Source organism: Paraburkholderia phymatum, from assembly GCF_040965635.1.
In the GTDB taxonomy this organism is placed as follows: domain Bacteria; phylum Pseudomonadota; class Gammaproteobacteria; order Burkholderiales; family Burkholderiaceae; genus Paraburkholderia; species Paraburkholderia phymatum_B.
Map to the genome: position 1 here is coordinate 1 of NZ_JBFRCH010000030.1, position 57,671 is coordinate 57,671.

Below are 57,671 nucleotides of genomic sequence, written 5' to 3' on the forward strand. Positions count from 1 at the left end.
TCGGCGAGATGAGCGGACGCAGCACGGGCAGCAGGTTGTTCGCCGATTCGTTCTTCAGCTGGAACACCTGCGTGACAACCTGATCGCCGCGCGCCGCGGGCGCATTGCCGACGTAGGTCGGCACGCCTTGCAGTTTCGCGTCCGCTTCGGGCACGACCTTCAGCACGCCTTGATCCTGCACCAGCGAAAAGCCCTGCATCCGCAACGCGGACTGCAAGGTCTTCAGCGCCTGATCTTCCGGAACAGGATTCTCGGAGACGAGATCCAACTGCCCCTTCACGCGCGGGTCGACGATGATCGTCTTACCCGTCGCCGCGCCAATCGCCTTGGCCACCTGATCAATGTCGGCGTTGACGAAGTTGAGCGTCATCTGTGCGTGTGCAGTGTGCGCGGTGATCACTCCAGTCAGCAGCAACGCCGTTGCAATGCGAAGTAAAGCCATACGATTTATTCTCTTGATGTATAGAGTGAATGCCCATTCGGCGGCAGTCGATTCCAAGCGCGCAGCGCTTACAGGCGCATTGTCACGTTGCCGCGGTGGTTGCCTAAAAATGCGTCGATTAAGAAGCCGGAACGCTGCGCGTTGGATTTTTCAGTCTCGGGCGAGTTTTCGCGACATCGAAGAATTAATGTTCGAACGCCAGGTTTCGACATACGCGCCTAGCCGTGCTCGATCGCGTTGGTCGGGTGCTGCCTCGACCACGTGCCCCGCCTCGAAGAAGTGCGGCTCGGGGCCGAGGATCTTTTCAGTGACGGCAAGCACGCGCCGACCGAGCGGGCCGACGTAGTCATCAGCGACGTCGAGAGCCCCCGCGGGCCATCGAATAGCGTGCCGATCCGCTTCATCATCACGATCTAAGTGGCCCAGCCGAGCGCCGAGCCGATCGGAAATGCCAGCGCGGGATGTTCAGGCGGCACTGTCAGGTTGCTGGAGGGGTGTCGGTAGACTGAAGCAATGAAGAGGACCGAATCGCCCTATCATGGCCACGGCTACCGTTGCACAACTAGCCGTGCTCGATAGCTGAATTAGCAAGTCCTTGTCGAGACCCTGAAAAGTGTCGGAACTGCAGGCGTGCCAAGATATTGCCATCTTATAGTATGGCGCGAGCTTGGCATCGACGCCTGAATCACACGACGCGAGCGTGGCATCGGTGCGTGAGCTACCGTCCGAGCCACTGTACCCATAGAACCCGACTGCACTTAGAGCAATCCAGAAAGTTCCAATGTGTCCTGCTATCTTCAGCATCTTCGCTATCCGATCAATCATTAGCCATCCAAATCTAACATCGTCTTTCAAGCAGCTTAAAAGCTGCCATCGTATTTTAATCTTGCATCTGGCCAACTAAATTGATTAGCGTCAATTGTTAGAGTCGTAATAGTAAATTAATTTCTAGTCCTTTATGATCGGTATAAATATATTTTACCCCTACTTAAACAACACGCGCTTCATATCACGCATGATCTAAGGTCAGCACCTGTCCATCACACACGAGGCGAGGCTGTGTCGCGATAGTGGAACCAGGCCACGCATGCCCCGTTACAATGAGGATGACTTACTTACGGCACCAGATCTTACGCGATCGGTCGATCGCTATGCGGGTCAGGCCGCCCGGGAACAACGGGCACCGATATTCTTATCTTACTGTCGGAGTGATGGATCACGCCCCCTCGGGTCGTCGCTGCAGCAGCGTCATGTCCAGAGCGCGCAACGTGAGTTCCGTGTACAGATCGTTCGACACCGCCCAGCCGACGATGCGGCGGCTGAACACGTCGATCACCACCGCCAGATAGAGAAATCCTTTATCGGTCGGGATGTAGGTGGCATCCGCGACCACAGCACGTTCGCGGCACCGGAACTGAAGTGCCGATGTACCAGATCGGGCACATGAGCCTGGCATAATGCTGGCAAAGGAAACCGGACGATGACAAAAAGAACCCCGGCCCACTCACTCAGCGGCGTTCAAGGCGAAGGTGGCATTGGCCGCTGTCCGAGGCGGCCATACCGCCTGTCTGCGCGGCCATTCGGTGCTCTTCGCCACGGCGGTGGATACCATCAACTCGTTGAATGCTGCGTACGTGCATAGCCTTTCCAGCAGCCCAGCGCCTGCAGCGCCTTGCGATCGAGCAATTCCCCCCAAACTTTCTTGAATTCGGGTATCAGGGTACGCAATTCGCAAAAATCGCTCTACCCTTTTCTACGAAGAACCTTAAAAAAATCACTGGGATAGCACAAACAAAATTTTATATTAGAAGGGGAGTTGATTGGTGGCATGATGATGCCCAAACCGGTCGGAGTGCTGGAACCGCTTGAAGCTGGCACGCACAAGGTTCTTCACCACCACGCAAGAATCCGGTTTCCTGTCATCTGTATATGTTCCCAAAGCTGCAAACAAACGGGGTGAACGCGGTCAAGGCACCATAGCAACAGCGGCTTGCAGCCAGCGCTGCTCAGCGAAGGCTAGCCCTGCCGAGCGTTGTGCGGACGAATACGTATAGGAAGGTCTGCAAAGTCCTGGCGTTGAAGCAGCGCGAATTAGTTGAGAAGATGAGTGATGTCGCAGCTGGGTCTTGGTCTGGATCTGTCAATCAAGCGCGCGCGCAAGAGGGAATTTCTCGGTGAGATGCGGCGTGTTGTGCCTTGGTCGAAGCTGATTGCGCTGATCGATCCGCACTATCCGACGAGCAAAACCGGACGACCGCCTTGCCCGATCACGACGATGCGACGCCGACTCCGGACTGGTTCATACAGTCATTGGAACGGCGGCCAATGTGCTCGACATCACCGTTGCCCAGGCGTTGCTGCACGGCAAGGAGACGGATGTCTACGCTGACGCCGGGTATCAGAGAATCGAAAAGCATTGTGAGGCAGACGCAGCTCGTTGGCATGTTGCGATGGGATCGGGCAAGCGCAGACTACTGGACCTGAGTGATCCTATGGACGCGATACACGATGGAGCGGCTCAAGGCCGGCATCCGTGCGAAGGTTGAGCACCCGTTTCGCGTCATTAAGCGGCAGTTCGGCTATGCGAAGACCCGCCATCGTGGTTCGATGAAAAATACTGCCCAGATCACCACGTTGTTCGCTTTGAGCAATCTGTGGATGGCGTGCAGAGCTTTGCGAAACGCTTAAGATCGGGCCGGTGCGGCGATATGTTTCACCGGCACAGCCCCTGACAGGTACCCGCACCGGGGCGATCTCCGCACCGTCACCATTCAGACTGCGATGAGTGTGGAAGATCACCGCTACGAAAACGACTTCTGCAGATAGTATGGACGCCTCCCCCGGAAACGGGCCGTCGTGACGATGGCGAAGCGAAATTGATAAGGCTCGAGCATCCATGTGTGCGAAAGTGGAAATACTCGTCACCGTACTCTGAGGAGAATCGACATGAAGCTCACGATCATTGGGATGGACATCGCCAAGCAGGTGTTCCAATTTCATGCGCTCGATCCCCGAAGCGGCCAGATCGAACGGTTCAAACTCAAGCGTGCCCACGTGCTCGAGTTTTTTGCCAGGCGCGCACCTTCGATTGTTGTCATGGAAGCGTGTGGCAGTGCCCATGACTGGGCCAGACGACTGCAAGCCCTTGGTCATGAGGCGAAGCTGATATCTGCCCGATCAGTGCGGCCCTTTGTGTTGCGAAACAAGACTGACGCGGCCGATGCGCGAGCAATCTGCACTGCCGCGCAGCAGCCGGAGGCGCGTTTCGTCGCCATCAAGAGCGAAGAGCAGCAAACAGTTCTGGCAATACATCGGGTGCGTGCGCAGTTGATGAAGTTCCGCATTATGCAAACCAACGCGTTGCGCGGCCTGCTGTACGAGTTCGGAGAAGTACTGCCTGAGAGCCATCGGGCGTTCAGCAAGGCATTCCCTGCCGCGCTTGCACGCGCCGCTGAACGGCTGCCGGCCATACTCATCGACAGCCTGAGGGAGCAATGGGCTCGTGCACAAGACACCGATCGGCAAATCGCCGTTCTTGAGAGACGTCTTGCGATCCTGTTTCGTGATAACCCGAACTGTCAGAAGGTTGGTGATATTACTGGCGTTGGACTTCTGATCGCTACGGCAACAGTTGCCGCTGTTGGCGACCCACGCACGTTCAAGTCCGGTCGCGAGTTTGCCGCGTGGCTGGGTCTCGTGCCACGGCAGACCGGAACCGGCGGACGGGTCCGGCAGATGGGCCTGAGCAAGCGCGGCGACACCTATTTGCACACGCTACTGATGCACGGTGCCCGTTCGGTGTTCATCCAGGGCAAACGTTCGGCCTGGATTGACGGCTTGCTCAAGCGTAGATTTTTTAACGTGGCGGTTGCCGCCGTCGCCAACAAGCTGGCGAGGACCATCTGGGCGGTGCTGACCAGGCCGCAGGGTTATCAGGTTCCGCCGTGCGCTACCGCATAGATTTCACGACCCAACGATTCGCGACACTTCTATTTTCCCTCAAGGAGCGCAAGCACGTGCTGCCTGATGGCTAACAGGTTGGACCGGGGCGAGGAAAACCCGATAAGGAAGATGAACCATATTGCGTTCGATTTGCAGATGAGGACCTCGCCAGCGAATTCCATTAGGGCCAGCAGGTCATACCGGCCTGCGCAAAGGGGCCGGACATAAGCGTGCTGCCTTTACCTGCCAGCCAATATCGCAACATTGTTTGCAATTCGGAAGGCGTCCACATAAGACCTTCCTTAACGCTCGCTGCTGACGGCGCACATCGAAAATTATTGCTGCCAAACCGCCAGATCGCCGTAGACGGCGTATCGAGCAGAAGCCGAGTCGTGAAGTCCCTCGGACAAGAGCGCTCTAGCGCTAGACAATAGGAGGTGAAATGAAACTCGACATCGAGACGTTCCGGCAATTGCGCCATCTTGCTCCGGTCATCGACGACGTACTGAACGCAGGAGAGGTCGAGCACGCGGACCAAGCTCTGAACCTCGCGGCATTATCACAACTTTGTTTGGAGTTATTCGACGCCTATCGCAGCATACACCGCGAGGAGGCGCAAGCTGGCCCCGACTAACCAGACTCGACCTTGAGCCGCGGGTCGCGTCCTTGCGCAAGCAACGCGAGGAAGTTGTCAGCGAAGTTGAACGCTTGGTGCACGCACACCCTCTTTGGCCGGTCCTGACCAGCGAGCCGGGAGTCGGCGTCAGGACCGCCGCCAGACTCCTCACTGAAGTCGCTCACAAACCGTTAGCCTCAGCCGCACATCTGGCTCCCTACGCCGGCCTCGCCCCGGTCAAGGCCGAGCCAGCGGCCTTGTTTGGCCTGTGGTGGCCGACGTACTACCAGGGCCCTAAGCGGCCTTCGAGCGTGAAGGCCTCGCCGGCCTGTTACCCCGCCCACGTGGTCCGACGTCAGCACACAAGGTCACAGACGAAGTTATGCGATTCATGGAGCAACACCGGCACGCTGGCAGCCCACTGCAAGCGCATGTTCTGGCTGCGCTAGTGCAGACCGTTTCGGTGTCAGCGTCCACCCACGCAGTATCGAACGCGCGATGGCGCTTAAAAAGAACGATGAGTCATGCGGTCGCGTCCATGCTGGTGAGGCAATGTTGCCTTGCGATGCGCTTGAGCTCTGCGAAGGCTTGCGTGCCGTAGCGCCTTGTGAGCGACGGATCACGGATGGTATGGGCGCGATCATCTTCCATGGCATGTGGCGAGGGCTTGTTGTGTTGGCGACGACACGCACCGCGCCAACGGTGAAGCTGCAGCCGGCGCCGAACGCGCTGCCTGCGGCGGCGCACGATCGCCAGCGCTCATGGCATCTTCGATCAGTCATGTTGATGCCCTCATCTATTTCTTGCGGGGCGATAGCGAGATGGTCCCGCACGCCTGATTCGAGTTCCTGCAGCGCAGCGATGCTCTCTGCGGTGTCCGGAAACAGGAACCGCTTGTCATGCGGGGTCGCGCTCTACCTTGATGACGCCGCTGTGGAAGCATTGCGCGACATCGGCAAATGGTCAACCCATCCAAAGATGTGGCGCGCACGCATTGATCTGGCATCGTGCAGTAGACGAAGCCGCTGCCGGATAACCCGTACCTTACTTGCTGACACATGGCTGCATTGTGCCAATCTGTGTCCCTCCTGTGTCAGTATCGCGGCGATCGTCGCATCGTCGAGGCCTTGCTGCGCGAGTTCAAGCAGACGGGTCTGAGTTTCGGCGCCCGGGAGAGCGTCGATATGGCTTGCACCCCGGGGTTCAACTTCCAGTTGGGTGATTTCGCCACCTCGCCATACAACACGGATTGTGATCCGGTCACGCGTGACGCGATGCAGGATCACCTTGTCAATAAGGGAACGCAGCAAAGCCTTCTCGCGTCGCGATTGACTTCCGTTCGCTGCCCGATTTCCGGTAGCCGAGCACAGAGCGCAAGAAAGTCATTTTGATCTTCATCATTCAGCGCCTCCGGCTTGCATGCCTCAGGATAGTCCACACTTACCTTAACGCTGAGACTTTTGCAGAGATTCCCGGTGCTTCTAATCACGCTATACCTCGCATTGACTTGCTACGAATATCAATTTTATTTGTTTGATATGGCCGCGCCCGGTTTGATATGGTACGTATTCGGGCTATTCAAGTTGAGCATTAGTGTTGCCGACGAGTAATACAGCCATCTACAAACGGAACAAGGATCATCCATCTCTTCTGTCAACGATCACCACCTATTTACGACGATCTTCCATTCCAAAGCATACTCAATGCAACAGGAGTTAATCCATGCAGGACTGCATCGCATCTTCACAAATCTCATCACCAACTATTGACCTGTTGTATGACTACGCCCCCTTCCTCGATCGTTGCGAGTCTGAAGGGAGCATCGGCTCGTTGTCGCCACGCACCTCCTCCCCGCGCGTTGCCATCGTTGGCGCAGGGATCAGCGGTCTAGTGGCCGCCACGGAACTGATGCGGGCAGGCGTGGACGATGTTACGCTATTTGAAGCCCGTGATCGAATTGGAGGAAGAATATGGTCGCAGTCATTCGATCCGCGGTATCCGCATCTTATTGCTGAAATGGGCGCAATGCGTTTTCCTCCGAGTGCGACCGGCCTATTCCATTACCTGAACAAACATCGCATTTCCACGGCAGAGACTTTCCCGGATCCAGGAATAGTCGATACCGATTTACATTATCGCGGTACTCGTCATACGTGGCTCGCAGGCGAGCCCCCGCCGCCATTATTTGCAGTCGTTTACGAAGGCTGGAGAGCATTTTTGCATGAAGGATGCGTGCTCAACGACAGATCTCTTGTTGCGCCGCTAGAAATCACGAGCATGTTGAAGTCGCATCGGCTCCAGGAGGCGCGTGCAGCATGGCAGGCGTGGTTAGATGTGTTTCGTGACAGTTCTTTCTACGCCGCCATCGTTGCGATCTTCACCGGTTCTCACCCTCCAGGAGGTGTCCGTTGGGAGAGGCCCTACGACTTTGAACTGTTTGGTTCTTTGGGCATCGGATCCGGGGGGTTCCTGCCTGTTTATCAAGCGGGATTCACTGAAATACTGCGCTTGGTCATCAACGGCTACCTGGACGATCAGCGCCTCATTTCCTGCGGAATCTCGACGTTAGCCGAGCGACTTGCCGCACAAAAGATCGGTGAAAGCACCGTCGGTGAACGGGTTCGCTTCAGTAGCGTCGGCCGCATTCACAAAGAAGATGGAAAGATAAAGCTGATAACCGATCAAGACGAGTCGTTGGCTTTTGACCGCGTGATCGTCACCAGCAACACGAGGGCAATGCAAATGGTCCACTGCCTGACCGACGACGAAACTTTTCTAAATCGCGACGTGTCACGCGCCGTCAGGGAATCACATCTTACCGGATCATCGAAGTTGTTCATGCTCACGCGCGACAAGTTCTGGATCAAAAATGATCTGCCGGTCACCATTCAGTCCGACGGTTTTGCTCGAGGGGTGTATTGTCTTGATTACGAACCCAACAAGCCGGACGGTCAAGGGGTGGTTCTGCTCAGCTACACGTGGGAAGATGACGCCCACAAGCTACTGACCGTCCCTGACAAAAGGCAGCGGTGCGAGTATTTTATCGACGACCTTGCCACATTTCATCCAGAACTTGCGCGCCATCTAGTTCCTGCCGATGGTGACTATGAGCGTAATGTCCTGCATCATGACTGGCTGACTGACCCGCACTCGTCGGGTGCCTTTAAGCTCAACTATCCAGGCGAGGATGTTTATTCGCAGCGCCTCTTCTTCCAGTTCAGGACCGCGAATGATCCGGCAACTGATAGCGGCCTCTATCTAGCCGGATGTGGCTGTTCTTTCACTGGTGGGTGGATTGAGGGAGCCGTGCAGACAGCCGTGAACAGCGCCTGTGCCGTAATACGCAGCACGGGAGGAAGGCTTGTGTCGGGCAATCCTCTTGATGAAGTCTGCAGCGCGTATAGCTATTGATCTCGCGCCTGATGACTCTCTTAGGAGAATCACGTGCATGAAGCGTCAACCGCTAGATGACGCGATCACAACCCTACGCCGTTCTGCAGTCGATAGAACCGTAACCCGGTCCTCCACCGGCGTGCAAGGCCCAAGACCGCAACTCACAGCCTAACTTGCCCTATGAATAAAGAGGAATCGCCATGCAGTACTAGTAAAGGTATTGCCCGCATTTCGTTTTATGGAATAAAGCTCTCTTCTGCGCGTGGAAGTTTTATGAAACTTTTATTTATCGCTCTCGCAGTTCTCGCAATCACTGCCTATCTTACTGGACATTTTCCAATTGCGACAAACTCATACTCCCTAAATGGCACCGACATAAACGGAGATCAACTACATGAATAAGCATAACGGATATTCTTAAACGCGTCTTCCGTGAGCATGTACGCCACACTGACTTAAGTATCGATCTCCCTCCAACGTCTTGCGGCGCTTGCCGCGCGCACCTTAAGCAGGGCCGACGGCGTATGATCTGCCGCCTTAGCGACAACAACATCCACAGGCAACAGCGACGGCACCTCCGGTGCTCGCTTCGGCGTTGCGCCCTCAGGAAGCGTGGCAAACCGTACTCTCCTGCCAGATAAAGCCGTCTCCATTTGAACAACAGGTTCGCATTGACGTCGTTGCAGCGCGCGATCAACGCCACCGACGCGCCCGGTTCGAACGACTGTTCAACGAGTTGCCGTCTGAACTCGGTCGGAAAGTTCATGCTCAACTAGGTCGTCCTGACCGTCACTTTAATGTCGGTGTTCCATGCTACTGACCTCGCCGCGGCACTGCTTCATTCTGACAGAGCCTTCGATAAACTTTCTTTTTAAAGTACTCTTTCGTCGGGCTGCACAGCAACGCAAGAAACAACTTCCTGCTCAGGGAACGGAATGGAACTGCTGATCCAGAGCGCCGGTTCGGTAATAACGCGTAGCGCGACACCTTCAGTAGACGCCGCGATAACATGTCGACTGTCATTTCTTGCGGGTCTTGCCTGTGGTTCGTGAGGGTTTGATTTCGTGTTCACGCTTCATTACCTTCCGCTTCGATTGCCCCGCGACAGCAAATGCAATAGTTGCGCCAACGCCACGAGACACAGGATAGGTATCTTCCGACACATTGTTGATCGGGCTGGTTGATGGCCGTCCACCCTCCAAAACGCGCTTGTGGGATCTTCTGCCAAGTATCTTTTGTGGGATTGCTGATGTTGCATATCCGACAATGTTGGATGTGCAACACCTCGGATTGCCGCGACGATGGCGGATTAAGGCGGCGAATTTGACTGGTGTTGCAACGACCGGTTAGATCCGCCCAATTCGTATCAATTCGATACGCGAGCCGTTTGGCCGAAGCAGGCACTAAAGCGCTCGATGAGCACAGTGCGGCGATTCCACAATAACGCGCTGGACGAAACGATTAATGATCTTTAAGGACGAAGTCATTCATCGCCGTTAGATCTGCAAACTGCCGAACTTTCCACTCTTGAAGGTGTGCCGCAGTAATGCGGCTGCGGTGATTCACCCCCGCATTTGTGAAGTCACACAATGCCGAAAGCTAAGAAGGCACTGCAGGGCGTCGCTACGGTACTCGAACGCTTGCACTACCCGGTGGATGTGCCCGTGCGCTCCGCCGCAATCTCAAGATTTCTCGCCGCAGCCGCAAAAGAAGGCTTTGTCAACTTGAGACAGACAATTCGATCTATGTAGAGAAGGTACGGATTCGCTATTAATGTGCCTGTGAGCCGTTTTTCACGTCCGTCCAGTCCTTTCGTGCGAGCAGACGCACCTTCAGTTCGGTGCGATGGCGTCCGGCATTCCCGCCGAGTGTCGCGGCAAAGCAAAGTGCTGTCGGATAGGAGCGAAGGTCGAGAAAACTGCTGTGTGCGTCGCGCTCGCGAAAGCCCTGCATCTGGCGTTCGCGCCTGCGCGTGGGCTGATGGTAAGCGGCCGGGCAACTCATCTTGAAGTCCGGTAAAGCACTTGGGAGTATCGTGTCTACCTAAACGTTACCGGCGCCCCATCTTTTGCGGCGCTCACCATGGTATGGTGACCTGCGGAGATTGCGGGCGCGTCGACCTTTGATCATCACGTGTTCCTTGCGGGCCGGGCGAACGGTACTGCCCCGGAACTTCACCGAGCCGCAGGCCAGAGCGAGGCCCGAGCTGGAATCCAGCCGTGCTCCAGGTAGAGCCCGTAGCGCGATGGCGAGACGCCGCGCCAACGCGACGATGCCCACCCGTCGCATGCGTTTGCCGTTGCCGGCAAAGCGCCGGTTATACGGCTGTACCACTGGGTCAGAAGGCTGTCGGGCTGCAGGCGCAGCCAGGGCCACGCCAGTTCGATGAGCATCGTACGCGCTCGCGGGGTTGCCGGCCTCGCTGATGCCCTGTTCGATATCCCTGTCCCCGCTGTGGTACGGCGTGGGTGTGAGTCAGAGCCCCCCGGCGACCTCGCGTCGGTTGGCGAAACGTCGCCAGCCACACCCTTCCTTGAACAGCACCCAAGCGCCGTTGGGACCGATCGACGAATGCACTGGTTCGATTACGGCGATCCCGAAATGGCCTGAATACTCCGGTCGGTGAAAGACCCTATCGAGCACACCCTTCTTCTTCAATCTTTGAGCATAACAGACCGCCTTACTGCGACAAAAACCACCACCGCCCCCGATCGTTATTTGCTGTTTCACTATGTGCTTCCGATGTTTCATGGGCCGGCTTGTGCCAACACTCATATACCGATGGCGCGCCTGAACTCACGCGCGGCCGCTTTCGCGCGCGCGCTGGCATACGGTGCGTCGGGGAGGGCGGCACACCAGGCCGCGATAGCTTCGTCGGCGAGCGGTTCCCACTTGCTCACCCAGGCCGTCAGCACGGTGCGGTTGCTTTCCTGCTCGAGCGCCATGCGAACGAGCTCGGCGGCCCAATGCCGATGCCGCTGGGCGTCGATCAGCTGCGCATCGGTGATGAGGCCGAGCAGCGTATCGCCGTTGCGCCGCGCCGCCACGCCGAGGCTTCGCAAGACCGTCTCTTCCACGGCCGGACGCGCGACGAGGTTCAGCGCTACGAAGCTCTCCGCCCAGTCCCATGCGGTGAGTGCGTGCTCGACTAGTTTGCGCCAGCCCTGCCATGCCGGATCGTTTTCCCAGTAGTGCCGCTCGTCGGTGCCGAAGCCGAGGTCGCCGAACGTCTGCGACAGCTCCCTGGTGCGATACGCCGTGTGCGTGAGCCAGCGCAGCGAGTCCGCTGTCTGGTAAGCGGCGCAGTTCGAGATCGTGGAGGCGGGCGCCATCTGGGTCAGATAAGCCGAGCTCATTTGCAGCGCATGGAACAGGAAGCGCGCGGGCGTGTAGTGGCGCGCGAGCGTACCCGCCCAGGTCCGTGCGAGCATGGTGTCGTGCCCGCGTGCGGAGAACTGGTCCAGCAGCCCGAAGACATACGTTTCCTGCCCGTCCTGGAGCAGGTTGTAGGTGCGGTAGACGAGTTCATCCGGATCGCGGAACGCATTCCAGTCGGGATGAGTCAGCGGCGATGCATTTCGGTTTCGCTTGAACCATTGCGCCATTTCGAAGTTCGGGTCCAGCTCGAACGGCGCATCGGGATTGTCGGTCGTGTAGTGCAGATTGGTCGAGACGATCTCGTACTCGCTTGGCTTACGCCGCCGGGCCGCCAGATGGCTCCAGGTTTTCAGTGGCTTGAGGACTACGGGTTGCGTCATGCTCGTCTCCAGCTAAAGCGTCTTTTCGTAGTAAAAGCGCACATAGTCGTCGGTCGTCTCGATGCGGCCCGCAAACGCGCTGAGATTGACTTCGAGCTCGGACATCCTGAACGGCCGGCCCAGTGTTTCCTCGAGCGTCGCGCGGCGGAGGATCAGTTCGCCGTCCGCGTCGATGCGCACATAGGCGAGCTTGTCGTCCACGCGAATTGCCTTGCCGGGGTTGTCCACATGCGCGGCTTCGATGACGCCGGCTGTAATGCTGCTCGCGCGAAGCACGGGACCCACGCGGTTGTTGCGGTACGCTTCGGCGGTGTTGTCGATGGTCACGTTGTGTTCCCCTGCGGACTCAGGAATGGGCAAAGAATGGTTCGACGCCTTCGACCGCAATCAGAACATCGTCGCCTTCGAGTCTCACGGCGTATTCGGCGAGACGGCAGTCACCCGGATTGATGCCTTTGCCGGTGCTTGCGTCAAAGGTCCACTGATGCGCGCGGCACATCAGCACGCGGCCGTCGAATTTTCCTTCGACGAGTGGAATGTCCTGGTGCGGGCAAATGCCCTGAAAGGCGCGCGGCTCGCCGCCTTCGGGGCGTACCAGCACGATCACGTGGGCATCCACTTCCACTTCGGTCATCTCGCCTTCCCACAGGTCGTCGAGGGTGCAAACTTTCTGGAACAACATGCTGGCCTCAGTCGTCGCAAAAGATGAATTCGAGCGTTTCCATCGGCTTGATGTCTGTCTCGGCGAGTTTCGCGTCGCGCGGATAGAACTGCTCGCCGTCTTGGCGGCGCACGCGGATCACCTTGTCCGGTCGAGGCGCTACTCGCCGGCCCACCGAATGGTGAGCCGCTGCGGCGGCGACCTCGTCCATCGAGTTGTCCGTATCCACGGCCACGAGCTGCAATACGAAGTCATACTGAAAATTGGAAATCACAGGGAAAAGAGCCATGTCGTCCTCCATTGAATCGCCGCTTCACGGCTTTTTTTCGTAACGCTTGTCGCGGTACGTTTCGACCCACGCGTAGTGGTGCGCGTCGTCGCCGATTTCGCCCGGTGCGAGCCCCATGTACTTCAACGCGCCCGTCAGGTCAGGCGGCTGGATCTGCCCGGCCAAGAAGCGATCGACGAGCGTGAGGTGATCGCGGTAGCGAACGGGGTCCTGCTGGAACACCCAGCGATCGATTTCCGAGTTGAAGTGATATGTGCGGCCGTTGTAGTCGAGTGGATAGTCCTTCACATTCCAGCCATTGCCAGGGATCGCGCAAATGGGCAGCTGGCTCATGTTGCAGATGATCGGCAGCGTCTCCGGAACAGTGAGTTCGGGCTTGCCGGCGAGCAGGTTATCGATGATGACGTCCCACGCCTTGCCGAACGTGTCGTTCCAGCCGGGATATTTTTCTTCGAGCCAGTCGCGGCACTCAGGCGTCATGCCGGCAGCAGGATTCCACCAGACAGTAGGCCGCCAGAACCAGATACTCAATTGATAGGCGTGGTGCTGGTAGTCGACCTCGTTGATCATCTGCGCCCAGTACCACGGCAGGTCGAGTCCGAGGTCGATCAGCGTGCGTTCGAACTGGCCTACGATCCACTCCCGCATGAATTCCTTGAACGACTGTTTGCGGTGCACGGGCGGCGTGGCGTAATCCATCGACGAGCCCGTGAGCAGGCAGAACAGACGCCAAGCGCGCGCGATGGCGATGTCAACGAGCTTTTGGGCCTGCTCTTTGCGGCCGTTGGCGATCAGGATCTGCAATGCGGGGCCGCCGATTTGCGCATGGCGCGACTCGTCAGTCTGAATGCTGGAGATCAGGCTTGCAAAGGTGAAGTCGCCCGCTTCGGCAGCATCGGCCGCGAGGCCGAGAAACTGCATGTTGGTAAAACCCGTTTCGAACGCGAAGGTGAGCATGACCGCGATTTCGATTGCACTGCGCGACATGAACAGATCATCGAACGCGCTGCGCGCGGCAATCGCACCCCACTCGTTAGTGTGGTACGCCTTGTGGGCCCAATCGAACTGGCGATCCTTGGGGCAGTAGTCGTGAGGAAAGTAGAGCTGCAACTGGCCATGACGGTTCTCGTCGAGCATGCCGAAGGTGGCCATGTTGCGCATGCCGGGCGCACGGCCGAAACGTGCCATTCGGGCCTCCGCGCTCATCGCCGCATATTCGCCGAGCGCAATTGCACCGTAGTGCGCCTTCAGAATGGACAGCCAGCCCGGATCGGCGTCCTCGAACATGCGGCTGCGCTCAAGCGCGCCCTTCACCGAGTAGGCGCCGGCGTCTTTCTCGCGCTGCACGCGCACATACTCGGGATATGACGTCTTGTATGGCTCGTCGTAGGTTTCCCAGCTCGCCATGGGAATGCCTTGTGCCCCAGACATGAGATCGGGAAAGAGCTCCGACTCCGCCACATAGCTTGAAGTCCAGTTGGTGGCACGTGCAATGTCATACCATGCCGCTCGTTCCAGTAACGCCATCGTGATGTCCCCCTGCTGGAATGGACAATGTGTCGCCCGGCACGATATGCACTGCGCCGGGCGACCCTTGAAAGCAAGGTCAATGCCAATGCGCGGTGTTTCTTTCTTGGCGGCTGCGGCGAAAAATCTATGAATCGCGGCGAAGCGAACGTGGAACACGAGATTGCGCACGCTTGGCGAGTAGGACGCGCAGCGCCCCACGCACAGCAGGGCCGCATCCGCTGGGTGATGACAGCGTTTGAGCACCGTAGCGACGCTCGGAGGCAGTATCTTCTTCGGTTTCGCCGTTGTTTAATCGTCAAATGCGGCTGTGAATCTTACCCCAGCGCCTTACTGCGACACGAGCTTCGAGATGGTAAGCTTGACAGTTTTCGCGGTTTCACGAAATGAGTGACTTCGGCCGTAAAGGCCGTTAATCGCCGTTTCGCCAAGCGCGGCCCCACGCTGCCCGCCAAGTGCTCAATGAGCATCGAGTTGATATGCGTTGGGCGGAGTTAGGCGGCTTGCCGCATAAGCTAAATCCGCCTCCTTAATTCGCCTTGTCACGGCAACTGCAGTGTTGCATATCCGACATTGTCGGATATGCAACATTTCCCCAGCGCACGAACGTGATACTTAGAAGAGGCCAGTTCAAAAAAATCCCTTGTGAGCTGTGTACGGCCGCGTCGTCATCAGGCTTAGTTAGACGCGCGAATGGGCATTGCGAATGGAAAATGGTGAGCTACAATGGGGTGCATTCTTCACCAAAGGGTCGCTCACCATGCAGATGGAAAGCTGGGTTGGCACAATCGAGCGTGAATGGCATCAGTTGCGTCGCGCTGACCCCTCTCTTGATGTTGAGAAATTCTCCCGTCATGTCCTCGCTGCTAACAAGACGGGATTCCTGTCACCCGAGTCGCTCGCCGCGATCGCGAACGCGCTCCTGACCAGCACACTGGATGGCGCGGCTTGTCTGGGCCGCTGGTTACTCGAGCGCATCGGGGTGAACCGTCATCCGGCCTGGCGGGTAGCGATGGCCATTTCCCTGGTTACGGCCACAGGAGGTGAGGCGGACTTCGAGACCGGGAACGCGATTCTCGACGATGTGATGAAAGATGAAACCGCGGACAGTCGTCTGCGCGGCATGTCCGCTGCCGCGCTGGCCGATAGTGCACGGCTCGGGCGGGGTATGCATGTTGATGTGAGCCGTGCGCGATCGCTCTACGAGCAGGCCATTGAACTGGGCCACAAGGCCGCGGCACATAATCTCGGGCTTTTCTGGGAAGGCCTGTGGGGCGTGGACGACAACGGATTCATTCCGGATCGCACAAAGGCCATGCAGAGCTATCGACGCGGTGGCGACGACAAATGTTGCCAACGCCGCCTGGAAGCGCTGCGTTGAGTTCCTGCCGCCCGCCAGTCGTGCGGCTGGCAGATTTCAGGCGGCGCCCGACGGATATTTCGCATTATTAATAAAGGCAAGGTTGCGGAGAAGCGACTCTCCGTCCTCCGTGATGCGAGGGCGCACTGCTCCGCCCGCACGTCGCTCCAGTGCAACAAGCTGGCGTTCAAGCAACGCACCAAGCTCTTCCCGATCAGCAATGTGATCGGCGGAGTCCTTGACCAGCATCAATGTTGCGAATTCGTGGGCGCTCAACACGGGATGCTCCTGACGCAAAGAGAGAAACGCCGGTCGCCAGGTTTTACGGCGACGGGCGCTGCATGACGCCCACGACCGTTGGCTGACTACCGAGGGCGAAGAGCTTAATCCCAAAATGTGACAGCATGAGGACGGCGTCGAATCCCGACATCGCCTCGTCTATAATCAGCATGTCCAGAATCAACGTCGCATGGAGCCGTATTTTATGAGTCAAGCCCGCGGGCGATATGCGGGATCCCGGCGCAACGGCCAACGCCAACCTCACCACGAGAAAAAGCCTCCACCCCAACGGCCGGGACCTCCGTATGTGAAGGCGCCGCCCCGAGACCCCGCCCAGACTGCCTCCATCTTCAAAACACGATCGTTTCAGTTTCTGGTCGATGCGGTAGGCGCAGAGAATATCGCCATTGCACTCGAATCGAGCATGACGCGCGTGGCCGAACTGATGAAAGGCGAGCGGTTCACGCCCGAGACCGCCTTTCACATGGAAACCACGCTCGGGTTACCGCACGGCTTTTTTGACCAGCCCAATCCTGCGCTCGCGGCCGAGACCATCGCCCGTCTGAAGTCACCGCTCGACTTCGTCCAGATCGATGAAGGATTCGACGCAGAGGCCGAAGCACTTGAGCCGGCTCCTGCCCGGACCGCCAACCAGCAACCAGTTCCTGAGGATAGTTTGTCCGAGGAAGCGCAAATGCCAAAGAAAGTAGCTGGCGGTTCGCCGAGAACCGTCAAGAATAGTCGAAGCGGAAAGCCCGAACAGCCCAAACCAGGAGTGCCGGTTAAAGCTTCGCGTCCGACAAACAAGCCGCCTAAAACGCCGCAACAGCAGCCGCTAGCATTGAGCGACAGCGCCGAGGTGGAAAATATCCGACGCGCCAACCTCCACCTTCTCACCAGTCGCAACGGATCGAAAGTCAGACTCGGCGTGGTCATGGAGATGAGTGGATTCAACATCGCCGATCGTCTACATGGCAAGAAGCGCATGGACAGTTTGGAAACAAACCGGTTCACGGAGCGACTCGGATTGCCAGTTGGCTGGTTAGACAGTCCGCGCACGGAAGCCGACATTCCAGAGTCAGTGTCGCGTCTGCTTACGCCTGCTCCACGCGGTCGCGCATCCGTTCAACAACATGAGTCGCCTGCGCCAGCAACGAACGATGGTGTACGGGGGAATCTCGTCGACGGGAAAGTGCGCACGAGGCGCGTGCGTGCGACCGCCCTGGATGCATCGGAAAGCCCCGCACCTGTTTCGGCGGACGTCGCGGAAGACACGGAGACGATCGTCGTCAGCCCGCGAGCTGATGTCAATGATTCCTCCGAGGACCTTGCCAGCCGTTCATTCGATGAAAAGGATGAAGCGGTGCCGGCAGCCACATCTGCACCCTCCGGGTCGATGCCCGAATCGTTGCCCGTCTCCGCGCACCCGCAGCAAAGTCCGGCTCCACTCCCCTTCGCCACCGTGACCAGCCTGGACAATCTCCACGGTATTGCACCGATAGCAGAAGCATTGATCAAGACGCTGGCGGGTAAGGCACGCACGGGTCGGCTGGACGAATTGAAAGCCCTGGAGCTTTTACAGCAGGCGGTCCTGTTGTAAGTCGTTGGCGGCGTCGATCGGCCGATCCGTCGTGAGCGCCAGGCCGTCTGGATTTGCGCCGAATTGCATGATGCCCCAGTGAGACGGGAAACGGTGGTCACCGTGACGCAAGAATTTGCACGACCATCAGATGATGCAGCCGCGGACGCCCGGAACGACGCCATTTGCTGGCAGGACTCTCGAGCCGTCCGCGTTCATCGGGCGCAAGCGGCTCGACGTTTGCCGGTTATGTGTCTGTTGTTGTCTGTCTGCCATGTCATGTTGTCAAGCCCGCCAGCGGTTTTTATGTCAAGCGGCGGTACGTCCCCTACCCGCTGCCAGGCAGGCCATGGCGGCTGATCGGCCGTTGCGGACGCTCATCTGGTTCCGCAATTCCGGCTGCTGAGCACGGTAAACCGACCGCTCGGCCAGAGCTCAAGACAAGCGGCTGCTATCGGCAACAAAGAGTTTCTAATGTCGACCATATGAGACAGTGACTAGATACTGGGCATTCAGGCGGATGAGGTGAGCATTGAGTGGAGGCGAGGCGGTCGACAGCCCAAGCCCCCGGAAAAGCGGAATTTCGTAGTTTAGTCAGCCTAGGACGGCGGAACGACGTTTCCTTCCTTCAACTTCACGGAACTGCCACCACCTTTCCGAACGTCTCAAGCTCAAGAAATTTGGAATTGTATTGAGCGGATGGGAGTTTGCGCTGCAAAAGTTCAAAAAAGTTCCGGTCGTGCGTGGATAGGATGATCTGACGATCGAACCTTAGAGAAATGCTGCGTAGCAGATCGATTGTCGCGAGAACATTTATGGAATCCATCGAGTGTATAGGGTCATCGATGAAGATGCATTTCACATCATGCTCTCCATTTTTAGCATGAAGGGCTCGCGCGAGAAAAATGCTTAGACTTAAGATATTCACCTGGGCTGCACTAAAAAAGAGATCCGGAGATATGAGATCGCCGTCCGCGTCTGCAACAAATACCTCAAGGGTAGGTTTGTCTTCCTCAAAACTAGGTGAAAATTCGACCCGCTTGAAATCTGGATGAGGGTCAATCCGCCGATAAATCGAGTTGATCAAATTGGGATAGAAAAAACTTTGAATTTTTCTGTCAAGATTTTGGCTTACGCTTTCGTACTCGCTGTTCAAAGCGGCAGCCAAAGCGTCCTCTTTTCCACGTTTGACAATAACATCGTTCAATGCGGTCTGGGCGTCAATCGACTCCAAGTATGGCCGCACGTCTGTCAACTGCTGACCTAACAACGTATAGTTTTGAAGAATTCGATCATGCAATTCTATTTTTTGCCTCGCGGATGATAGCGACGCAGCGACGCTGTTCTCGACTTCGGACATAGACCACGATTTCTCATACCCAGCCAGTTGCTGCTCGCAAGAGGACTCGAAAGGCACAATCAAAGCATCCGCCGCGAGCAATACTTCTTGAGCTCGCGTTTCAGACACCGAAGCTTCGTTTGCATCCCACTGCTGGAGCGACGGCAATCTCGTGTCGATGTCGGAAAGTAGTTTCGAGGTGGCTCGGAATTGCAAATCAAGGTCAACCAGTTTCTGCCGTACCTCGTCGGTCCGCTGCGCAATAAAATCACGCACCGCTTTCGCATCGATCCGATGCGTCTGGCAGAAAGCGATTGTCGTCTGATAGCGGACGTCACTCTCGATGATATTGACCTTGGCTTGTTCTGCCTCCACCAGCTGAAGCAAATCCTTTTCTCGAGCCACTAGCAAATCTAGTTGCTGTTTGCATTCGACTTTCTCCTTCAACTCCGCGTCACGCCTTGCATTCTGACTCGTGATATCGCCAGTCAGTTTCTCGAGGAATTGGGCGAGTGGCAAATTTAAAACATCTGCCTGAAGCTTGACAAGTTCAGCGTGTAAGCCTTGGAGTTCACCCTCAAGCTGTCGGACGATTTCTTCTTTCTGGGTTAAGTCCCGCTCATCAATCTGGATATTTTCACGAAGGGCATCAATACGTTTCGCCTTCGCGACTTCCCAACCTTGCAGCAATCGGTCTAGAACAGCGGTCGCCTCTGTTAGAGCAGCCTCTGCCTTATGCTTTTCGCGCAACGCGGTCTGCTCTCTGTCTGTGAGGGCATCGTTGTTCAAAACCACGTCCAACAGCGCTTCATAAGATCCATGGTTATGAGAGCAAAGCGGACACTTAGGAGAGTGCAATTCACCTAGAAGGGCTCGGCCTGCGGCGACAAGGTCAGCGATTTGACTGGTGTGCAGTTGAACGGCATCAAGTGCACGCGATGATTCGTCAAATAGTGCACGTTTCGCCTTTACCTCGACGATGGCGGCCCTTAACGCAATGGGAGAAAACTCGTCAGACGCGATTAGCGTCAATTCCGGTGCATCCGCGAAGTCCGGCCCAACAGCAATTGAGCGGACTTTCCCAAATTCCTGACGACTTAGCGTAAGCCGGGCGGTCAGTGATTCGAGGAGCTGCTTTTGTTGACTCCTTTCCCGTTCTTTGACCTGAGCCAGTTCTCGTTTCGCATCTATCTGAAGGTATGTCGATGGACAGTCTCTCTGCAACGCCAGTAGCCGCTGAATCTCCGCTTCCACAATCTCTGCGCGGCGTCCGCATTCGCCTTCACGCTGCGCAAGCTTCGCCAGTTCGACTCGAAGTATGTCAAGCTCCTGACCGTTCTTGAGCTTTGTAGCCAGCGCCATTTCCCGCGTTGCCTGCAAGTCATCAAACGCAGGCGCCAAGGCGAGAGTTTCTGAAAGACGTTCGCTCCATCGATTCGATTCGGTTATTAACGTCTGTAGACCGGCGAGGGTTTGAACCATAGATGTTCTCACGCCGTACTCTGCTCTGAGCGACGCTATGGCCGAGATCTCCCGCTGCGCACCAAGCTTTCGTTCTACGGCTGATGCAATGCCTGATTGCTGCGCAGCGAGCTGCGATAGTGCTGCGATGCTCGACTGCAAACGTGCACGCAATGTCTCAAGGTCGTGGACGCGTTGAGTGACATGGTTCCGAAGTTGGCGTTCGTCGTCCGCCACGAAACGTTCGCCGATCGGCGATATGACCTCTTGATCAATCGAAAGCGATTCGATCGTTCGATTGATTACTGTAAAGATCTCTCTGTTGACGGGTCGTTCCGCAATCTCTCGCAGTTGCCTTTCTTGGGCCTGAGTTTCCTGCAGCGTCGCCTCGAGTTCCCGTTTGAGCGTTTCTAGGTTTGAGCGATAGACTTCGTCGCTGTCCCCAAAATTGCTCATGAAGCGGACGTAGCGTGCGTCAGGTCGCTCCTCCCGAAGAAAAGCGTCGATGGCTTCCTGAGATAGAAAAACATCTCTCATTCCCGGATATTTTGAATCGTTACCCGCGCTAGTGAAGAAAAAATCTCTTCCAGTCTTGGGCTTTGGAATGGTCTTCCTCTCCAGATGCTCTTTTCCATCTATCTCAAGTAAAACATCGATTTTAGCCGTCGCGGATGGTGGGATTGAATGATTTCGGAGAATGTATTGCTTTCGTTCTCGTTGCAGTTGTGTCCTCGATTTACTGTCGTAGTTGCTTCGATGAGCATCTCGGACGAAACGAGATATATTTCCAGTGAGGGCATATTCCACCGCGTCGTAGAAAGACGTTTTCCCAAATCCATTTGGAGCAAAGATTGTGACAAAATCGGCGCATTGCCCGGATGGGGTCGTGAAATCGAATGTGCCGTTGTCCGCAGACTCGTATGCGCGAAATCCGTCAATGATAACTTTTTTGAGTTTCATGTCTTTTTTGCGATTCCCATCAATTCACTCAAATATTGTTTTCGCAATTGAATTGATGCCGGCTTTCGGTCAACCGGAACAGGCTCATTTTTTGATAAAAGGAAGGTTCGGATAAAATTATCATGATTAACCGATCTGGCTTCCACATTTTCCGATGCTTCCAGATTAGTCAATTCAATATCATTTCCGAGGATGGCATCTTCGAGAGCTGCGCGGTAGGGGTCATTCGCAAACTGAGGTAACTCTTGGTCGGAAACAATGATCTTGCGTGCGGCGAATCGATCATTTTCGATTCTATATTTAGAAAGTTTGTTGAGAGAATCTGGGCTGCACATAAGCAAATAAAGATTCCACGGCATGACACCGGAATTTATAAAGCTTTGCGAAACCACCGTAACAGACGAATTCACTTTTTCCCATAATTCGACGCAAGATTCCCCAGACGAAAAAATGGCAACGAAGCACGTTATGAACTTCATCTGATCATTCGATCGATATAGATGGAATTTGACGTCGCTGAAAATCGACCGCAATTCGTCGAGCACGGCTACCGTGCTAGATGTTTCATCGTGAAATAGTTGCAAGGTATTCATTTTTTATCTTGTTAATGGTTGTCTGATAATCCTTGCAATCATATTCATCTTCTTTGTTATTAATGCACTGAGCATGAATACCATCGAGATGTAGTATGCGAGACGGCGTGGCTCGAGACGCTTTCGTAAAATCAAACGGCCTGCTATTGATCAAGCCAATATCAACTGCAACTTTGCTATAGTCAATCGTCGCTCTCGTTGGAGGTAATTGGCAATCGCTACTTACAATTACAATTGCCCCATCTTCAATGCCATCCATGTCGGTGTGGCCAATATTCCGGATGAATTTGCTCCAGTCCTCTTTAGAGTTGCTATACAGTAGACGACGCTTCTTGTGCAGGTCGTTGACGTAGTCCATCGTAAGGTCGGCTGGCTGCTTTCCATCAATCATCAAGGAAAGAGTCATAAATTCCAACCACGATACCCAAAGTTTTCTGTCGCTTATGCAAAACTCGGGTGTATTCTTTATCAACAATTGCAGGCCGAAGTTCGTCCGAAGCGACTCAGGAGTAATCTGAGTTAATGCGAGATTTAATTTCGCGTAATCTTGGAGGAGTTGCGATAAAGCTTTCTGCTTGTCCTCATCGAAGAAAGTGCCATTCAAGTTGAAAGCCAAGCTAATTAGCAGATTGAAGCTTCGCAAAAACGAGGGCAGTGCTAAAGGTAGGGCCTTATCCCGGATGATCTGTTCAAATACCAATGTCCGGCAAACTTTGAGTTGGGTATTGTTCTCTTCCACTTCCCTTTCGACGCTATATTCAATCCCCGCAAGTATCCATTCGCTGTCGAAATCAACGAAAATTCCTCCCCCTGAGACTCCCATGATGTCGTCTTGAGTCGGAAATTCTTCGCAGAAGATACTAAACTCATATTCGTCTGCACGCTTAATTTCGCCATCAAAAAAACGCGTCGCGTCCTCCCCAACAAATGTGGACCGGGTCAATGGAAAACCGCCTAAAGTTATTTCTTGCTTTCGACCAAGTGACTGGCGATCGAGGAGGAGGGGCTTCGGTTCCACACCCTTTAGGACGATCACTGCAGCATCCCGATCCTGATGAGGAAAGCACAAATCCGACGTTACCATCCCTAGTTCGACGCCGTTGCGATCGGTAATCGTGTTTTCATTCTCGGAAAGATTGTGCCTAGCTGTAAAAACGTAACAAAACTCGTCCGTCATGGCAGGAACGAGGACTCCACTTCCCCGATTAACGCGAACAAGATTGTCTTCGAAATCGCTGTAGTTCATTTGGCTATGGTCGCCCGCTTTGGGCAGTCAAAAGATGGCTGTAATTTTTGAGTTCATCTGCGTGAAATATCTTTTTCAACAACTCCGGATAATTGAAAGTAATTTTACTCGATGGACAGTATTTTAATATTCGGGCAATTGTTCGTTTGTCCGGCAGTTGATTTGAGCCGTTGGTCGAAATAATGAAGTTCTGAACTTCGACGAGCGAAAGAAATTCGGGGCAAGTGTTTCCTGCACTTCCATGGTGCGATAGCTTGCACATATCGACGGCAAGTCGATTGTTTTCGGTGTACCCAAGAGCGCGGAGACTATCAGAGACGGTTTGCGATAGAGCGTCGCCTAGCAGTAGTGCGGTCCCTGCTTCGGACTTTATGAGAAATGCGATCGAGCTTGCATTGGGGACAGAAGTGTCAGCAGAAAATTCATCGTCTTTCTGCAATTGCTCCAACGTTTCGTGATAGTCGTCGCCTTTGTTGGATGTTTCTTTGCTTGGAATTTCCATCTCCCACTTAACGGCCAACTCGTTCAACTGTGTCGACGTCGGAGACAAAATATCAATAGTCCCCCATTCATATTGCATCTGCTGCCCGGCAATGACCAAGCGTCGATTTGGCTTCAATTCATCCAGCAGGTCGTCCAGATCAGCCGCTTGCTTCACACTGGTCTCCGGACCGGTGATTTGGTCGATTGCAAAATCTGATCCATCAGACTGCACGGTGGTTAGCTCGGATGCGATCAGACGTGCCGAATTAAACCAGATATCAGTGCCAAGGACGCGCCTATAGTCCTCGCGTTTGTAGGCCGCCAACAAGCCGCCGATATGATCAGAATCTATGTGCGTCAGAACGGTAAGGTCGAATGACAAGCCTGCGTGACGATACGAGTCCAACGCGCTCGTCAGGGCTTTCGCTTGATGACTCTTCAGAGCCGGGATATTTATCTTGGCGATAACTCCAGGAGGACCACCGTCAACCAGAATCCGAAAGACCTTGTCGGTGGCCCATTCGATTTCGATGACGATCGAATCCCCGTGTTTGACCTGAAGCGCGTCGATGCTCATTTTCATGGTGAAGCACGCCAGCTTGGCTCTCTCAGTTATTAGTTGATATGTCTTCTCGCAACTGCAGACACACTCACCTCGGTTTGTGTCTAGAGATACGCGCGGTCTCGGTACCCGCACACCTATACGCTGAGCGGCAGCGCGGGTCTCGCTGCGCATTCATGGCTCCGCGTTGTTGCCACGCTGACGAGCAGAATGTCTTTAACTATGCCTGGCTGCACAACGCCAGGCAGAAGACATGACGCCTTAACCTTGAGCCGCAGAGAAATTTTGACGGACACCGCTGCATCTAAGGATAACCGAGATATCGCACGTTCGCCGAAGCGCCAAACACCTCGTTGACGATCTCGACCAGGTGATCATGGTGACTGAGAAAGATCACCTGCATGCGCGTGGACAGTCCGGCCAGCACGCGAAGCCCTGCCTTCGCACGCCTGTCGTCGAAATTGATGAACAGGTCATCGGCAACGAAAGGCAGCGCGGAACCACGCTCGCAATGCAGTTCGAGCGCGGCAAGACGTAACGCCAGATAGAGCTGGTCACGCGTCCCCTCACTCATGCCACTGATCTCCACGCGTTTGCCGCCCGCGCGCACGGCGGCCAGCGCCAGCGGCTGGCTGTCGTAGTCGACCGAAAGACGTTCGAACGCACCGAGCGTCAGCTCCGAAAAGATTGCGCTCGCGCGTGCCAGCATGGGCCCCTGACGACGCTCCCGATACCGGTCGACGGCCCAGCGCAGCAACGTGGACGCCGTCTCGACCTTGATGAAGCGTTCGGCCGCTTCGGCCATGGCGGCGAGCGCCTCCTGACGTTTTGCTTCTGCGATCGCCGCATTCGCGCCGCCCGAGATCGCCGCCAGCTGCTGACGCGCCTCCGCCACCCTGGTCGCCATCTCGGCACGTGCATTGACCGAGTCCGTCAGCGCGACGCCCACACTGAGCAGATCGGCCTGGACCGTCCGCAGATCGGTCGCGTCGACTTCCTCGGCGAGTTCTTCGATGCTCAGGCCGTCGCCATCGTTGACAAGACTCCTGTGCGCCTGCCCGATGGCCGCCGCCAGTTCGCGCTTGCGGTCCGAACGCGCGATCAGCGGACGCAGCAGGTCCGGCTTGCCGACGGCGGCAAGCGCATAGAGCGGACGCAGTTGCGCTGTCGCCTCATCCACCTCCGCACGAGCGAGGCGAACGCGCTCGGACACGTCCGCCAGTTCGTTCGTCAGGCGCTGGGATTCGGCCTGCACAGCGCGCGCCGACGACAGACGCCGCGAGAGTTCGATCGAAATGGCTTTCGCATCCCCTTCCGGCATCGACACGTCGAACTTGACCGCGAGCCTGCTGGCATCTGCGGAAAAGTCCGCCAGGGCGGCACGCATCGGATCGATCTGCGCGTTGCGGATAGCTGCGATTTCATCGAGCTGTTCGCGAACCGTCCTGGCGATTCCGAGCGCAGCCCCGGTCGCGGCATCCGAATCCGCGACGGCAGACAGACCCGCTTTCGTCATGGCGGCGGCCCATTGATCCTTCCAGTGACCGTGGGCATCGTCGTGCACGTCCGCCTCTCGACGCAAGCTCGCAACATCGGCCTGAGCCGCTTCGATCTGCCCGGCGAGCAGCCGCTGCGTCGTCGCTGCCTGCCTGCATTCGCTCACGTAGCGCTCGGCCATCGCGCACAAGTCTTCGAGCTCGGCCGGCAACGGGCCGCTCAGCCCCGCCTGGACAAGACAACCGGCGAGCCGTGCCCGGCACGATTCAACCTCCGCGCGTTCGCGTTCGAGTTCACCCGTGCTCTTTTCGAGTGCTGCGGAGGCCTGCAGCGCGCTTTCGCGACGCGTGATCCATGAGGCGATATCGTCGAGCGCCATGCCCGCCAGTTGCTGTTCGGATATGACCGACGCCCAGGCCGCGTCGAAGCGCGCGAGGGCTTCTTCTGCCCCGGCAACGCGCTGGCCATGGCGCAGGGCCGTTTGCTTCGTTTCGAGAACCCGCTGTTTCAGGTTCGACAGTTCCGTCGCTTCCGTGACCGAGCCGACCTGCCGGTCGGACAGATCGTCCGCCACCGTCATTGCGGCTTCGAATTGCGGCGCGCCGTCCGCCACCGACACCGCGCCATCCCTGATCGCCGCCCATGCCGCGTCGCGGACCCCGCGCGCCTGCACAACGACCTCACCCGTCACGATCTGATGCGCCTGCTCGAACGAATCGTGTTCGGCAACGGCCAGACGCTCGCTCTCGCGTGCTTCATCGAGTCGGTCGCGTGCGCGCATGAGACGCGAGACGAGATCGTCGCGCTCGGCACGCAACGACGCGACACGTTCCGTCGATGGCAAGGTCATCGACTTCAGCGCCGGCAACGGACGGCTCCATTTGCCGAGCGCCGCAAGACTCGCATCCAGCGTGCGCTGTGCGTCGGCGGCGGCCTCCGTCAACCGGCGCTGTGCGAGGTCGTTTTCCCTGTATCGTTGCCCGGAACGCAGTGCGGCCTGGACATCGTCGGGAACGTCACCAGCGGGCAGGCTCTCCAGCTTGCGGCCAAGGTCGGCGATCTCTGCCAGCTTCTTTTCTAACGCCTGCTGTGCGTTGACGACAGACTGCTCAAGCTTGCCGCGGTCGCGCATCAGGCTCTCGACCGTATGCAACGCGAGCGCCGAAGGCACGCTATTACGCGCTGCCAGTTCGTCCCGGGGCCATTCGAGTTGCGCGCAGGCATCGGCGACCTGACGCACGAGCAACGAAACCTGCTGCTCGAGGCGCGCGATGTCCGCTTCGTGATCACCGCATCGGTGGCGCGTACTTTCCAGCGCCTCAATTTCCCTCTGGAACGCCAGCGCGGTCTGATCGATGTCCCTGTTGTCGAGCGTGCCTTGCAGTTCGCCCGCGCGCCGCAGATGCACTTCGAGCGCGCCGTCGGCTGCCGCGAGTTTTCTCAACGCGCCTTGCAGGGTGGCGTCGGCATCGTGCGGCAGATCGATCACCTCGCCCAGCGCGCGCAGTTCGGCGGTCTTCTCCCGCCACACGGCAAGATGGTGCGTGACGCGGCGAATGCGCTCCAGGCGGCTGCGTTTCAGTTCCAGCTCGCCATGCTGGCGCTCTGCGGATTCCTTGCCTTCCAGCGCGTCGCCGACCGTCTCCTGCGCAGCCCGCCAGGCGGACGTCCGGACCATTGCAGCTCTCAGTTCGGCGCTCGCGTCATCCAGTTGCTTCTGCCCGACGTAATAGGCGCGCTCGCCTGACTTGCGTTTGCTCCACAGGCGGTCGGCCTCTTCCGCGAGCCGTTCCCGCACGGGACCCAGACTCGAGATGCCTGCCGCCGACTGGAATAGCACCTGCCCCACGTCGCTGGACGCATCAAGAATGCTCTGCCCGCCTTTGATCAGCGACGTGTGATCGAGGCAGAACATCTGTTCGAAGAACGCCTTGTCGGCCTCGCCGAGAAACGGAACGAGCGCTTCGCCCGCGAGCGGCTCGCCCGTCGGCGCGGACAGGGACGCCTTTCTCGCCTTCGACCGATGAAACGCCAGCGACTGATCCGAATGCTCGATCACCGCGCCCAGCCGCAGTTCGCTCTGAGGATGAATGAAATCCAGCGGCGAGCTGTGTGGCATGCCGAACAGCAGTTCGGTGATCGCCGTCTTGATCGTGGACTTGCCGGCTTCGTTGGGTCCGACGAGAAAGTGAAAATCGTGCGACGAGCGGGGAAACGCCACCGCTTCATCGGAGAACTTGCCGTAGCGGATCAGTTCGAGCTTGCCAATGCGCATGGTTCAGTTCGCCTTCGCCACCTGTTCAACCAGCCCGGCGCGCACTGCGCGCACCAGTCCCGTCAGTTCGCCGTTGCGCACATCGAAGAGCGCCGGCACCATCTCTTGCAGTTCGTGAGGCGAATGCGTCGCCAGCCCGATCAGCCGCTCTTTCAGCATCGCGAGAAACTCCGGATCGGACTCGGCTTCGACGAGCAGGTTATGCAGGTCCGCGATGGCATCCGCGCGATCGAGCACGGCATTACTATTGCCCAGCGGGCTCGTCTCGATGCGTACTTTCTCCAGCCACAGACGGTCGTGGCTGAGACCCGCGATCTGCGCAAGCACTTCGGCGCGCAATTGCGGCTCGAGTCCGAACAGCTCGCCATGCGCCGCAGTCCTTCCCGTCACCGTCACGCGGACGGCATGCGGCACCGTCGCCGACGCCGATTCCGCGAGCATCTCCAGATGGCTACCAACCGCGCGCGCGACATCGTTGAGCGTCGCGCAAGCCGAGGCATCGACCTCCACCGCTTCCCAACGCAGCACATCGACGAAGAGGCGCTCGATTTCGATCTCGCCCGAATCGTCGACCGTCACCATGACGGCGCCGCGACGCCCGGTCTCGCGGATATTGCGGCCTTGCAGATTGCCCGGGAATACGACCGTCGACCGGTCCTGCCACATCGCAAACTCGTGCACGTGCCCGAGCGCCCAGTACTGATAGTCCTTGCCATGGAGTTCCGCCAGCGAACACGGCGCATAGGTCGCATGGGCCGCATTGCCTTCGAGCGCCGTGTGCAGCACGCCGATATTGAAGTAGCCGGACACAGGCGCCGGGTAGCTCGTAACGAGGTTCGCCGTCGTCTCCCGTTCCCTGAAGCTATGGCCGTGCAACGCGACTTTCAGCGCGTCGATCTTGAACGTCTCCGCCTTGCGCGTGGAAAACGTGCGGACGTTGTCGGGCAGTTGCAGCTGTTTCGTCATCTCGCTTTCGGCGTCGTGATTTCCGAACAGGACGAACACGGGAATTTCCGCGCGTCGCAGCCGGCCCATCTCCCGGCAGAAAAAGATGCCCGTGTTGTGGTCCCGCCAGGTGCCGTCGTACAGGTCGCCGGCGATCACCATGAAATCGACGGATTCGACGATGGCGGTCGTCACCAGCGACGAGAACGCCTCGCGGGTCGAATTGCGCAGCATGGCCGCGGGCGCGTCCGCATAGGCACTCAGGCCGTGAAGCGGACTGTCGAGATGAATATCCGCCGCATGGATAAACCGCATGTTCACTCCCCGATTGAACGATTGGCCGTCGACGCGCAGACATGACTTGCCGATGACGGACGTAGATTCTAAGCGAAACGCCTGGCGGGCCGAGTCGCGGGACAAATCGCGTCCCAATGAGCGACCTCGATCGTTCACAACGCAGCGAGCATTAGTGAAATGTACCGGTAAGCGCAAGCTGGCGGGAAATGTCGAGTGATGATCGGTGCGCGCGTTGCGCGCACTGGAAGCTAACGCGATAACAGGACTGGGCAAGGGATTGCGTCGCGGGTCGATGCCGATCAGCCACAGCCTCTCGTTCCGGGCGCGTGACCAGTTGTTAATTCACCTTCGGTCATAATGCATCGAACAAGTTTTTCAAGCCGTCCGGCACGCCGCATTCAACGCACGAACGCTTCCCCATCCAGCCTCGCGGAATCACCCAGCGCCCCCCAAGGGGTTCCTCCTTCGCACTAAAGGTGCTCACGTGCATGCCGTTAACACAATTTTCGTGTAGCGGGGTTGAGCGAGTTGGCGGGAGAGTCGGCTCATGGGTCAATTGCGAGAAATGCGCTGTTGGCAAATTGAAAAAATCGAACGGGCTACTGGAGTCCCGCAGCGAAGTCCGCAAGACAATCTAGGAATAGACAACATCCGACACCATGAAGGCATACGAGCGCACTTCCTCGGACTCTAACTGTGCTTCGTATTAAACTGGGGGCAGGTCAATTTGAGCCGGATGGTCGAGACTCGCTTGCAAGGCTTGATGCCGCCCGCGGTCGCAAGCGTAGCGCCGCGAACATGATTGCAGCACTCACGCCCTTTGCGTGCAAAGGGAAACGCCCGAAGCTACGGTCTCTATCACAAACCAAAATCGATTTGGGGAAAGAAAATGGCTTGCAAAGAATCAGCACAAATTCAACGGCTGCGATGGGAAGATCATCACGATTACGCGGGAGTCGCGCAAAGGACTGCATTCAAACACATGGAAGCGATCGCCGTGATCGCGCAACAACCTCACGATCAACGAGATTCGGCAGAACTTCATTCTCGGCTTCGTTCGTTTTTCTGGGAACTTATTGCCACGTGGGACCTTCTGCATGCTTGGGCCAACATCAGGTATCAACTCGGGCTTACTGGGCGTGACCTTACGCCTCATGGCGTGCGGGACAAAATGTCGGGAAGAGAAGACTGTGCGTCTGCACTGACAATTCTGCAAAACGCGGCGAAGACAGATTGGTTCTGTGAGGTGAAAACATATCGAAACTATGCTCACCGCTCCTATGCCGATGTTCAAACGTTGTTGACGGAAGCGACCGGCGAATCCCATATTTTCCTGGTGCCGGCACGAGAGGGCCAAGGATACGTGCCCGTCGTTGAGCAACTGAAGACATACATCGATGAGATGTATGCGGTCGGAATGCAGATCCAGGCCGTAAAGACCGGCGAGGCCGTGTAGGGGCTATGGACGGCGCGGAGCGTTGGCCGAGCGTTGCGAAGGCCAACGCAAACGTCGAACCGGTAACGTGTGAAGCACGCGTAACGTTTAGGTTAGTGCCGTGGAATGACTGAATGGCCTGAAGAATCTGACCTGTTCCGGCTTCGGGTTCACACACCGAGTGATTGCGGCTGGATGTCGGCCTGGGCGACCAAGCGCGAAGCAAACGAAGCGGGCGTCGCAAAGAGTTGCGGAGCGGCGACAACCCGAACTCCATTTCGCTTCGACGCTCGCTCGGCCGCGCATCTATTTGAAGCCACGATAAGCGTCGTTGCTCATCTCCAGCGAGCATCCTTCCATCTGCGCCCGACAGTCCCCTGGTCGCTCGCGAACGGACGCTCAGACCTCGACCTCGAATGGCTACTCATGGCCGGGAGTACGCGTTCACCCACGTTGCCCGAAAGCTGTCGTTGAAGACTCGAACGTCAACTCTGTAGAACAAGGGCGCGACGAAATTGAAAAGCTCCTCAAGACACCAGGCGATCTGCGTGGCCCGTCCGAAGGAAGGCGGTTGGCTACTGTCAAAAGAAGAAAAACTTTTCAAATAGGTAATACGGCGCTCGTTTTTGAATTGGGGTCTATGCCCGATGCATCGCTACTCTCCTCGTAGAGAATCTCATCGAATAGACCCTCATCGAGCTCTCCTTGCCACTATGCAACATCAATCCGCAAAGTTCAGAGAACTCCGGAGAGGTGCGGGCGAAGAGTTTTGCGCGCTAAAAGCCTTCGATGAAGGCTCTTCAGCGAATTGGAGGTAGGCCATGAGCACGCCATCTGGTGAGAAAGCGTCAAGTTCGTTCGACGAGCTGATTTTCAAGCGTGAGTTGAATGAGGTTCATCTTCTGCTTGACTTCATCTCGGGACGACCGGAGGTCCACATAGGCAGTATCGACCTCAAGATGCCCAAGCCGGGATATCCGAACGAAACGCTCAATACGTTTGAGACGATCACTTACGTTTGTAAGCTCCGGTATCCGCCGGATTCCAATGTGTCGAATCGTGCCGCTGACGCGGCGCTGGTTACTCTGGTGAAGGACAAGCTCAGTTCACTTGCGTACCCGGCAAGAGGCGCGACCATTGCTTATACGTATAGTTTCATCGAGCCCGCCGGTTACCTGACTCTTCCCGGTGAAAATGAAACTGAAACCGAACGGCGACAGACAAGGACTTCCGTCGCTCGCGAGGCCTACCCTGGCTTATATCGAAATGCGAGGCACTTTCGTTGGACGCACCGATTAATGACCACTGCCAGTATCATTCTGACGATTGTGGCTGCCCTACTGTTGTGGCAGGTCACGTACGGGGTCCAGATCACGGCGCGCTTCGAAGACGACCGGAAGCGAGACGTCGAAGCAACGGACAAAATCTACGAGCAGGTGAAGCTGCAAGAAGCCAAATCGCAATCAGCCGCTCCGAACCACCCAATGCCATTGGAGCGTTGCCATGGAGAGTACATCGGTTATCAGAACAGTGACATAAGTCTGTTATGCAACGAGTGGGCATATGCTCAAGCTCGTTACGTCAAGACAATCTCTGATGCCTGTACGTTTGCCACGCACTTCCCGTCAAACGTCCTGATGATTCCGTTTCCTTCCGAGATCGGGACTGAAAAGCGCCAATGCCGGGATCGACGCCATACGGAAGTAACCGGCATGATGAATGAGACCGAGGCTGGCGAAGAGGACGATGCCAGTGTCCCCTCAACACGGCTTCGCTTGCTTCATGATTCCGCGTCAACATTGCATTCGCGTGCCGAACGTGAGTTGGCACCGGTGACCCTTTCCACTCGAGACGGACCACGACCTACTGGAACGTTACACGAGCCCACTGGCTCGCCACATTCACCTGCATCATCGACCGCGCCCGGGACTTCCAGCTCGACTAATGGGGTGCATCCGGTCCCGAAACCCAAGACTGGTGACGATACAACGCTGGAAAGCGCGACGCAGGAGGATATTCAGTCGATAACGTTGGTATTGTCGATTTACTCTAACTACGTCTTGCCGATTATGTTTGGACTTCTGGGAACTGCAGCGTCGATGCTGCGATCGGTCGGAGACAAGATCAAGGATTGTGTCTTGGCGCCGAGAGACGCCGCACTTGCATTCTTGCGGCTTCCATTGGGACTGATGGCGGGTGTCGCGGTCGGGCTGTTCTTTAATCCGACATCTGTGGCGCAGGGCATCAGCGCTGGCACGGGTGCGCTCACGATCACGGCATCTGGTATCGCCTTTCTTGCCGGCTATGGTGCGGAGGCGTTCTTCAAGATGATCGATAGAATGATCAATCAGATCTTTAGCCTGGAACATAACTGCGATGCAAAAAAGAGCACTTAGTGACCTAACCGTCGCCATTTTTGCGACAGGAGGTTGGCCTTGACTTGATGCGAGTTTGCGAGCCGGCCTCATTACAATACCTTATGAAATCACGTAATTGCTGTCTGGCTGTTTTTCGTTTTTGATCACGTGGAGAGTCGGTCGCGCATCTAAGCCGCGCGCCCTGCGCTCATCGGCCCGAATCCCAATAGGGCGCGCCGAAGCTCACTACGGATCAAGCTAGCCGTCGCTGCTTCGCGTCTGTTAACTACCCCGTCCTTACCGTGCGAGATTTCCCTTGGTCAATACACGGGCTCCTGTTGCGTGTGGATGACTGCGCGAAAGCGCGCCACGCCAATAGTGCATTCAGGCATCAACGGGCACGAGCATATGAAGGGTGAACCGTTGCCAGGCGCGTACCTGAAAATGGGTCTTCGCGCCAGTCTGTTTTTCGACGCGTGGCAGCGTCGCGCCGCGACGCCGTTCCGTCCACGGCAAAGTGTTCGAGAGATTGTCCGGCACTGATGGCCTGTTTAAGCCATTGGGGCATCTCGCCATCGCCGGACCATGTCTGTCCTGTCGCGCTGCGATACCGTGCAGCGTTTGGCCGGATTTCGTCCTGCGCTATGGCGACTGCACAGTTCCTTGACCGGCATACTGGCCTCGGATTTCTTCAGAAACCCGATGATTTGCTGTTCCGGAAATCGCTTCTTCATGTTCGTATTCTTCTCCGAAAATGACACCTGCTGTCACAGCTGACTGCTCCCCTCGTACATCGCCCCCCACTTTTCTTGACAATCATTAAAGGCCGGATGCTCCCGTAGTTTTTCGTTTTGCAATCTAAGTTCGATCCAGAATCTGCGCTCGTCTTCCCTTTCATCTATCGAGATTGATTTGTCCAAAAACCATAACAGCTGTATCTTCATTTTTTCTATCATTCGAACGTATAGGTATTTGTACAACACGAGTCCCGTTAGCGAGTTCGGGATAGCATCGGTTGCGTGCCTATTCGCTAGCTCAGCGCTTACCTTAAGCCCGTCCTTCTTCTCCATAAGTGCTATGCACGCCTTCTGGGCGCTCTCGAGACTCGCAAACAAAAGATAGGCAACGTGAACGACATCTGCTTTCCTCAACATGTCATGGTAAGACTCGCGATTCTCCCCGTCGTTGTCTACCCAATTGTTGAATCAAAGCGTCGCGTCCCTCGCACCACGTAGGAAAGTATAAAAATCCATTATGGCATCAATCTTCACTGGACCAAGTGCGGATAGTTCTTTGAAGGATGCATCTAAAACTTCGAAATAGCTTTCTCGCCTTGCGGCGCTGGACAGTCCTCCTGCAAATTTCAACCATCGATACGCAGTGACATATCCCGAAACCATGTCGACTGCGTATATGATTCGGCATATCGCCGTTATGTCGGCTTCAAAGATGTCGACCGTCCCGAATCGCTCCCTCGCGACGTCATAAAGCCGAGATACAAAGACGGCCCACGCGGCTATCGCCGTACCGGAAGCCGCGAGGAGCGCTGGACTATGAAACGATGCGAGATATGCCGATACGAACCATGGATCGTTCTTCGCAATGTTGTATGCATCTGCTGGACAAAAGTAAGCACTAAGAAAACTCGACAAGAGTACAATCAAAACAACTAGCGACCAGATACAAGCGCCTCTCAGGTCACTAATGTGTCGCGAACGAATGTAGCGAGCCCATGTATTTGTATCAGGAGGAAGCTCGGGCGTGTGCAGCGGACGAGATACGCTAGTCATTTCGAACTCCTACGTCTGGCGTTTTATCCGCACGGCCCGATGCGGGCCAGACAATCCCCGCTGAAATTTCAACAGACATTCACAATCGAGCATCGCGCAAGCCGATTGCAACTGGGGCGCCATTCCGGAACCATAGGCGCGACCTCCACCAGCGGTGCTTCAGTTAGCTATGAAGTGTCTAGTAGCATGCGTGCCTGAGAGTAGCCCAATTCGCGGTGCGATTCCCACTGTACGTCGTCGAAAAATTGATCTGCGGTGCTTTCGTTTGGAAAGTGCTTGCTCACACCCTGGTATCTGCGCACATCATATGGTGCATCCAGAGAGGTCCGCGGTTTAAGTACGATGATCTGACCACGTTCACCGTCTGGGAATTTTGTGATCAGACGCACCCCGTGGAGCTCCTTATCAAATTTGAAATCGTTGAACGAGCCGGCGATAACCTCTCGATTCAGGGAAAATTGTTCATGCCCGGAAGACGTGTTTCCCACTTCAGATATTTCGATTCCAAAATCAACACGCACGCGACGGATCAGGTTGGCAACATCATCGAATCTGTAGTCTGGGTCTGCTCCGTTATCGATAATCAAAATGAACTTCAGCCTGCGACGCAATAACTCGTACGCACCGGTGTTTTCGAAGTGGCCCCCGTCACTCAGGTTCCAACGACGAGCTCGAGGCCCGTCGAACCTGCCAAGCAGTTCACTCAATAGGCAGAACTGTGTTCCGAACAGTCGCTCGGTTATATAGCGCTGTGGCTTGCGGGCGGTCGGGAGCGGGACGCGCGTGCGGGGGTACTTTTCGGCACCCTGACGGAATGGCGAGGAATAGGTGTCCCACCAATATCCGAGGCGGATGTTTGCGATGCCCATCAGCAGTGAATACCCTCGTCGGGTTAGCTGCCCCAACCCTGTCCCAATAGCAGCTCCGGAAATTGCGATCCAATCTCCAAGAGTTAGAGACTCGAGCCAGATGTTCGACGTCTCACGCCCCCGCAGAACGTGTTTCGCGGGCGTTGATATATCAGTAGCAGATGCCCAGTTACATTCCAGTACGCCAAGCTTTGCACCGATCGTTACACCGGCCGGCCCAACACTTATTGACATTCCACGTGAACCCCGTTGTACTAGTGCCGAATCCCAATCGATCGTCTTGTTAATCGTCGCATTGATAAGGTGAACTGGAGCACAGTTATACTTACTGTAGTATTCCCCCATTGAAATGCTGTCACCAGGAACGAGTGATGTTACATCCCGTTTTCTGGAATCACGCAAGCGTCGACTATTGGTCGCACCGAGAAACGCCCGCGTCAGTCTCGTACTGTACATTCGCTGATAGGTGGAAAGGTTCAAGAATTGAATGCAGGACCCATCGATTAGAGCGACGATAAAAAAAAATGCGAACGCCAAAAATACGGCAAGTAGATCGCCATATCCTTTGGCATTAAACCAGACTTCCGGATTATCTCGCACATATTTCATTAACAGGTCGCTGAAATACACCCGAGCTGAAGCGGCCTCGCTCCAATTACGCGGCTCTCGCCGCAAGATTTTTCGCATTGTGTAAATTCAATGCGAATTCAATGTCCTTTTAAGCGTTTTGAGGCCAATTCCTGGCCTCATGTCCGCGTTTACCGTCACTATGGACGGACCTGTGCCAGGGATCGCAGGCGCACGAGGTTGTAGGCGGCCATGTTCAACACGAACATCTGATCCACCTTCTTCAACCCGCGCACCATCGCCTGGCGCATGCGCCCGACGGTCTTCGCCCAGCCGAAGCCTTGTTCGATCAGCTTGCGCTTTTGCTGAGAAATGGCGTAGCCCACGCTCGAGGCAATCATGTCGGCCACCGCCGAACGTCGCCCCGAGTTGTTTTGCGCAACGTGCGGAGTGACCTTCATCTCGTGGCAGGCCTCGATGAATTCCTGTGCGTCGTAACCCTTGTCCGCACCCAGCGTGATCTTCGCGCTCGCATCCTTTATCGCTTGCCGCGCGTCGTTGATCATGATCTTGGCCGCTTCACGCTCTGCATGCCCGTCAGCGCGTGTCACGCGCGCGTTGACCACCAGGCCGTGCCGGTTATCGGTCAGCGTATGGCCCATGTACCGCAATTCGCTGGCCGTCTTCCCTTTGCGATAGAGCCGCGCATCGGGATCGGTCCGGGACTGATGCGTCTCGTTGCTGCGCTTGCTGCCTTTGAAGTCGTCCGCGCTGCCGCCGTCGTTGTCCTGATCGTCACCGTCCTTGCGAACGAAGCTCTTGTGCCCCGCCCACGCCTGGATCAGCGTGCCGTCGACGCTGAAGTGTTCGCCCGAGAGCAGATCCTTCTTCCCGGCGATGGCCACCACTTCGTTGAAGAATTCGATGATCGCGTCGTGCTTGATCAATCGCTCGCGATTCTTCGTGAAGACCGTGGGCACCCACACCTCGTCATCCATGGCCAGGCCGATGAACCAGCGAAAAAGCAGGTTATATTGAACCTGCTCCATCAGCTGTCGCTCCGAGCGGACGCTGTAGAGGATCTGGATCAGCATGGCTCGCAGCAGCTTCTCTGGCGCAATGCTCGGCCGCCCGCCCTTGATGTCCGCTTCGTACATCCCGGCAAACAGTCGATCCATCTTCGCCAGCGCTTCGTTCGCCATCACGCGGATCGCTCGCAACGGATGCGACTTCGGGACGAAGTCGTCCAGCTTTCGCAGGGAAAACAGACTCTCGGTGAACGTGTCGGCGCCGCGCATGATCTCCACTGGGCAAGTGAGGGGTCTAATATCAACGCATCAGCGGCCTTACGCGATGACGTAAGCCGCCGGTACTTCAGCAACCTGTTAAGGCTCTTACGATTGCATGCGCAACAACGGACCAGAATACAAGTGTAAAGACACTCGCAATGCATACGGCAACCGTTGCCAACAAGAGCCGACTTATCGCTGGCATCGAACTCGTAATTGTCTTTCGTTCGGCGAGTAGAAATTTTGCGATTGCCCATAACGTGGCCGCGCTGCTTGCGATGATCGGGAGATGAAACCAGTTGGTTGCTTTATCGCACCACTCGATTGCGTCACTATTATGGATGCACTTATCCCCCCAATAGCCTGCATAGTCGATAAGGGCGATCGCCGTAGCCCAAAGCATTAGTTGCGCAGGTCCTGTAAGAAAACTGCGCCCGCAGAAGCGAAGAGGATTTGTGTAGGCATTCGTCAAGGCGTTGCGTACCCGATCAACGTACGCTCTGCTGTCGGATCGCGAGGTCCGCCGATTGCTAGATCCTGGAAACCATGATTTGTTATCCGAAGGATTCGATCCGATATACCACCAAGCGGCAAAGTAGTAAAACACTGCAAGGATTTCAGAGCATATCACCGACCAGGCGGCAAAAGAGATGTAATCATTCGGTCTAGGAAGTGTTGCAGATAACGTCAAAATTCTATGGAGCGTATTGGGTGTAGATACCTCCAGTGTCGTAAGTGAAAGCACGAGCACGGAGATCATTGAAAAAGCGGGAAGGAACTTATAAAAAAACCTTGTTTCCTGAGCGAGGTTTTGCGTCAACCAATATGCTCTGCTCAGTGGAGAAAGAAGTCCAACCAGCGCAAACCCCGCCACAATTGCTGGCATCGTTTTCCAAGCGGGAGCGAATTGGTTCCAGCTGACACCGCGCAGATGCAACACCTTATCCGCGAACCCGACAAATAAAAGGATCGTGAGCAAGGAAACTCCGATCACATACTGGAGAGCAAACCAGTTCCGAAGTGAAAATGCTATTGACTGCAGGAAGTCATCTGATCCGTTCGGGGCGAGATAGTCACAGTTGTCCCGCAAGTACGAAATTGACGTCACCGCATCCGGACTTGTCGGCGGTGTTTCGGGATTTAAGGTTGTTTCCGCACTTCTCGCGCATTGCTGGAACGTTTCACTCTGAGTTTGTTCATTGCCGTCTCTTACTGCGTTGGGGACAAACATACTTCCATAAAACGCTCCGATATAGCTGCCACCCGAAACTGTCGAAATATAGCCAAACTTATTCAAGACGTGCCTGTCCGCTAGTGCCTGAAGAACGCCAAGCGAAAAGACAGCACTGCGGATGCCACCACCAGAAATGGCGAGTCCCGGGACAACCGCCAGGTCTTTAGGCACTCTAAGACCTGTGGCTTCATGGTGACGCTTGATCTGGTCCAGTTCGACCTGCCTGAAAGACTCTGGAATCTGTGCGTCTGTGCGTTCGTCGTGAACCTCCGCCTTCGGAGGCTCTTGGCGCTCTCGCGTGGCGGTATTCGAGCTACGTCGACCGAAAGGGAATCGTAGCGGGAACATGGTTAATACTCCTCCACACTTGAAAGATTGCGTACGCAGATAGTTCTCAACACCTACGTTGCAATAAAATATCGACGGTGCTCCTCTTAACATAGACGGCGACACCAAAGGCATGCATTACACGGGTTAATGAATGTACGGTAGCGCACGTAGCGCCGCAGATCTGCTACGCAGGCAGCAGACCAATGTTGTCGTTTTGAAAGATTGCGGAATGTTGTATGTTGACCAATTAAGCATTGCCCCGCGCGTCCGCCGATAGCGACGATACCCAAAAAGGCCCAGTGGGCCAGCCTGAAGGCTGAGGTCTTCGGGCAGATCATCGACAAATCCTTTGCAATCTCTTGTCAATAAAACGAGTTCTGTATCGAAATTTGAATTTGATTACAACCCATCCTTCAGACGCGCTAACTGCTTCCGGACGACTCATTTACGGCTTACCGTGAAGCGCTCAAGGAGCGGACCCGCGAGAAAGTGCCAATCGATTGGGCGGCGACACAGGCCAACCTCGGCCTCGCGCTCCAGGTGCTCCGGGAACGCGAGTCGGACACCGCGCGGCTCGAAGGAGCCGCCAGCGCTTTCAAAGCTGCGCTTATCGTATTTCGTGACGCGAAAGCCGATTACCCTACCCAACAAACTGAACGAGCTTTGCAGCGCGTCCAGACTTCCATCAACCAACAGAAGAACCGGAAAGTGGCGCACTACTGACGCAACCGTAGCAAATATACGCCCGCCGCGAAACTGACGGCGCTGCCGGCGGACTAGTTTGCAGGAGTGTCCAGGCGGCGATATTAGACTGGTCCGGTGCGGTCAGGTATCACAAGCAGTTTGCTTCCAATAACCGATCCTGCCTGCCTGCGTACAGAATGACGTTACTGCTCCTCTTTCAAGCCATCCGCTTCCAACGCTCGTAATCGGTCTGCATCGAGCGCTTGAGGCCAGGCTCCCGAGAACAGCCGAAACAGGATCGCGCCGACTGATAGCCCGAGCAACGCAAGCGTCGCGCTACTCACGCCGTCGGCTATTGCATCATTCACCCCAGCGCCAGCCGCAAGATTGTCGAGACTGAGCACCGCCGGCAACACATTGATCCAGCGTACACCTACGCGCGCAGCAAGTCCGAGCAGCACCGCGCAACACAGCCAGATGGCCAACGCCGGAGGCGCCGGTACCATATCGCAGCATACAGCGCCTGCAAGCGATCCGCACATATCCCAGATGCCAAATGCGAGCGCGAGCTTGAGTCTAGTGCTCCAGGGGAGCGCTGTGATACCGACGATAAGGCAGCAAAGACCGCTGTCGAGTCCGAGCACGAAGGTCGAATCGAGGATGTTCATGTGTCGCTCCAGAGAAACGCGCGCACGCGCACGCTCACTCAAGCCAAGGTCAGCACGAGAAGTTCACCGCCATAAGTCGGGACCAGCACGCGGCCATCGACAACGATCGGCCGGTTGAACTTCGGATGAAGCAGATTCCAGTTCCAGTCCTGCGAGTCCCATAGCGGCACGATCTGTCCGCTGCCGTCGGCGTAGCGTCCGAAGTCTTGGGCATCGTAGGCGAGCAGGCGCGAGTTCGTAATTGTCATGTTGGCGTCGCCGTACGGGATCATCGCCCAGACGACAGCCGAGTCGCCGCCATTTGCGGACAACGCGATGCTCCACCCGGGCATGCCCCCATAAGGCTTCGTGCATTCGGGTGATGCGTAGGCCTCGCTGCATGCAAGATAGGCCGACGACTTGTCCGCGTTCAGTTGCCATGCGCGCAAGTTGCCGTTCTCGCCACCACAGTAGTGCATCCATCCGCGTGCGGCCGACTTCCAGACAATTGGCGTGCCGTGCAGATGATGCGTGCGTTGCGCAGCGTACACGTTGAGCGCGGCGGGGTCGGTGGGCGCGGGATTGATGGAAGGATCGAAGTAGGTATAGAGAATGGGCGGGGCAGCCAGTTTCGCAAAGTTCGCTGCTACATGGGCCGGTGCGAGATCGGCTTGCCTGGTATTGCCAGGTTGATCCAGGCGGATCGTATATAGGATGCCATCCTTGCCGGAAACGAGCGCGATGCCGAGATCTTCGATCAACACAATGCCGGAAGCACCCAGATCCTGATCGGCCCACGTGTCGCCCATGGCCTCCATCCCGAGGCTTGCCAGATATGGCCCTACGCGAAAATTCGACGGCATGCGCTCCGGCAACAGCGCGGCGACAGCTTCCCCGCCCGGGTTCTTGCCGAGGCGGCCATCATCCGTCCACGGAGTCCACCAGCCTGTCACCTCGAACTTGCCATTCACGTTGTTTGCAGGCGGCGGCACATAGCGAAGGCGCGCGACACTCTCACCGAAATCGACGACGCCGTCGAACTCTCCATTGCCCGTCACGAGCCAGATCGAACCGTCGCTTTGAATGGCCGGCCCCGATCCGCTCATCCAGATCCCGCCCCCGCTTCCACGCGCCGTCGAGCACCAGGTGGCCGTCTGTTTCCAGCTACGCGTGTCGACCGCGATCAGCCAGCCGTGCGCTTCATTGTCGGATTCGGCAATCGTGCCGAACGGCACGAGCACGATCCCATCGACAAGCGCGAGTGCGGCGCGCTGCTTGCGCTCCAGCGACCTGAATGCGAGCGGGTGCAAGTTGTGCCCCGGATCGAAAGTCGCGCCCTCGAAGTCAATTGCGGGATGCGTCTCCTTGCCCGTTGCAATATCGAGCGATGCGAGGTAGTGGTGTCCATCGGCCCACTTTCCGCTCGGACTGGACCAATAGCAAACGTACAGGCGGTTCGTCGACAGATCGATGACGGGCGTCGATAGTATGCCCCAGTGGTCGTTGATCAGGTGCTGGTCTATCGCTTTCGCCCTTTTGACCGGTGGGCCGAGAGATGTCCGCCACAGCACTGATCCCGTATCGGCATCCCACGCATAGACGCAGTTTCCCATCGTGGCCTGGAAGATCGTGTCATGTGTGCCGCCACCGACTCGGGCACCGGCAAGATAAAGCGGCTGCGCTTCGAGCTGACGATCGTCCGGCGTCTTTAGCACGAGTGCCTGCTTGATACCCCGCGCACGAACGGCGGCAGGCGTAAGCACGGTCTCGTGCAGTTGCGCACCCGAGCGGGTGCCATCGAACGAGCGGGTCGTAACGGAGACGTTCATGGCCGACTCTCCTCCATGTGTTGCGCACCGTTATATGAGACGGTGATCTCATAGGGTGCCGTTCCAGCAAGGCCGGTGGCCCGCGCGCTCAGGGTATGCCACCCTTGCTCGCGGGCGCTCGCCACGAGCGCCGCCATAGCTTCGCCGTGGCGGATGGTCTTGCTTGCGATCACCGCGCCATCGAGCGGGGCGAGTTCTAGCACTATCGATGCGCCAGGCACCCAGGCTGCCCCGTGAAGTTCCAGAGCCGCGCGTATCGGACTACCCGGACCGGCATAAACCCGCGATACGTTCGCTGCGCCGTTTCTGAGCGCGGGTATATCGAGATCGTCGGCACCGAAAAAGGTCTGTGACGTCGAGCGCGGCTGCAACTTAAACGCGGCATCAAATCCCGACCGTGAGAACGCAACGTAGCTTTGTCCCGCAAGGCGTGCGTTTGACGGTAACGTCAAGCTTGCGCGTCCCTGCGCATCGGTCTGGATGTCCGGATGCCTGCCCGTGTAATCGTGAAGACGCACGTTTGCGCCGAACGCTGTTTCGCAGACGATTTCGTGCCCGCTCGTCGGGTCGAAATTGAGCGCTGCCAGAAGACCCGGATGACCCGTGCGTTCGAGCACGATTGCATGGTCATCGAGATATCTCGTAACCGTATTTCCGGAGGCAAGGTTCTCGTGGATCCATATCAGATTGTCGATCCATGGCTTGAGACCATATGCACCGGGCCACACGTCGTTGCCGAAATAGTCCTTGCCATAGACGAACGGGTAGCCCTCCGTGGTGAGCAGGAAAGCATATGCGAGCAGCTTGCTGGAAATAATCTGCTCGCCCGGAGACGTATCGGTGTCAGGGTTATCAACGAAGGTACAGGCGAGGAACGGATTACGGCTCGCATAGCCCGCACCGTTGAGCGCGGCGACGTTGCCACCGTCGCATGCGGCCTGAAGCGCCCAGTGCAGTGTAAAGTCCGCGACCAGCGAGCGTGACTGCATCGGCGGTTGCGTGGCCCATTCGTCAAGCAATTCAGGGTTGCCGTCGAAGTATTCGGCGTAAGCGAATTTTGACGCCATCGACCTCGAACGCATGAACTGCGACACGAACGGCGCCCATGTGCCTTTGACATCGTCGAATCGCATGCCGTCCGCGTCCGTGGTCCGAAAGAGCCAGTCTCCGTAGTCGAGCGCATCGCTTATCGTGTAGCCGGCGGGCTCGCATTTTTGATAGACCTTCTCCCTGCCGAAAGGAAAATCGTCTCTAGGCGCAGGGACTGCGTCTTCGGGACGAAACGGTGGAATGGGATCGTGATTGTCAGTGCCGCCACGAAAGCACCCCGGCTGCATCGGCCCGCGACCATTCAGGGTGTGACCATCCGCGCCCAGATAGCGGAAAGTACCTGGGCCACCGTTTTCCCCTATCAGTTGATGAAGGACGACGTCAAGGTACACATCCAGACCGGCGGCATGACAGCACGCGATCAGCCGGCGCAAGGCGTCAGCGCTTCCATAGCGGGTCGGAATGCTTCCCTGCTGGGGTTTGTCTCCGAGATCGCGCGGGTCAAACACGCCATAGCCATCGCATCCGGCGTCTGCGCCACCTTGCGCCTTGCTCGCGGGCGGCAGTTGCAGAGCCGTGAAGCCCGCACGACGCAGGTTTCCTGCCGCGCCTGCAAGAAAATCCCAAAGCCAGGGCGCCCCCGGATCAGTGTCCGGCGCAGGAACCGTGACCTTCTCGCCGCCCTTCATGAAGCGGCCCCATGCGATGAGTGCAACACCCATTACACTCTCCTGCAGGCACGCGCGACTACGTCAGCGGGACATCTGCGTCTGTGACGACGACGTCGATACTCCCGCCCGAAGGTTGTTACCCAGGAACCAACCCATCACGTAGTCCGGGTAGTCGATCCCGCGTTGAGCAATCCAGAGTCCGCCTTTTTTCGTATTCGCTTGCCCGGTGCCGGCAGGCCAGGCATGCCCGATGTTCTTTGAAACCAGAAGCGAAATCCGCTCTTTGCCATCCTTCAATGCGACCTGCTGTGTACCCAAGCCGTTTTGCACATCCTGCTTCGGCCCGAGGCTATCAGCATCATAAATTCGCCTGAGAACCTCGACGTTATCGTCGCTCCAACGAATGCTTACCACTGCCAGCTGCCCAGGGTGCATTTTGTCGAAAGACGTGTTGAGATCAGTGTAATCGAACTTTTCGGCGGGGCCGTCCTTGTCCATATTTCCGTATGCGATGCTGGTGATCTGGGTAGCCAACGCAGCGTCATTGGGTTGAGCGAGCGATCTACATCTGGCAACCGCAACGTCAACATTGATGGGCGGAGGCTCCGAAGTCGCGAGCAACTGGGAACTACCTACCGACGGACCCGCGATTGCTCCAATGCCGGCAAAAATCTGAGGCGCTTCGCATCCAATTGCAAGCGCTATCGCGCCGCCCGAAGACAACCCGACGAGATAGACCTGATCAGAGTCGATGTTCAAAGCCGCGTTACCTTCGATGTCCTTCGTTAGCTTGATAAGATCGCCCATGTTCCCGCTGGCGTCGATGGCTCCATCATAATTCCAGCAGTTATATGGAGGACCACCATAGTTATCGGCGCCAACATAAGGTACTGCGACTACGACGCCTCTAGCCTTCGCAAGCGTATCCAGGTTGCCAAACTTTTTGAGTACGGTATTCGTTTGCATGCAGCCATGCAGAACGATCAGCAGACCGCGCTTGCCATTCGCAAGTGTCGCGGATGGCGTGAAGATCCACGTTGGATGATGCTCGATAATTTGCTGACTGGTGTTCCAGCTATTCATGACGGGTGTGGCAGAACCTGCTTTTGCGTGGAGCTGTGCGTTGCCAGTCTGCCCCAGCCCCGCCAGCAACAGTGTGAAGATCGTCAGAACTAGTCGCCTGAAGACGGCGGGATAGTCACAGCCCGTCCCGTTAGCAGTTGACCGCCAGTGATCCACTTTCATGACTCGCCCCAAAAAACATTTTCATGTTACCCGTCAAGCCGGAATCCAGCCATCGATGCGTCATACGCGCCGAGTACGCACGATACTTTGAAGACGAAGTAACGTGTGCCGCTTTCTAACTTCTCAGCGATGCGGTTGCGTTCTGAGGCGGGTGATCATGAGTTGCCGCATGAATCAGAAAAATTGTTTGTGCATCCCGCCGACTTGTTCTCAGTTCTTGGCATTGACATTTTCGCGCTGGCGCTGCGCCTTCCATGCTTCCGTTCGCGTCCGGATGTACTCCGTGCAGTCCTGACTCGTCTTTAGCGCAGGCATTTGAGCGTGGGCGTGGCCCTGATCGTCGGCAACCGGCAACTGCGATACGAGTTCAGCGTGAATCATTTGCAGATGCGAAGGCGCGTCGCCGCCAGGATAGGACGTACCGGACGTCGGTACGGTGACGCCGGCGAGCGGGTCATCCGTACGGGGTGTTGCAAGCGTGAACACGCCGCTCACATCCTGGGCCGCCGCATCGCGGGCGGTAAGCGCCGGCATGCCCCATAACGTCTGGGCAGTCTTCAGAATGCTCGTGTGGTCGAGCGGCATCGTTCCATCAGGCACACGGAATACGGTACCCGCTTCGATCCAGGGTGATATCAGCAAGGTTGGTACGCGCACCCCAAAGCGCCTGAAATCGAATCCGTACTCGCCCGCAAGCGAGTCGGATGGCACCGCGTTAGATGGCGGAGGCACGTGGTCATAGCATCCGCCATGTTCATCGTAGGTTATGACCAGCAGCGTCTGGTTCCAGTCAGGCCCCTTGAATACAGACTGATAGACGTCGTAGATCAGCTGCTCGCCGAGCGCGACATCGTAGTTAGGATGCTGGCTGTTTCCCGAAGAACCCCAGCTTGGCTCCAGGAAGCTGAATGCGGGCAGCGAGCCATTTTTTGCAGCCGACTGGAAGTCACTGAACAGTCCGAAGTGGGACTCAGGCGCGTTAGTCACATCGGGGAAATTATGCCGCGTAAGCGGCGGTGTGTCGTACCCGTAGATGGCCCAACTCTGTCCGGCATCTGTCAGCCGTCCAAAGATGCTGGGGCATGTGAAGGTTTTCGCTACGTCGTCCATGTGTCCCTGACTCGTCGCTGCGCAGGCGAAGGCACGATTGGGCATGGTTTCCGTCGGTACCGGGGCATACCAGTGATCGCACACGGCGTAGCCACGCGCAAGCCCTGAGAGCACCGGGAGCATGTCCGGGGTGAAGACGCCCATGATGTTCTTCTCGACCGTACCCGGCAGGATCGACCTCTTGCCCGCCTCCCACTGAAGCGTCTTTGCAAAATCCCGCACGAATCCGCCGTTATCAGGTGCTCGCGTCGACGAGGGCGTTGCCGCGCCGAACAGCTGTATGTTCGTTGCGACGTAGCCCTCACCCGGATCGGCTCCGGGCATGAAATAGGCGTTCTCGTCCGTATGGACAATCTTGTACACGGGAACGCCGTTGCCGGCGCTGTCCGTGTTCGTCTCGTCGCCCGTGAGTCCTTCGAAGGGTTGCCCGCCCGTCGACCGGTTGCCCTGGTCCGCGTACAGAAAGCCCAGCATCTGATCGAACGAACGGTTTTCCAGCATCAGCACGACGATATGTTTGACTGAGTTGAATGCAGCGTTCATGGCAAAGGCCTCAGCTGGACATCACAGAATCGGTTCCGGACTGTCGCCGGGAAGCAGGAGTTGGCACACCTGGCTGAACTGGTATGCGCTACCGGTCGAGTCGAGATCGAACACCCACACCACGTCGAACCGCTCTCCCGGCCACGTTTGCGGTGCGCTCGTGTTGCCGAGTATGGCGTTGGCGATCAGAGGAATATGCTTGTGCTCCCAACCCACGAGCACGACACCGTTGCATGCCATCGCAGCCGTCGCGAGTTGTTGCTCCTGACCGACCGAATAGGACGTATCCACCTGAAGCTTTAACTTCTGCCCAACGACGCTCACCGTCTCTTCTGGCCGTTTGCTGGACTTGCCCGCATCGTCCGATGCTGCAAAGACTTTTTGCGGCTTTGCCAGCTCCGCGCTTTGAAGTTCGCCGCGGCTCGGCGCGAACAGCACGGCAAGCGCGCCAGCGCGATTCCATCCTGCGACGAGCAGCGAATTGACATCCTGTTCACCATCTATCGTGACGCCGTATGGTGGTATGGCACCTTGAGGCTTTTCGCCATGGCGAATCACCATGATCTTTTGCGCGCTTGCCATGTTTTCCTCCTAAGACCGAATGATGCGGGTCACAAAGACGCCACAGATGACGCAGAGGACACAGGCGATGCAGGCTACTATGCAGGCACGGTCGACGAAAGGCTTGCGTTGATCGCATCGAGTAGAGCCTGGCCGTTAGGCGTGCCCCATCCCGACACCGCATCGTATCCGGGACCGGCGCTATAGCCGCCTACACTCGCCGTGTCGTTGTTGCCCGAGACTACATCGGTACACCCAACGGAGCCGATCGTTTGCCCGACCACAGAACCCGAGGCCTGATACAGCATGGGCGTCAGATAACCGACGCGCTTTCCGCTATCGAGCTGGCAATTCATCAACGCGATCAATGCCGCCCACAGTGGGCTCGCGGCGCTTGTCCCGCCATTGGGCTCGGCGTGGTTATCGACGACAAGCAGATAGGGCGAGGCAACCCAGTCCGCGTTGGCAGCGACGTCGGGTATGCAGCGCCCCGTGATGGCACCCGGATTGACTGACCGGATCGTGATGCTGCTTTGCCAGTCTGGGCGCTGAAACACCTCACTGACGGCGCCGCCCGTGCTTCCTCCGGAGTCCGCGCGCAAGCCGTCACCCTCCATCCATACGACGTCCGCGTTCGTGCCCGCCAGATCAACGATGGTCGTTCCGCCGACCGAGAGGACGTAGGGACTCGAGGACGGGAAATCCGCATGCGCGTGGCCATCCGCGAGCCCGTCGCTCGAACCGTCGTCACCGGCCGCCACGCATACCGTGATGCCGAGGTACGCCGCCTCTTTCAGCGTTTCGTTGATCTGCGACATGGCCTGGTCGGACCAGATGTCGGTGCCCTCGGGCGCGCCCCAGCTGATCGACAGCACGCCAGGATTGTTGGTCTTGTCCTGCATTGCGGCGTCCAGCGCGCCAATCATCCCCTGTTCCGTCCACGCGGCGAAATAAACGACGATGCTCGCGCGCGGACACAAAGCCGCGACGACTTCAATGTCGAGCATCACTTCGCCTTCCGCGCCGTCCTTGCTCTCGGTCGATGTCCCGTCCGTACTGATTGCCGTGACTTGCGGAGCAGTAACCTCGGCCTTCGCGCAGAATCTGGTCAGATCGTTCGGGAAATAGCCCCCGCCAAATTCGAGTATGCCGATTGTCTGTCCCGTCCCGTCACCCTGGGGAAAGTGATAGTGCTCACCGAACTGCTGCGGCAGATACCACTTCGGCGTCGACGACGAAAGCGCCTGCCGCGCGCCCGTGTCGCGAACCGGCTGACGACGCCGTCTCAGGGTGCGTCGATTGTCGAGTCCGAACACGCCCTGCACCACATCTTTCAGTTCGTCGGGGATGAACAGATAGCCAACGCGCCCGCGGTAATTCCCGCTCACGTGCGAGTAATTGAAGAGCTTGACGTTGAATGCGGTCTCCATCGCGCTCACCGATCCAGACAATCGGATCGTGCGCGCCCCAGCGCTCGAACTGACCGTCTTGATACCGAAACCCGACATGACCTGCGTCACCTTGTTGATGTCGTCTTGCGACGCGCCATATTGCGCCTCAAGTTCATCCCTGGTCAGCGGGTTGGTCGGACGCGCTTCCAGTTCCGGCAGTGCCTGCTTGCGGCGGAGCTTCAGTGTCACGTCAATGACGCCGTGCAGATTGGCCTGCCCCAGTACTTTTGAACCGGGCATGGCACGTCTCAGGCTGCCGGGCAGCTTACGATGCGATACGTTCACGATTGTCTCACTTTGCGATGCTAACTGTGCCTTGAAAGATTCAGTACGGCGTGCGGCTCAAACGCTTCCGGTATTTTGCGGCGCCCGTAACGGCCTTCTGGTCCGGCCTGATTTTCGCCTTGATCGCCTCGACATGCGCCTGCGCATTGCCATAGAACGATGAGAGATCCGCCTTCATGGCCGTTCGAGATGCGTTGTCGAGATAGACCATATGGCCAGATGGATAGTTGTTGAAGGTCAGATTGCTCTGGATTTGCGCGCTATCAAGCGGCATGTTCTGGAAATTGATCAGGGTCTGGAAGAATGGCGTCACTGCATCGTAGTAACCATTCGCCGAAAACACCCTCAGGTGAGGGTTGACGGCCATCGCAGCGGCCAGATCGCCGGCGGTATAGAGGCTCCCGGCACCGCCCCTTTCCGCGCCCGTCGGATCGACATGGCTGAAATCCCAGTTTTCAAAAGCCAGATCGTTCAGATCCATGAATGGCGAAATGGACGAGTACTGCAGTTCGTCATTGAGATACACGTTCCACATTGCCGTGTAGACGCCACTCACGGCCGCCATCGTGGGATCGTTGCCGCCAGAGTCGGGCGCAATGAATTCGGCAATACCGGTGTCTTCGCCCGTCACGCGACCGTCATAGGCGCCAACGGCCTGCCCTTCGTCAAGCAGCAAACTCGTCAGGAACGCGGAGCCATTTCCCATGGACGGATTGAGCTGCCAGTACTTCAGAACCGTTGGCGGAATGCCAAGCATGTCACTCATCTGCTGGAGGACATCCGGTGCGACGTTGGGGAAGCTGTTCAAAGCATTGACATAGGGCCCCGCCGCGAATGCCTCTACCTGCTCCATGAAGCCCGGCAGATCCGCCGGAGCCGGTGACACGGTAACTTTTTTGTGGAACCAGGCATCGGCCGCAAATGTTGGCAGCACGCCAATCGGGTTGCTGGCCTGCGAATAGTCGAGAATCGACGACTGCAGGACGATTCCGTTCAGATCTACACCGTCTTCGTGCAGCATCCACGTGAGCACGCAGGTGCGCGGTGTCCCATATGATTCCCCAAACAGGTACTTCGGGGAGTTCCACCGGTTGAAGACGGTCAGGTAACGCTTGATGAACTGTTTGATACAGCCTGCGTCTTCATCGACGCCCCAGAAGTCCTTGTTGGTATGTGGCTCGATCGCGGTCGAGTAGCCCGTGCCAACGGGATCGATGAACACGAGGTCCGTGAGATCCAGCAGACTGTCCGGATTGTCTTCGAGCGTATAAGGTGCCGGTGGCGTGAACGCCGGCATACTCGTTTCGATCCGCCTCGGTCCGAAAGAACCCAACAGCAGAAATACCGACGACGAGCCCGGACCGCCGTTATAGAAAAATGTCACAGGGCGCGTCGATGGCGTCGCATCGTCGGCCGTAAAGGACACGTAGAAGAGCTTCGCGCCCGACCGTGAGCTGTAGGTATCGGTCGTCACAAGGTGACCAGCTCGCGCCGTATAAGCGATCGACTTTCCGTTGAGGTCGATTGTGTGGTGTGTGACCGCCGCATTTTCAGTTGCGTCGCTGATCGAATCGTCCGGACCGTACCCGTACGGGGTGGCGTCGGCCAACGGTTCATCGGAAGGGACTTCCATTTTTGCAACTGTGCTCATCGCAGATCTCCGTATCTCATGCCGGGGCGTGTTCGCTTCGCCCGGGAGCGAAAAACCGACGCCCGAACACATACCGGGCTATCGACAAATTTGCGTCGAAACCCTCTCCTGAGTCATCAGTGACACGACGTGCATTGAGCGATGCGAAGGGTTCTCACCCTGATCGCGGTGATCCGTGGATCGCCATTGAGAAGTTACCTGTCAGGCAAGCATAGGACGATCGGGATTCAATTTGTTGAAGATCTTTTACTTCGTGGATGTCCCGAAGTATAGGAAAGTGTCCGTCGATTCCAAGAGGATTTTCGTCGTTCTGTGCCCTTCATCGAACCAACAGATAAAGACCTTTCACATGGCTTCTAAAGGGCTTTCCATACTGGAGCCGTTTTTAAGCGTTGCCAAGATGGTCGCGTCTGGCGTCCCATCGCCGCTGGCGATCGCCCTCTTTGTGGGCGTCAAATTGAGCCTTGACGAGTCCCCCATTGCCTCCATCGCCGACGTACGCTCGGAGGTCGTCCAACCGGATGAAGGACACGGACTGCTTTGCCTTTGGCCTGATCCGAGACGGAGACGTTCGGTGTGCAGGAGGTCGGAGACGAATCTCGGGCATCTTTGATGTGTCAGGCCGAACACTTGAAAGTGTTTGGACTGACACATGTGTGCGTTTAGCGCTGTTGCCTTGAGAATTGGATGATGTGCCTACCCGCGATCGGGCGTCGTTATTTGGTGCGGGCAAAGAGTAAGCCGTCAGACTGTACAAACCTCAGCGCACGCTGTCGCGTTACGCCACGATAGGAGACTCTGGAGGCGGCGCCCGACGCCAGTGCCACGCTTGATCCTGCTTCTGTGTAAAGTCCGTCCCAAAAGGAACAGCAATGAGGAAGCGATCCTGCGAAGGAACAAATCGGTATCCTTCAGAGCGGTATTGTCGAGCATCGTCTCTACCAGCAGCCGCTTGAGTCTGCTGGTCTCTTGCTCACATTCTTTCAGGCGCGGCACGTCAGAGACGGTCACCCCGGCGAACTTCGCCTTGCCTGTTGTAATAGGTGACCTCTGAAATGCCTTCGACACGACGAAAATTCCTTGCCTTTGAGTCTTCTTCGACTATCAATTCAAAAAATGCGAAGGGCATTTCGTCACCCTTGCACCTGCTGACGCAGGTTCTTAGATCAACTCGGAGATCGCTATGTCAAAGTCAGTCCGGATTCCCATCACAAACATCAACATGGACGGAGACTATACCGGTTCAATAACTGTGGGTACAGGCAGCACGGCCAAGACCTTGAATGTGATACTCGACACGGGGAGCAGCGCTCTGGCGGTCAACGGCGATAAATATTCACCAAGTCTCGGTAACGGAACGACTGCGACCAACCTGGCGCAGTTCGACGCGTACGGTGACGGGAGTAACTGGCTGGGGTCGGTTCTAAAAGACACAATACAGATTGGCAACGTGACCGGATCAAGCGTCGCAGTTGCGGTTACCTACCAGACCTCTGCCAACATGTTTCGAGAGGCGGACGGCATTCTGGGGCTGGCTTATCAGGCGCTCGACGATGCCTATTCACTACCTGAAAGCACGTGGCCCAAGAAATATACGAAATCGCAGGTGGAGCACGGTGTGCGTTCTTCCGTTGTTCCATGCCTCATGCAGTTAGCCAACGAGGGAGTGCTTCAGGAAAAGATGGCCTTCCTTACGCGTCGCTCCTTTCTTAAGGCGGGTGTCGATCCGGCCAGCGACCCGCTCAACCAGGGAGTATTGATACTTGGAGGGGGAGAAGAAGCGACCGATCTCTACACCGGCAACTTCCAGATTGCTGCCGTCCTCGCGGACGCCTGGTATAGCACCAATCTGTTGTCGGTAGGAGTAGGAACCGAACAATTCCCTGTTCCGACACGCCCTCAGCCAGGCATGCCGTCCAACTCGATTGTCGACAGCGGTACAAATACGCTCGTACTCGGTCCGACGATCATTGACGGGATTCTTTCTCGACTGCAGGCCCATCAGCGAGAATTGCTCAGGGAATCGATGGGCGGGCGACCGATTCCCGCAACCGCTCTCAACCTGGGACAGTGGCCGTCCCTTTCATTCACGCTCCAGGGGATCAGTGGCGGCCAGAATGTAACGCTCGCCGTGCCGCCACAAATCTACTGGCAAGTTGACGCGCCTGATGTGGGACAGGCGATGGCAGCGATATCGCCTGTGCAGCAGGACGGCGGCGCGATCCTCGGTCTGCCTCTCATGAATGGTTATTTCACGATCTTCGACGGCACGGCTGGACTGGGCGTGATCAAATTTGCTGCAGCCAAATAGCTGACTGGACAAGCGCGTGCTCTTACGCACGCGCTCTAGTTCATTGTATGGGCAACGAGGCAACTGCAACCGCACATACATCACGACAGATGCGTACGCAGGTACACCTCATAATAACGAAAAGGCGAACTCGGTGAAAAATGTGCTTGCAATGTACGTGATCTGGTCTAGCCTAGCCTATACATCTACCCATCTCTTTCCAAGTATCGAGAACTTCCATATGGATCACATAGCAATAGCTTCGCTTCTGCACGCTTCGAGTGCATTTACTTTTTACTGGTCAATTTCATTTAGCATGATTAATGTATTCGTTCGCACTCTATAATTAATCGCCCTGAAAACGAACATGAAAGGTCGACGGATACGAACATAAATCCATAAAATAATTCGTCGATATTTAGACATCCTATTTGTAGTATCGAGAATTCTTGGTTGAAATCAAACTCGGTTGGGAGAGTTAAGATCCCCGCGCACGATTAACACCATGGATTCCCATTGGGCTGTTTCTAATTTGACTCCGCGTCCGTCGCCAGTTCAAACTCATTTGGAAGTTTGGAATATAACTTAAATTTTCTCGCCAGACGAGCCGTCACCTGAGTCGATACGAGCACATCTATCGACGAATGCACGCTGACGACGGCTCGTAGCGTGCATGGAGTATCCCCATGAAAGCCGCCGCTGAGCCGCATCATAGACCGTCTGGAGCGCTCGGCCAAGACGGGCGGCGAATCCTTATCGTGAGCCTCGTGCGCCTGTTGCGCGACGAGTTGACGTCCATTCTGCAGCAGCGGCTGAACGTTTGCACCGTCTTTGCGGTCGCAAATGCAGAGGCCGCCCTGTTAGCGCTGAGCCATTTCGAGCCGACGCTAATTTTGCTCGACGTAGCCACTGAAGACGGGTTGCTGGCCGGACGCCGCCTCGCCGACGCCGTGCCAGGCGTGCAAATTCTTGGCTTCGCCGCGCGTGTGCAGGATCATGACGTGCTGGCGTACGCTAGGGCCGGCGTGACCGGCTTCGTGCCTTGCGAAGCCTCGACACAGGATCTGTTCGATGCGATCGAACGCGCGGGCCGGGGTGAACTACTGTGCTCGCCACGCGTCGCGGCACTTTTGTTCCGCCATCTCGCCGCGCTGACTCGCGCACCGGGAACAGCAGCCAATCCCGACAAACTGACTGTTCGTGAACGCGAGATCATTCGATTCATCGACGAGGGTACTGTCGCGATAAGGTTTGCAGCGCGAACGCGGTCGATACGATAAGGAATGCTTATGCAACCAACGAATAGAAGCGGTCGGCCCGAGTCTGACCGAGAGCGCAGTCTTCCATCTGATCCTTGGCGATCATGTGAATCGTCTCGATGCCGGCGAGCAGAATCCGCGCGCAGCGGAAAGACTTGAAACCCAGCATCGGCCGCGTGCGGCGCTTGATTGCCCGGTGATCCTGCTCAATGATGTTGTTCAGATACTTGTTCTGGCGAATTTTGATCGGCGTTTCACGACCGGCGTTGATGGCTTCGAGGGCGGCCAGATTCGCCCCGCTCTTGTCAATCGTTACGGTGTCGGGTTCACCGTTGCGGGCGATCGATTTCTCGAAATAGCGCTGCGCGGCAGCCTTGTCACGATGGGCTCGCAGCAGGAAATCGATTGTGTTGCCCGCCTTGTCCACGGCGCGGTACAGATACTTCCATTGCCCTTTGACCTGTACGTTTCGTCCATGCGCCAGCTCTTGCCCACCGGGCGTTTGCGACGGCGGAACGCCTTCCCCAGCACCGGTAGCAACTTGATGGCCCAGCGGTGTACCGTCGAGTAATCGACCAAAACACCGCGCTCAGCCATCATTTCTTCAAGGTGCCGCAGACTCAACGGGTAGGCCACGTACCATCGCACGCACGTCAGGATCACATCGAGTGGATAATGCAGGCGTTTGAGCACTCGGGCCACCGCCGGATTCAACGTCGTCATCGAGCTGCAAGTCGTTCATTTCGTCCCGCACATCATAGCCGACCGCGTTAGTGCGACAGAACCTCTTTGCTCGTCCGGCCACGTTCGTGCGTGACGAAATGGTCGGGTCCGCGCAACTCGCGGGTTAGCGGTGCTGCACCTTGCGCGTTGCCATATACGTGTCGAACAGAGCGGGATGCAGGCGACTGAACTCCTGGCGCAGGCTGACCAGTTCGTGCTGGTCGCCTTCGTGCTCCCGACGCAGGATTTCGCCCAGCAGGGCTGTCGCACGCGACGCCGCCTGGTCACGCTGGACCCGCGCCTCACCCAGCCGGCCCGCCAGCGCAGGCTTCGCCAATACCAGCCACGCTGGGAACCAGACATAGTCTCCCGTCTCGCCGAGGCCGGGAAACCCGGCATCGAACTGCCGGCGGAGCGCGTCCAGCGAAGCGTCACCCAGCACGCGCAGCAACGCCGGGAACCGGCCGGGCGCCAGCCACGCCAGCTCTGCGAGCAGGGGCCATGCGGCATCCAGCCCGTCCGTCCGGTAGCGCGCCTCGGTCATCCACGCAAGCGGTGCCGGGATGCGCCACCATGATTCGATGCGCTCGACGGCAGTACGCGCGGCCGCTGCGTCTCCCGCCAGCAGCCACAGCGGCGCAGCATGGCTCCCGGCATGATCGCCCGCGTCGGCGCCGCGAAACGGCAGTGAGGCGGCCCGCCGGGCGAGCGCCCGCCAGTTCGGGGCAAGCCAGGACTGAACCGTCTGCGCAGGCAGCACCCGCCTTGCCGCGGGCACCACCTCGTCCTCCAGATGACGGCAGGCCACGGCCAGTGAAGCGTGATCGGCAAAGGGTGCTGTCGATGCGCGTTCGAGTTCGCCAACCAGCACGGTCAGCGCAGGCAACGCACCATCGTCCGGATATTCGCCCGCCAGCCGTTCGAGGGCCGTTCGCGCGGCCGCCACCTCACGCCGCTCCAGCGGCTCCAGCACGTCGTTGCGCAACATCACGTCGCGGCTGTCAGCGAAGATATCGAGCTGCTGCATGGTCGGCTGTATCGTCATCGCGCTCAGAAAAGCTGCCCTTCAAGCGCGATCAGATTAGACCACTTCACCACGCTGCGGAAGGTGCGGCCGTCCTCGTCGACCGACTCGATGATCACGCGCTGGCCGCTCGCTTCGGCGATCACGCGCACGGTCCGCTCGCTGTAGCGCATCAGCGCACCGATCGGCGGGCAGGCCGGGGCCTGGCGTCGCCTGCGCGGGCGGGGACTACCTGTCATCGCTCTTGCCCCGCTTGCGGCGCGCCGCCGTCTTGCTGGCGGGCGCGGACGCGGCGCGCGCCGCACGCGACGGGCGTGTCGCTGCCGGACGCGGCGCGGTGGTCCCTGCAGGAGCGGTCTTGGCACGGCCTGGCCGGGCCGGGCGGATCTCGCGGACGTCCCCCTGACGCCCTGCCGCAAGCTGCTCATGCAGCGTCACGTTCGTCGCCTGCACGGCATCCAGGCGCCCCTGCAGCACGCCCGCCTGATGACGTGCGTCGCCGAGCTGCGCCTGCAGCGTCTCGACGGCGCGGCGATGCTCTGCGTCGCGCCGGTCAGTGCGCCGGTTCAGCTCATCGAGCTCCTTCTGCAGCTTCGCGGCCGCGCCCCGTTCGCGGTCGATCTCGAGCAGCGCGCGCTTTTCCGTGGCCCGCAGGCGCTCGTCGGACTGCGCCGCTGTTTCGCGCAGCTTCTCCAGATCACGCGAGAAGCCATCGCGCACCTTCTCCAGCTCGCGGTCGCGTGCGACCGCCTCGCTTTTCAGGCGTGTGATGTCGGCTTCCATCGCCTGGCGCGCCGCGTGCCCCTCGACCTGCGCCTTTTCCAGCTCGCGGACCTCGACCTGCGCGGCCAGCAGCGCCGCCGTGCGCTGCTCGAGCGCCGTTTCGGTGCGTGCCAGCTCGCCCCGCGCGGCCGCGACACGCTGCTCGGCTTCGGTGCGCTCCCCTTCCACTTCCGCGCGCAGCGCGTCGAGTTCCGCCTGCGCCGAGGCCGTCGCCCGCGTCCACAGCGTCGCGACCAGCTCGCCGGCCGCGTCACGCAGATCGGCGGGCAGGTCCGGATGCTCGATGCGCACGCGGCTTTTCTCGCGCAGCTCCGTCCAGAACTCGCCGAGCACCGCGGCGGGCGTGCCCATGCTGCCGCGTTTCACCAGCTGGTACAGGCGGTTCGCGGTCGGCGCCTGCCCGAAGCGGAAGAACAGCAGCGCGCAGACCTCGCGGTACAGTTCGCGGGTTTTCGGGACCGCGGCCTTCAGGCGGTCGATCTCGGCCGCG

At 57.3% G+C, this 57,671-nt stretch carries 41 protein-coding genes and 9 pseudogenes (1 of these 50 running past the window's edge); 15 read left to right on the forward strand and 35 right to left on the reverse strand.

What is annotated here, in order from left to right:
- Nucleotides 1-442: pseudogene (locus tag AB4Y32_RS31750) on the reverse strand (type II secretion system secretin GspD); the annotation flags it as partial.
- Nucleotides 443-703: 261 nt separating this feature from the next.
- Between AB4Y32_RS31750 and AB4Y32_RS31755 the strand changes: the two are divergent.
- Nucleotides 704-859, forward strand: a complete 156-nt coding sequence (locus AB4Y32_RS31755) for a hypothetical protein (RefSeq protein ID WP_368725118.1) — start codon at nucleotides 704-706, stop codon at nucleotides 857-859.
- 785 nt (nucleotides 860-1,644) lie between these two features.
- Here the strand turns inward: AB4Y32_RS31755 and AB4Y32_RS40745 are convergent.
- Nucleotides 1,645-1,879, reverse strand: a pseudogene (locus AB4Y32_RS40745) (DDE-type integrase/transposase/recombinase); the annotation flags it as partial.
- A gap of 842 nt (nucleotides 1,880-2,721) precedes the next feature.
- Here AB4Y32_RS40745 and AB4Y32_RS31765 point away from each other — a divergent pair.
- From AB4Y32_RS31765 to AB4Y32_RS31790, 6 genes and pseudogenes are all read left to right on the forward strand, one after another.
- Nucleotides 2,722-3,130: pseudogene (locus AB4Y32_RS31765) on the forward strand (transposase); the annotation flags it as partial.
- A 258-nt stretch (nucleotides 3,131-3,388) separates the two neighbouring features.
- Nucleotides 3,389-4,402: an IS110 family transposase gene (locus AB4Y32_RS31770; protein ID WP_368725119.1), complete on the forward strand. Its 1,014-nt coding sequence runs from the start codon at nucleotides 3,389-3,391 to the stop codon at nucleotides 4,400-4,402.
- A 424-nt stretch (nucleotides 4,403-4,826) separates the two neighbouring features.
- Nucleotides 4,827-5,018, forward strand: coding sequence for a hypothetical protein (locus AB4Y32_RS31775; RefSeq protein ID WP_368725120.1), 192 nt, complete (start codon nucleotides 4,827-4,829; stop codon nucleotides 5,016-5,018).
- Between the two features lie 26 nt (nucleotides 5,019-5,044).
- Nucleotides 5,045-5,239 (forward strand): annotated as a pseudogene (locus tag AB4Y32_RS31780) (transposase); the annotation flags it as partial.
- A gap of 840 nt (nucleotides 5,240-6,079) precedes the next feature.
- The gene (locus AB4Y32_RS31785) at nucleotides 6,080-6,391 is read left to right on the forward strand and encodes a hypothetical protein (protein ID WP_368725121.1); all 312 of its coding nucleotides are present in this window, start codon (nucleotides 6,080-6,082) and stop codon (nucleotides 6,389-6,391) included.
- 331 nt (nucleotides 6,392-6,722) lie between these two features.
- Nucleotides 6,723-8,411, forward strand: a complete 1,689-nt coding sequence (locus tag AB4Y32_RS31790; RefSeq protein WP_368725122.1) for an NAD(P)/FAD-dependent oxidoreductase — start codon at nucleotides 6,723-6,725, stop codon at nucleotides 8,409-8,411.
- A 304-nt stretch (nucleotides 8,412-8,715) separates the two neighbouring features.
- Here the strand turns inward: AB4Y32_RS31790 and AB4Y32_RS31795 are convergent, their stop codons facing one another.
- From AB4Y32_RS31795 to AB4Y32_RS31825, 8 genes and pseudogenes are all read right to left on the reverse strand, one after another.
- The gene (locus AB4Y32_RS31795; protein ID WP_368725169.1) at nucleotides 8,716-9,159 is read right to left on the reverse strand and encodes a transposase; all 444 of its coding nucleotides are present in this window, start codon (nucleotides 9,157-9,159) and stop codon (nucleotides 8,716-8,718) included.
- A gap of 1,004 nt (nucleotides 9,160-10,163) precedes the next feature.
- Nucleotides 10,164-10,376, reverse strand: a pseudogene (locus AB4Y32_RS31800) (IS6 family transposase); the annotation flags it as partial.
- 191 nt (nucleotides 10,377-10,567) lie between these two features.
- A pseudogene (locus tag AB4Y32_RS40750) lies at nucleotides 10,568-10,961 on the reverse strand (transposase); the annotation flags it as partial.
- Between the two features lie 203 nt (nucleotides 10,962-11,164).
- Nucleotides 11,165-12,151, reverse strand: coding sequence for an aromatic/alkene monooxygenase hydroxylase subunit beta (locus tag AB4Y32_RS31805; RefSeq protein WP_368725124.1), 987 nt, complete (start codon nucleotides 12,149-12,151; stop codon nucleotides 11,165-11,167).
- Between the two features lie 12 nt (nucleotides 12,152-12,163).
- The gene (locus AB4Y32_RS31810; RefSeq protein ID WP_090872397.1) at nucleotides 12,164-12,478 is read right to left on the reverse strand and encodes an MmoB/DmpM family protein; all 315 of its coding nucleotides are present in this window, start codon (nucleotides 12,476-12,478) and stop codon (nucleotides 12,164-12,166) included.
- Between the two features lie 19 nt (nucleotides 12,479-12,497).
- On the reverse strand, nucleotides 12,498-12,833 hold the full coding sequence (locus AB4Y32_RS31815; RefSeq protein ID WP_368725125.1) for a Rieske 2Fe-2S domain-containing protein: 336 nt from the start codon (nucleotides 12,831-12,833) through the stop codon (nucleotides 12,498-12,500).
- 7 nt (nucleotides 12,834-12,840) lie between these two features.
- Nucleotides 12,841-13,101 (reverse strand): toluene-4-monooxygenase system B family protein, encoded by a 261-nt coding sequence (locus AB4Y32_RS31820; RefSeq protein WP_015004451.1) that lies wholly within the window; start codon nucleotides 13,099-13,101, stop codon nucleotides 12,841-12,843.
- Between the two features lie 24 nt (nucleotides 13,102-13,125).
- Nucleotides 13,126-14,628: a toluene monooxygenase gene (locus AB4Y32_RS31825; RefSeq protein ID WP_342937788.1), complete on the reverse strand. Its 1,503-nt coding sequence runs from the start codon at nucleotides 14,626-14,628 to the stop codon at nucleotides 13,126-13,128.
- A gap of 706 nt (nucleotides 14,629-15,334) precedes the next feature.
- Here AB4Y32_RS31825 and AB4Y32_RS31830 point away from each other — a divergent pair.
- Nucleotides 15,335-16,009, forward strand: coding sequence for a sel1 repeat family protein (locus tag AB4Y32_RS31830; protein ID WP_368725126.1), 675 nt, complete (start codon nucleotides 15,335-15,337; stop codon nucleotides 16,007-16,009).
- Nucleotides 16,010-16,045: 36 nt separating this feature from the next.
- On the opposite strand, the gene AB4Y32_RS31835 is transcribed toward AB4Y32_RS31830, so the two are convergent.
- Nucleotides 16,046-16,267: a hypothetical protein gene (locus AB4Y32_RS31835; protein WP_090872359.1), complete on the reverse strand. Its 222-nt coding sequence runs from the start codon at nucleotides 16,265-16,267 to the stop codon at nucleotides 16,046-16,048.
- Nucleotides 16,268-16,472: 205 nt separating this feature from the next.
- Between AB4Y32_RS31835 and AB4Y32_RS31840 the strand changes: the two genes are divergently transcribed.
- On the forward strand, nucleotides 16,473-17,867 hold the full coding sequence (locus AB4Y32_RS31840) for a hypothetical protein (protein ID WP_368725127.1): 1,395 nt from the start codon (nucleotides 16,473-16,475) through the stop codon (nucleotides 17,865-17,867).
- A gap of 613 nt (nucleotides 17,868-18,480) precedes the next feature.
- Here the strand turns inward: AB4Y32_RS31840 and AB4Y32_RS31845 are convergent.
- The 6 genes from AB4Y32_RS31845 to AB4Y32_RS31870 all read right to left on the reverse strand — a co-directional run bounded on the left by AB4Y32_RS31845 (nucleotide 18,481) and on the right by AB4Y32_RS31870 (nucleotide 29,522).
- The gene (locus AB4Y32_RS31845) at nucleotides 18,481-21,606 is read right to left on the reverse strand and encodes an AAA family ATPase (RefSeq protein ID WP_368725128.1); all 3,126 of its coding nucleotides are present in this window, start codon (nucleotides 21,604-21,606) and stop codon (nucleotides 18,481-18,483) included.
- Nucleotides 21,603-22,199, reverse strand: coding sequence for an ABC-three component system middle component 1 (locus tag AB4Y32_RS31850; protein ID WP_368725129.1), 597 nt, complete (start codon nucleotides 22,197-22,199; stop codon nucleotides 21,603-21,605). Before AB4Y32_RS31850 ends, AB4Y32_RS31845 begins: the two co-directional genes overlap by 4 nt.
- Complete coding sequence (locus tag AB4Y32_RS31855; RefSeq protein WP_368725130.1) at nucleotides 22,171-23,445, reverse strand: ABC-three component system protein; 1,275 nt, start codon at nucleotides 23,443-23,445, stop codon at nucleotides 22,171-22,173. The genes AB4Y32_RS31850 and AB4Y32_RS31855 overlap by 29 nt, the downstream gene beginning before the upstream one ends.
- A gap of 4 nt (nucleotides 23,446-23,449) precedes the next feature.
- Nucleotides 23,450-24,511, reverse strand: coding sequence for a ComEC/Rec2 family competence protein (locus tag AB4Y32_RS31860; RefSeq protein WP_368725131.1), 1,062 nt, complete (start codon nucleotides 24,509-24,511; stop codon nucleotides 23,450-23,452).
- Between the two features lie 283 nt (nucleotides 24,512-24,794).
- Entirely contained in the window at nucleotides 24,795-28,262 is a 3,468-nt protein-coding gene (locus AB4Y32_RS31865) for an ATP-binding protein (RefSeq protein WP_368725132.1), read from the reverse strand.
- A gap of 3 nt (nucleotides 28,263-28,265) precedes the next feature.
- Nucleotides 28,266-29,522, reverse strand: a complete 1,257-nt coding sequence (locus AB4Y32_RS31870; protein WP_368725133.1) for an exonuclease SbcCD subunit D — start codon at nucleotides 29,520-29,522, stop codon at nucleotides 28,266-28,268.
- Between the two features lie 964 nt (nucleotides 29,523-30,486).
- On the opposite strand from AB4Y32_RS31870, the gene AB4Y32_RS31875 reads away from it, so the two are divergent.
- Together AB4Y32_RS31875 and AB4Y32_RS31880 are read left to right on the forward strand one after the other, a co-directional pair.
- Nucleotides 30,487-30,960 (forward strand): hypothetical protein, encoded by a 474-nt coding sequence (locus AB4Y32_RS31875; RefSeq protein WP_368725134.1) that lies wholly within the window; start codon nucleotides 30,487-30,489, stop codon nucleotides 30,958-30,960.
- A gap of 800 nt (nucleotides 30,961-31,760) precedes the next feature.
- Entirely contained in the window at nucleotides 31,761-33,335 is a 1,575-nt protein-coding gene (locus AB4Y32_RS31880; protein ID WP_368725135.1) for a hypothetical protein, read from the forward strand.
- 352 nt (nucleotides 33,336-33,687) lie between these two features.
- Here AB4Y32_RS31880 and AB4Y32_RS31885 read toward each other — a convergent pair.
- The 6 genes and pseudogenes from AB4Y32_RS31885 to AB4Y32_RS31910 form a co-directional block, all read right to left on the reverse strand.
- Nucleotides 33,688-33,951: pseudogene (locus tag AB4Y32_RS31885) on the reverse strand (H-NS family nucleoid-associated regulatory protein); the annotation flags it as partial.
- A pseudogene (locus AB4Y32_RS31890) lies at nucleotides 33,941-34,030 on the reverse strand (transposase); the annotation flags it as partial. The pseudogenes AB4Y32_RS31885 and AB4Y32_RS31890, both read right to left, overlap by 11 nt.
- A gap of 33 nt (nucleotides 34,031-34,063) precedes the next feature.
- Nucleotides 34,064-34,450, reverse strand: a complete 387-nt coding sequence (locus AB4Y32_RS31895; protein WP_368725136.1) for a hypothetical protein — start codon at nucleotides 34,448-34,450, stop codon at nucleotides 34,064-34,066.
- 803 nt (nucleotides 34,451-35,253) lie between these two features.
- Nucleotides 35,254-36,642 (reverse strand): hypothetical protein, encoded by a 1,389-nt coding sequence (locus AB4Y32_RS31900; protein WP_368725137.1) that lies wholly within the window; start codon nucleotides 36,640-36,642, stop codon nucleotides 35,254-35,256.
- Between the two features lie 80 nt (nucleotides 36,643-36,722).
- On the reverse strand, nucleotides 36,723-37,820 hold the full coding sequence (locus AB4Y32_RS31905) for an IS5 family transposase (RefSeq protein ID WP_368725138.1): 1,098 nt from the start codon (nucleotides 37,818-37,820) through the stop codon (nucleotides 36,723-36,725).
- A 76-nt stretch (nucleotides 37,821-37,896) separates the two neighbouring features.
- Nucleotides 37,897-39,393, reverse strand: a complete 1,497-nt coding sequence (locus AB4Y32_RS31910) for a patatin-like phospholipase family protein (protein WP_368725139.1) — start codon at nucleotides 39,391-39,393, stop codon at nucleotides 37,897-37,899.
- Between the two features lie 471 nt (nucleotides 39,394-39,864).
- On the opposite strand from AB4Y32_RS31910, the gene AB4Y32_RS31915 reads away from it, so the two are divergent.
- Nucleotides 39,865-40,098, forward strand: a complete 234-nt coding sequence (locus AB4Y32_RS31915; RefSeq protein WP_368725140.1) for a hypothetical protein — start codon at nucleotides 39,865-39,867, stop codon at nucleotides 40,096-40,098.
- A gap of 164 nt (nucleotides 40,099-40,262) precedes the next feature.
- Here AB4Y32_RS31915 and AB4Y32_RS31920 read toward each other — a convergent pair whose 3' ends face one another.
- The 8 genes from AB4Y32_RS31920 to AB4Y32_RS31955 form a co-directional block, all read right to left on the reverse strand.
- Entirely contained in the window at nucleotides 40,263-40,727 is a 465-nt protein-coding gene (locus AB4Y32_RS31920) for a hypothetical protein (protein WP_368725141.1), read from the reverse strand.
- Between the two features lie 38 nt (nucleotides 40,728-40,765).
- Entirely contained in the window at nucleotides 40,766-42,535 is a 1,770-nt protein-coding gene (locus AB4Y32_RS31925) for a PQQ-binding-like beta-propeller repeat protein (RefSeq protein ID WP_368725142.1), read from the reverse strand.
- Nucleotides 42,532-44,307, reverse strand: a complete 1,776-nt coding sequence (locus tag AB4Y32_RS31930; RefSeq protein WP_368725143.1) for a hypothetical protein — start codon at nucleotides 44,305-44,307, stop codon at nucleotides 42,532-42,534. Before AB4Y32_RS31930 ends, AB4Y32_RS31925 begins: the two co-directional genes overlap by 4 nt.
- Before the next feature lie 30 nt (nucleotides 44,308-44,337).
- Nucleotides 44,338-45,501, reverse strand: a complete 1,164-nt coding sequence (locus AB4Y32_RS31935; RefSeq protein WP_368725144.1) for a PHB depolymerase family esterase — start codon at nucleotides 45,499-45,501, stop codon at nucleotides 44,338-44,340.
- A 210-nt stretch (nucleotides 45,502-45,711) separates the two neighbouring features.
- Nucleotides 45,712-47,154: an alkaline phosphatase family protein gene (locus AB4Y32_RS31940; RefSeq protein WP_368725145.1), complete on the reverse strand. Its 1,443-nt coding sequence runs from the start codon at nucleotides 47,152-47,154 to the stop codon at nucleotides 45,712-45,714.
- A 21-nt stretch (nucleotides 47,155-47,175) separates the two neighbouring features.
- Complete coding sequence (locus tag AB4Y32_RS31945; protein ID WP_368725146.1) at nucleotides 47,176-47,736, reverse strand: hypothetical protein; 561 nt, start codon at nucleotides 47,734-47,736, stop codon at nucleotides 47,176-47,178.
- Between the two features lie 77 nt (nucleotides 47,737-47,813).
- Nucleotides 47,814-49,406 (reverse strand): S53 family peptidase, encoded by a 1,593-nt coding sequence (locus AB4Y32_RS31950; RefSeq protein WP_368725147.1) that lies wholly within the window; start codon nucleotides 49,404-49,406, stop codon nucleotides 47,814-47,816.
- A gap of 85 nt (nucleotides 49,407-49,491) precedes the next feature.
- Nucleotides 49,492-51,102: a S10 family peptidase gene (locus AB4Y32_RS31955; RefSeq protein ID WP_368725148.1), complete on the reverse strand. Its 1,611-nt coding sequence runs from the start codon at nucleotides 51,100-51,102 to the stop codon at nucleotides 49,492-49,494.
- Between the two features lie 1,183 nt (nucleotides 51,103-52,285).
- Between AB4Y32_RS31955 and AB4Y32_RS31965 the strand changes: the two genes are divergently transcribed.
- Nucleotides 52,286-53,413, forward strand: a complete 1,128-nt coding sequence (locus tag AB4Y32_RS31965; RefSeq protein ID WP_368725149.1) for a pepsin-like aspartic protease — start codon at nucleotides 52,286-52,288, stop codon at nucleotides 53,411-53,413.
- A 665-nt stretch (nucleotides 53,414-54,078) separates the two neighbouring features.
- A complete protein-coding gene (locus AB4Y32_RS31970; RefSeq protein ID WP_368725150.1) occupies nucleotides 54,079-54,672 on the forward strand; it encodes a response regulator in 594 nt (197 codons plus the stop codon).
- 7 nt (nucleotides 54,673-54,679) lie between these two features.
- Here AB4Y32_RS31970 and AB4Y32_RS31975 read toward each other — a convergent pair.
- From AB4Y32_RS31975 to AB4Y32_RS31990, 4 genes and pseudogenes are all read right to left on the reverse strand, one after another.
- A pseudogene (locus tag AB4Y32_RS31975) lies at nucleotides 54,680-55,374 on the reverse strand (IS6 family transposase).
- A 124-nt stretch (nucleotides 55,375-55,498) separates the two neighbouring features.
- Nucleotides 55,499-56,401 (reverse strand): hypothetical protein, encoded by a 903-nt coding sequence (locus AB4Y32_RS31980; RefSeq protein WP_368725151.1) that lies wholly within the window; start codon nucleotides 56,399-56,401, stop codon nucleotides 55,499-55,501.
- 23 nt (nucleotides 56,402-56,424) lie between these two features.
- Entirely contained in the window at nucleotides 56,425-56,571 is a 147-nt protein-coding gene (locus tag AB4Y32_RS31985; RefSeq protein WP_368725152.1) for a hypothetical protein, read from the reverse strand.
- Between the two features lie 55 nt (nucleotides 56,572-56,626).
- Entirely contained in the window at nucleotides 56,627-57,652 is a 1,026-nt protein-coding gene (locus AB4Y32_RS31990; RefSeq protein ID WP_368725171.1) for a DNA-binding protein, read from the reverse strand.
- Between AB4Y32_RS31990 and AB4Y32_RS31995 the strand changes: the two genes are divergently transcribed.
- Nucleotides 57,534-57,671, forward strand: the 5' end (the start) of a protein-coding gene (locus AB4Y32_RS31995; protein ID WP_368725172.1) for a tyrosine-type recombinase/integrase. The gene runs 1,185 nt beyond the window's last position; the window shows 138 of its 1,323 coding nt (coding positions 1-138); its start codon is at nucleotides 57,534-57,536; its stop codon lies off the right edge, out of view. The two genes, AB4Y32_RS31990 and AB4Y32_RS31995, sit on opposite strands and share 119 nt — an antisense overlap.

Coding starts and splice junctions, on each gene's coding strand:
- AB4Y32_RS31770 (WP_368725119.1), top strand. CDS start 3,389: ATGAAGCTCACGATCATTGGGATGGACATCGCCAAGCAGGTGTTCCAA.
- AB4Y32_RS31775 (WP_368725120.1), top strand. CDS start 4,827: ATGAAACTCGACATCGAGACGTTCCGGCAATTGCGCCATCTTGCTCCG.
- AB4Y32_RS31790 (WP_368725122.1), top strand. CDS start 6,723: ATGCAGGACTGCATCGCATCTTCACAAATCTCATCACCAACTATTGAC.
- AB4Y32_RS31795 (WP_368725169.1), bottom strand. CDS start 9,159: ATGAACTTTCCGACCGAGTTCAGACGGCAACTCGTTGAACAGTCGTTC.
- AB4Y32_RS31805 (WP_368725124.1), bottom strand. CDS start 12,151: ATGACGCAACCCGTAGTCCTCAAGCCACTGAAAACCTGGAGCCATCTG.
- AB4Y32_RS31815 (WP_368725125.1), bottom strand. CDS start 12,833: ATGTTGTTCCAGAAAGTTTGCACCCTCGACGACCTGTGGGAAGGCGAG.
- AB4Y32_RS31820 (WP_015004451.1), bottom strand. CDS start 13,101: ATGGCTCTTTTCCCTGTGATTTCCAATTTTCAGTATGACTTCGTATTG.
- AB4Y32_RS31825 (WP_342937788.1), bottom strand. CDS start 14,628: ATGGCGTTACTGGAACGAGCGGCATGGTATGACATTGCACGTGCCACC.
- AB4Y32_RS31830 (WP_368725126.1), top strand. CDS start 15,335: ATGGAAAATGGTGAGCTACAATGGGGTGCATTCTTCACCAAAGGGTCG.
- AB4Y32_RS31840 (WP_368725127.1), top strand. CDS start 16,473: ATGAGTCAAGCCCGCGGGCGATATGCGGGATCCCGGCGCAACGGCCAA.
- AB4Y32_RS31845 (WP_368725128.1), bottom strand. CDS start 21,606: ATGAAACTCAAAAAAGTTATCATTGACGGATTTCGCGCATACGAGTCT.
- AB4Y32_RS31850 (WP_368725129.1), bottom strand. CDS start 22,199: ATGAATACCTTGCAACTATTTCACGATGAAACATCTAGCACGGTAGCC.
- AB4Y32_RS31855 (WP_368725130.1), bottom strand. CDS start 23,445: ATGAACTACAGCGATTTCGAAGACAATCTTGTTCGCGTTAATCGGGGA.
- AB4Y32_RS31860 (WP_368725131.1), bottom strand. CDS start 24,511: ATGAAAATGAGCATCGACGCGCTTCAGGTCAAACACGGGGATTCGATC.
- AB4Y32_RS31865 (WP_368725132.1), bottom strand. CDS start 28,262: ATGCGCATTGGCAAGCTCGAACTGATCCGCTACGGCAAGTTCTCCGAT.
- AB4Y32_RS31870 (WP_368725133.1), bottom strand. CDS start 29,522: ATGCGGTTTATCCATGCGGCGGATATTCATCTCGACAGTCCGCTTCAC.
- AB4Y32_RS31875 (WP_368725134.1), top strand. CDS start 30,487: ATGGAAGCGATCGCCGTGATCGCGCAACAACCTCACGATCAACGAGAT.
- AB4Y32_RS31880 (WP_368725135.1), top strand. CDS start 31,761: ATGAGCACGCCATCTGGTGAGAAAGCGTCAAGTTCGTTCGACGAGCTG.
- AB4Y32_RS31895 (WP_368725136.1), bottom strand. CDS start 34,450: ATGTTGAGGAAAGCAGATGTCGTTCACGTTGCCTATCTTTTGTTTGCG.
- AB4Y32_RS31900 (WP_368725137.1), bottom strand. CDS start 36,642: ATGCGAAAAATCTTGCGGCGAGAGCCGCGTAATTGGAGCGAGGCCGCT.
- AB4Y32_RS31905 (WP_368725138.1), bottom strand. CDS start 37,820: ATGCGCGGCGCCGACACGTTCACCGAGAGTCTGTTTTCCCTGCGAAAG.
- AB4Y32_RS31910 (WP_368725139.1), bottom strand. CDS start 39,393: ATGTTCCCGCTACGATTCCCTTTCGGTCGACGTAGCTCGAATACCGCC.
- AB4Y32_RS31920 (WP_368725141.1), bottom strand. CDS start 40,727: ATGAACATCCTCGATTCGACCTTCGTGCTCGGACTCGACAGCGGTCTT.
- AB4Y32_RS31925 (WP_368725142.1), bottom strand. CDS start 42,535: ATGAACGTCTCCGTTACGACCCGCTCGTTCGATGGCACCCGCTCGGGT.
- AB4Y32_RS31930 (WP_368725143.1), bottom strand. CDS start 44,307: ATGGGTGTTGCACTCATCGCATGGGGCCGCTTCATGAAGGGCGGCGAG.
- AB4Y32_RS31935 (WP_368725144.1), bottom strand. CDS start 45,501: ATGAAAGTGGATCACTGGCGGTCAACTGCTAACGGGACGGGCTGTGAC.
- AB4Y32_RS31940 (WP_368725145.1), bottom strand. CDS start 47,154: ATGAACGCTGCATTCAACTCAGTCAAACATATCGTCGTGCTGATGCTG.
- AB4Y32_RS31945 (WP_368725146.1), bottom strand. CDS start 47,736: ATGGCAAGCGCGCAAAAGATCATGGTGATTCGCCATGGCGAAAAGCCT.
- AB4Y32_RS31950 (WP_368725147.1), bottom strand. CDS start 49,406: ATGCCCGGTTCAAAAGTACTGGGGCAGGCCAATCTGCACGGCGTCATT.
- AB4Y32_RS31955 (WP_368725148.1), bottom strand. CDS start 51,102: ATGAGCACAGTTGCAAAAATGGAAGTCCCTTCCGATGAACCGTTGGCC.
- AB4Y32_RS31965 (WP_368725149.1), top strand. CDS start 52,286: ATGTCAAAGTCAGTCCGGATTCCCATCACAAACATCAACATGGACGGA.
- AB4Y32_RS31970 (WP_368725150.1), top strand. CDS start 54,079: ATGAAAGCCGCCGCTGAGCCGCATCATAGACCGTCTGGAGCGCTCGGC.
- AB4Y32_RS31980 (WP_368725151.1), bottom strand. CDS start 56,401: ATGCAGCAGCTCGATATCTTCGCTGACAGCCGCGACGTGATGTTGCGC.
- AB4Y32_RS31985 (WP_368725152.1), bottom strand. CDS start 56,571: ATGCGCTACAGCGAGCGGACCGTGCGCGTGATCGCCGAAGCGAGCGGC.